Genomic DNA, 55,548 nt, shown 5'->3' on the forward strand with positions numbered 1-55,548 from the left:
GCTGGGCATGCGGCTCGTGCTGTCCTCGCTCGACGCGCACGAACCCTGGCACACCCTGGACACCCTCGTGCGCGGCGAGGAGGCGGCCGCCGGGGGTACGGGGGACTCCGGGCACGCGGCGCTCGCGGTGAGCACCGCCTACGCGCTGGACCGGCTCACCGCCGCCGACCGGCGGGCGCTGGCGGCCGTCACGCTGTTCCGCGGGACCGCCGACGCCACGGTCCTCGCCCTGCTCTCCCGCCAGCCGCTCGCACCCCAGCGCTTCCGGGACCGCGGCACCGAGGAGTGGCAGCGGCTGCTGGAGCGGGCGGCCGGGCTCGGTCTGCTCACCGCCGCCCACGGCACCGCCGCGCACGCCCCCGCCGCGCCGGGCACCGCCTTCCGGCTCCACCCGGAGATCGCGGCCGCCCTGACCGCCCGCTGGCGCGCCGAGGAGCCCGGTTTCGCCGAGCAGCACGCGGCCGCCCTGCAGGCGCTGCTCGGCGCGCAGGTCAACTTCTGCCTGCTGCTCACCCGCGAACTGCTCGGCGGAAGCGCCGAGTTCGCCCTCACGGCGCTGGACCTCCAGCGGCGGACCGTCGGCGGCCTGCTGGTCCGGGCCGTCGAGCACGGCCTGTGGCTGCAGGCCCTGGCCCTCGTCCGGCCGCTGTACGCCTACTGGAACGCCCACGGGCTGGACACCGAGGCACGCGGCTGGACCGACCGGGTGCGCGCCGCCCTGGAGGCCCCCGACGGCGGCCCGCCGGGGGCCGACACCCCGGCCGGCTCGCTCTGGCTGTCCGTGGTCGGCGCCGACGCCCGGCGCCTGGTGCGGGCGGGCCGGACGGAGGAGGCCGAGCGGTCCTTCCGGGAGATCCACCGCGCCGTGGAACGGCGGACGCCGGACACCGACCAGCTGGACGACCTCGCCGACGGCTACCAGCAGCTCGGCCGGATCGCGGTGGACCGGGGCGAGTTCGCCGACGCCGAGCAGTGGTACCTGCACGCGCTCGGCCTCCTGGAGCAGCTCGACGACGCCCACGGCATCGCGCTCGGCCACCACCAGCTGGGGGTGATCGCCCACCGCCTCGGGCGGATGGACGACGCCGAGCAGCGGACCCGGGAGGCGCTCGACGCCTTCGAGCGCCTGGGCGAGTCCGGGCGCGCGGCGGCCTGCTGGCACCAGCTCGGCGTCCTGGCCCAGGAACAGGGCCGCTTCGAGGACGCCCACCTCTGGTACGGGCGCGCGCTGGACGGCGCCGAGCAGCCGGCCGACCTGCCGCTCGCGACCGACCTGCACCACCGGCTCGCCGCCGTCGCCGCCGAACTGGGGCGCCTCACCGAGGCCGAGAAGTGGTGCACGGAGGCGCTGGCCCTCGCCGAGGAGTCGGGCAGCCTGCCGGACTCCGCCCGCGGCTACCACCGGCTCGGCGTCCTGGCCTCGGCGCAGGAGCGGTTCGCGCAGGCCGAGTCCCTGCACCGCAAGGCGCTGGAGATCCGCCAGGACCTCGGCGACCGGCACGGCACGGCGGCCAGCCAGCACCAGCTCGGCGTCGTCGCCGCCCTGCGCGGCGACCTCGCCGAGGCGGAGACCTGGTACGCGCGGGCCCTGGCGGTCCGGGAGGAGCTGGGCGACCAGGCGGGGGTCTCCGTCGGCTACCACCAGCTCGGTCTGGCCGCCCAGACCGGCGGCCGGGCGGCCGACGCCGAGGCCCGGTACCGCAAGGCGCTGGACGTCTCGCACCGGATCGGCGACACGCCGGGGCTGGTGCGGACCTTCGGCCAGTTCGGGCTGTTCGCCGCGGAGCAGGGGCGCCCGCGCGAGGCGATGGAGTGGCTGGTCCGCAGCATCACCTGCTTCGAGGAGTTCCCGCATCCGCTGACCTGGCCGAGCGTGGTCAACCTCGGACTCCTCGCGCGCGACCTCGGTCCGCGCGCCGTGGAACGGGCCTGGCGCTCCGTCACCGGCCGCCGCCTGCCCGACGCCGTCCGGGACCACGTCGGCGGCTGACCGGCCCGGCGGGTCGCCGCGCAGGGCAGAGCAGAGCAGAGCAGGGCGGCGACCCGCCCGGACCGGCTCGGGCGGCCTCGCCCGGAAGCGGGACGGCGGACCGTGACCGGGACCCCTGGCGCACACCGGGGGCTCTGCTCTCCCCGCTCCGGGCCGGCCTCCCCGCGCGGCCCTCCGGCGGTCCGGGCGCTCGCCGGGAAGGACCTCGCCGAACGCCACCGCGACCCGCTCGACGCCCTCGCCCGGGCCGAACGCCTCGCGGCCGTCCCCGAACCGTTCGGCGACACGCTCGCCGGTGCCTTCCCCGGCCTCCACCGCCGCCGTGCTGCGCGGGATCGGTACGGTGACCCGGGGCTCCCGGACGTGCGTCACCTGCCGCTTCCTCCGGCCCGGCGCCCACCCGGGCACGGAGCGGCCGGACCACTACGCCGTCGCCGACACCGCGCTGCGCTGCGCCCGGACCGTCCGGGCCGGCGGCCAGGCCGGAGCCGAGACGCCGGGCCTGACCGCCGTGCCCTACGACCCCGCCGACCCCGAGGGCCCGGGCACGGGCGGCGCCTTCCCCGCCGTGGCCGTCGGCGCGCCGCTACGCGCCGGTGTGGTCGCCGAGGAGGAGGCCGCGGATCCGGGTGACGGTCCCCGTGTCGCGGGCCGTGGTGAACGGCAGGGCGTTGTCCCCGGCCAGGCGGAAGGGCGTGCCGTCGAGCGTGGCGTGGGCGCCGCCCGCCTCCGCGACCAGGAGCAGCCCGGCCGCGTGGTCCCAGGCGTTCTCCCAGCCGAACACCGTCGCATCGAGGGCGCCGCGGGCGATCTCCAGGTACTCCAGCCCGGCCGAGCCCGCGCACGGCCGGGCCCGCACGGCATCGGCGCGCACGCCCTCGGTGCGCAGGCGCCGCAGCGCGCGCTTCGCCCCGGGCGTGGTGTGGAAGGGGTAGGAGGCGGCGATCCGCAGCGGCGCGCCGTCGTCCGGTGCGCCGGCCCGCAGCTCGACGCCGTCCAGGCGGGCGCCGCCGCCCCGCAGGGCCGTCGCCATCCGGTCGTGGACCGGCGCGTACGTCCAGGAGGCCAGCAGCTCACCGCGGTGGGCGAGGGCGACCAGGGTGCAGAACCCCTCGTCGCCGCGGACGAAGGTGCGGGTGCCGTCGATCGGGTCGACGATCCAGACCGGGCGGTCGCCGGCCAGCGCCGCGTAGAGGCCCGGGTCGGCGTCGACCGCCTCCTCCCCCACCACGACCGAGCCGGGGAGCAGCGCCGTCAGAGCGGCCGTCAGATGCGCTTCGGCGCGCCGGTCGGCGACGGTGACGAGGTCGTGCGGGCCGTTCTTCTCGGCCACCTGGTCGGCGGTCAGCGCACGGAAGCGCGGCATGATCTCGGCGGCGGCCGTCCGGCGGACGGCCTCCTCCACAGGGCCCAGGCACTCCGCGGCGAATCCTTCGTCGATCATCCGTCCATCACATCACAGCCTCGGCTCTTCGGACCCCGACCGAACAGACGGACGAGCCGGGAGGACCGGTCCGCCCGCCGTGGCCGACGGGGCCGGGCGGGTCGGCAGCGCGGCGAGCGCCAGGACCGCCGCCACCCCGGCCACGGCGGCGAGGGCGGTCCGCAGACCCGCCGCCGAGGCGGTCAGGCCGACGGCGGCGGGCCCGACCAGGAAGCCCCCGTAGCCGACCGAGGCGACGACGGCCACCGCCGCCGAGCGCGCCTCGGGGCGGGCCCGGGCCCCGGCCAGGGAGAGGATCGTCGGCGCGCAGACCGAGGTGCCGAGGCCCGCCACCACGAGCCCCGCGAGCATCGTTCCCACGCCGGGCGCCAGGGCGGCGCCCAGGGTGCCGGCCGCCGCCACCGCCGCGCCCAGTGCCAGCAGGTGACGCTGCGGCAGCCGCGCGGCGAGCCCGTGCCCGGCCAGCCGGCCGACGGCGGCCGAGGCGGCGAAGACCACCGGGCCGGCCGCGGCCGTACCGGGGCCGGTGTGCAGGACGGCGCGCAGCATCACCGCGCTCCAGCTCTGCCAGGCGTTCTCGACCAGGTACGCGAGCGCGCACAGCACTCCGAGCAGCAGCAGCGGCCGGTCCGCGACACCCGTCCGCCGCCCTCGCCCGAGCCCTCGCCCGGGCGAGGGCTCGGGCGCCGGGCCCGGACCGCCGATCACGGCCGCGGCCCCGGCGAGGAGCGCGGCCGCCGGCAGCAGGACCGCGGCGGCGGCGAGCCCGCGGCCGAGCGCCAGACCCGCCGCGAGGGCCCCGCACACCACGCCGGCGGAGAAGCAGGCGTGGGCGGCGCTCATCAGCGGGCCTGACCGGCTCTCCTCCGCACTCGCCAGCGCGTTCACGCCCACGTCGACGGCCCCCGAGGCCGCGCCGAGGGCGGCGAGCGCGGCCATCAGCGCCGGTGCGCCGCGGGCCAGGCCGGGCAGGACGGCCGCCACCGCCATCAGCAGCAGGAGCGCCGCGACCGCCGGGCGCCCGAAGCGGTCCACGGCCGCACCGGCGGGCCGCATCGAGCAGAGCGCGCCGAGGCCGATCATCAGGACGGCGACCCCGAGCTCGCCGTCGTCCACCCGCGCCCGCCGCTGGACCTCCGGGATCAGCGCGCCCCAGGTGCCCCAGAACACCCCGAACACGGCGAACCCCGGCAGCACCCGCACCCGTGCCCGCACCACCGGATCCGGCCCCCATCGATCGCGCCGCCGTCCGGGCAGGATGATGCCCGCCCCCGGCCGCCGGGTCCCGGCGCCGCCGACGGCGCACGGGGGCACGGCGCAGCGCGGGACCGCGCCGGGTGCTCCCGCGCGACGGTGCCCGGGCGGCCGGACGCGGGGTCAGGACCGGTCGCGGGCCAGCGCCCGGCGCAGCGCGAGGTGGGTCAGCCAGGCCATGCCGAAGGTGAACGGCGCGGCGGTGTTGTCGGCGGGGCCGGGGACGAGGGAGCAGACCACCATGACGGCGAGCGGTGTCCGGACGCGCGACACCGCGCGGCGGACGGCCGGCCGGACCGGGGCCCGTGCGGCCAGCCACGGGACCAGCAGGCCGAGCGCGGCGAGCGGGACGGTGAGGCCCGTGTGCTCGGCCGCCTCGAACACCGTCCAGGCGAGCAGCAGCGCCCCGAGGGCGCCCCAGGCCGCTCGTGCGGCACGGCCGGCGGTCTCGTGTGCCATGGTGGCCCTCCCCTGTGCGTCGCACACCGCGCCACCGGTGCCGGGGCGGTACCGCCAGCAGTATGCGACGCATCCGGCTCCCGGGCCACACCCGTACCACCCCTGGGTCAGCGGCCGGCGGCGGTCGGCAGCGCGCAGTGGTCGCGGGCCTCGGCCAGGGCCGCGGCGAGGGCCTCGGGCCGGCGGGTGGAGAGGTAGACGTAGGGGCAGAGCAGGGAGGGTTCGGCGACCTCCACGCGCACCGCGCGCGGGAGGTAGCCGCGGATCAGCAGGCGGGCCCGGGGGCCGGCCAGCCGGGTGCGCCAGGCGAAGGCGGCGGCCTGGTCGAGGACTTCGACCGCGCCCGCGTGCTCGCCGCGCAGCACGACCGGTCCGGCCACCAGGACGCCGTCGCAGACCCGGATCCGGACCCGGCCGTAGCCGTTCAGCGCCGGGGCCGTCAACGCCAGCAGCAGCGCGCCGCCGGCCAGGGCGGGCAGCGGGCCGAGCGGGAGGAGTGCCGCCGTGAGCGCGGCGGCGGCCGTCAGCGCGGCCAGCCACCAGCGCAGTGGGACGGAGAGTCGTTCGTCGTAGATCACCACACCCGGATGCTGCCACGCCGTCACCCGGGTCCCGCAGCCGGGCCGCCGCCCGGAGCGGTGCCGGGCTCAGGCCCCGTCGTACCAGGAGAAGGCGGCGATCCGCCAGCCCTCGGGGGTGCGGACGAACTGGAAGGTCTTCGTCCCGCCGCCCTCGTACGGCTGACCGTCCAGGGTCCCGGACTTGCGGTACTCGCCGATCCGGGAGGCGATGTCCCCCGCGATCTCGGTCCGTTCGGAGGTCTCCCACTCGGAGAAGCCGACCAGCCGCCCGTCGTTCAGCAGGCGCTCGCGCGGCTCGATGAACTCCTCGACGGAGTAGACCGTGAACGTCGGGGCGGTGCTGACGATCACTCCCTGCGGGAGCATCAGCCGCCGGATCGCGGCCACGTCGGCGCCCCGGCCTCCGCGGTTGTCGAAGGCGCCGAAGAACTCGGCGGTGAGCTGGTCGATCTCGGTCTTGGACATGGGGCCGACCGTAGCACCGCGGATTCCTCCGGTCCCCCGTTCGACGGCGGGCCCCCCGTCGTCATGTGGCGGGCCCGCTCCGGGTGTTCGGAATGTGACGAGGCCGCGCCCCTATGGTGAACGCAAGGAGCTGGCTAGCATGAGCATGCCGTCTCAAGGTATCCGCCAACCCTCTACGGGAGGAGCCCCTCATGAGCGCACAGGTCCTGGAGATCCGCGACGCCGGCCTGCTGGACATCGACGAGGAGACCATCGTCTTCGAGGACGCGTTCGACGCGGACCTCGCCCCGGTGGCGTGTCTCGCCGACCCGTGGGTCACCTACGTTCCCACCCGCTTCGAGTGCGGGTTCGACTCCTGACCTCCATCGGGCGGTCCGCGTAGGACGGTGGCCGCCGGGCGGGCGACCGCGCGGTGGTCACCCCGTCCCCGACCGGGAGGACGGTGCCCCGCGCGGAGCGGCGCCGCGCCGCACCGCACCGGGCGGAGCCTCACAGGAGCGCAGGGCGCAGGGAGCACGGACCACGGAGGGGTGGCACGGCGATGGCGGCAGCGGCACCGACGGACCCCGGGCCCGGCCACGGGACGGCCGAGGGCGTCCGGGCCCGGATCGCCGCCCACCTGGCCGGGCCGACCGCCGCCCGGCGCGGGCTGCACGCCGGCGACGGCTGGCTGTACCTGCGGGACCCGGAGATGCCCGCGCTCGCCCACGGCTGGAAGCTCCACCTCTCCGCCCGGCCCGAGCAGTTGGCGGACCTGGTCGACCTGGTCCTCCCCGTCCTGCTCCGGCACCGCTGCGACGCCAAGTTCGCCGCCGACGCCGCCGTGCTGGGGCGGCTCAACTCCGGTCTGCGCGGCGCCGCCGCCGTCGGCAAGGCGGTCACGGTCTATCCGGCGCCGGGCGGGATCGCCGCGCTGGCGGCCGAGTTGGCCGAGGTGCTCGCGGGCCGCCACGGCCCCCGGGTGGTCAGCGACCGGCGGCTGCGGCCGGACGCCCCGGTCTACTACCGGTACGGTCCCTTCCGCGCCGACGGCGACGACCCCGATCTCGTCATGACCGGCCCCGCCGGGGAGGCCTTCCGCGGCCTCGCCGACGGCTCCTACCGCCAACCGCCCTGGGCGGCGGACCCGTTCGCCGCAGGCACCCCGCCGCCGGAGGCGACCACCCGGGTCGGCGACGGCCGCTACCGGATCACCGCCGGGATCACCCGCTCGCCGAACGGGCACGTCTACCGGGCGGTCGAACTCGCCACCGGGCGGGCGGTGGTGGTGAAACAGGCCCGCGCCTTCGTCGCCGAGGACCCGTCCGGCACCGACGCGCGCGGCCGGCTCCGGCACGAGCGGCGGGTGCTCGCCGCGCTCGACGGGGTGCCCGGCGTACCCCGGCTGGTCGACTACTTCCGGCACGGCGAGGAGGAGTACCTGGTCAGCACCGCGCGGGGGCCGTACGACCTGCGCCGCGACGTCCTCGCGTCGGGTCCGTACCGTCCGGACGGCAGGGGCGCGCCCGGCCGGGACTGGTGGGCGCTGGCGCGCGGGCTGCTGGCCGTCCTGGACGCCGTGCACGCGCGCGGCGTGGTCGTCCGCGACCTCAAGCCCGCCAATGTCGTGCTCGACGGCTCGGGCGGCTGCTCACTGGTCGACTTCGGTGTCAGCGCCCTCGCCGGGCAACGGCCCGAGGGCGCCACCCGGGGTTACGGCCTGCCGGGCTCCGGCGAGGCCCGGCCCGCCGACGACTACTACGCGCTCGGCGCCACCCTGCACTGGGCCGCCACCGGGCTGGACCCCGTGGTGATCGACCCGGACCCGGCCGTCAACCGCGCGCGCACCCTCGCCTGCCTGGCCGCCGCGCTGCCGGCGGGTGGGCGGGAGGCGGCGGACGCGGTGGTGACGGCGGTGGCCGGCCTGCTCAGCCTCGACGCCGGGGAGCGCGCCGGGGCCGCCGCCGGGCTGCGGCCCGGCGTCCCCGTCCAGACCGCCTGCCCCGTCCGGACCGCCCGTACCGTCCGCCCCACCGCCGCCGCGGCCCACCGGCCGCCGCCGGTGACCGGGGACCTGCTCGGCGAGGCCGTCCGGCACACCCTCGACCGCTCGGTCCGGATGGCCCGCGAGCTGGTCGGGACGGCCCCCGGGGGCGGGCGGCCGCGCGCTCTGCTGTCGCTCTACGACGGCGCCGCCGGGCTCGGCCTCGAACTGCTCCAGCACCCGGACCGGCCCGAGGTCCGCACGGCCGCGGCCGACCTCGCCCGGTGGACCGCCGCCCATCCCGCCCTCGGCCGGCTCGGCCCGGGGCTGTACGACGGCCGGGCCGGCGTCGACCTGTTCCTCGCCCAGGCGGCGCACCTGCTGGGCACCGAACGGCCCGCCGCTGCGGACGGACCACTCGCCGACGACCTCCCGGCCGACCAGATCTCCGGTGCCGCGGGGGTCGGCACCGCCCGGCTCCTGCTGGCCCGCTCGGCCCGCGCCGACGGCCGCCCGGAGGAGGCCGAACGGCACCTGGCCGTCGCCGCCGACTGCGCCCGACGGCTGACCGACGGGCGCCCCACCGACCCCCGCGAGACCCCCAACCCGGCCACGGCGGCCCTGGTGGAGGGCTTCGCCCACGGACGGGCCGGTCTCGCCCACTTCCTCCTCGCCCGGATCCCGCCCCGGCACGCCACCCCGACCGCCGCGCACCCGGAGGCCGCCCGGCGCCTCGTCGACGGCCTCGCCGCCGACGTCCCCCGGCTCGCCGCTGCCGCCGGCGCCCCCGGTGCGACCCGGCGCTACGGCTCCTGGTGCCGCGGGCTCGCCGGGATCGGCACGGTCCTGGTCCAGGCCGCCCACCACCACCGCGAACCGGCGCTCCTCGCCCGCGCCGCGGAGGCGGCGGCCGCCTGCCGCACGCTCGCCCCCAGGATGGGCCTGACCGGCCAGTGCTGCGGCCTCGCGGGCGTCGGCGAACTGCTGGTCGACCTGGCGGCGACCACCGGGGACGAGCGGCACTGGCACGCCGCCGAGGAGGTCGCGGGCCTGATCCTGACCCGTGGCGGCGGTCCGTGGGGGCGCCCGCTGCTGCCCGGCGGCGACCCCGCCGCCGAGTCCCCCGCCTGGGCCGTCGGCACGCCCGGCGTGCTCGGCTTCCTGCGCCGCCTCCAGCGGCGGGGCGGGCCGCGCCTCGGGCACCTGTTCCCGGCCTGACCCGTCGATTTCGGTTTCTGATCATCCGTTGGTAGGTTCTTCCTCGTCGAGAGGGCGGGTCGCGCAGGCGGCGGAAAGCCCGGTCGGCCAGGCGTCGGTGGTGCATTGGCAGCACGCCCGCTTTCAGCGGGAAGAGTTCGTTCGATTCGGGCCCGGCGCTCCGATGGACGGGGGCGGCATCCGTATGACGGGTGCCGCCCCCGTTCCGTTTCCGCCGTCCCCGGGCGCCGTCCCGGCTCCAGCCTCGGCTCCGGCTCCGGCTCCGGCTCCGGCTCCGGAAGGAGACTGTTCCCCGTGACCCTGCTGCTCTCCCGCGCGGACGTCGAAGCCGCCCTGGACATCCCGGCCGCCCTGGCGGCGCTCGACGCGGGATTCCGCACCGCCGACCGGCTCCCGGCCGCCCAACGGGTCGGCGTCCGCCTGCCCGGCCCCGGGACGGCCATGTGCCTCGTCCCCGGGCTGCTCCCCGACGTGCCCGCGTACACCGTGAAGGTCAACGCCAAGTTCCCGGCCGCCGCACCCGCCCTGCGCGGCATCGTCTGCCTGCACGCGCTGGCCGACGGCGAACTGCTCGCGCTGCTCGACTCCGCCTCGGTCACCGCCTGGCGGACCGGGCTGGCCGCCGCACTGGCCACCCACGTGCTCGCGCCGGAGGGCGCGAGGACGGTCGCCGTCATCGGCGCCGGCGCCCAGAACCGGACCGCGCTCCGGGCCCTGCGCACCCTGCGGCCGATCGACGAGGTGTACGCCTACGACCTCGACCCGGAGCGCGCCGCCGCCGTCGGCGCGGCCGTGCCCACCGCGCGGGCCGCCGTCGAGGCCGCGGACATCGTCCTCACCGCGACCTGGTCGCGCGAGCCGCTGCTCGACGCCGAGGTGCTGCGGCCGGGCCTCCACCTCACCAGCCTCGGCTTCGACGAGCCCGGCAAGACCGAGCTCTCCCCCGCCCTGCTGCGCGCGAGCCGCCTCGTCGTGGACGACCCCGGCCTCGCCGCGACCTCCGGCGTCCTGCACAGCGCCGCCCTGGACCCGGCCCTCGCCACCCCGCTCGCCGACATCCTGCGCGGCACCGCCCCCGCCCGCCCCGACGACCGCCCCACCGTGTTCGCCCCGATCGGCCTCCCCTGGCAGGACCTCGCCCTCGCCTGGCCCCTCTACCTCGCCGCCCGGTCCGACGCCGCGACAGCCTCCTTCGGCTTCCACTGACTTCACCGTCCCCCGGCTCTCCTCCGGCCCGTCCTCCGGGAGGCGTACTTCTGGGACCGCCTCTCCGACGGCTACCGTTTCCAGGACACCGACGACCGACCGCCGACGACCCCGGACCCGACGCACCGAACCCGCCCCGCCCCGCCCCGCCGTGCGACGGAGGAGACGACCGTGGAGAAGTTCGTTCCGAAGTTCCAGGGCGCACCGTGGCCCGACGGCGCCCGCGTCCTGCACGTCTACGCCGTTCCCGACCTGCGGACCGACCGCGGGCTGGCGGACCTGGCGGGCGCGTGCCGAACGGCGATGCGCCCCTACCCGATCACCCCGCTCGGCGACGACACCCTGCACTGCACCCTCGACATGATCGCCGACACCACCTCCGACCGGATCACGCCCGCGGAGCGCGCCGACCTCGTCGCGGCCCTGCGCGAGCACCTCGCCGCCACCGCGCCGTTCGAGGTCACCGCCGGCCCCCCGGTCGCCAACCGGGCCGGAGCCGTCCTGCACCTCTCCCCCGACCACCTCCTGCTCGACCTGCGCGAACGCGTCCGCGACGCCATCCGCCGGACCCGCGGCCCCGGTGCCCTGCTGCACGACGGCGGCCGCCCCCACATCTCGCTCGGCTACGCATGGTCCGAGGCCTCCTCCGAGGACCTCCGGACGGCCCTCCGCCGCCTCTCCCCCGGCCACGCGCCCGTCCGCGTCCGCGAGGTCCAACTGCTCGACGTCCGCTTCCGCCGGCACCCCCGCCCCGGTGCCGAGACCGCCTGGCAGCTCTCCTGGACGCCGGTGGCCACCGTCCCGCTCGCCCACGGCTGACGGCCGGCCCCGCAGGTCCGGCCCCGCCGCCCCGCACCGGCCCGGCCGCCGTCAGGCGGGCTGCCAGAGCTCGATCCGACGGCCCTCGGGGTCGGTGACCCAGCCGAACCGGCCGATGCCCGCCAGGTCCTGCGTCTCCTCGTCCACCGCCGCCCCCTTGTCGCGCAGTTGGGCGAGCATGGCGTCGAGGTCCCGGACCCGGAAATTGAGCATGGTCTGCTGCTCGCGGGAGCCGAAGTAGTCGGTCCCTGACTCGAAGGCCGCGAACACCGTGGGCCCGGCGTCCTGCCGCCAGAGACCGTTCTCGTCGGCGTCCAGGCCGAGGCAGTCGCGGTACCAGGCGCTCAGGGCCACCGGGTCGGCGGCGCGCAGGAAGTATCCGCCGATTCCCAGCACACGTTCCATGGCCGCCATCCTGCCAGGACCGCGTGCGGACGGCCCGACGAGCGGCCCGGGGCTGGACGACGGCCCGGGGCCGCGCGCGGGTCAGCGGCCGGCCGAGCCGGTCAGCCGGGTCTCCAGGTGCCCGGACGAGGTGCCCGGACGCCCGGCGTCGCTCCGCGACCGCCCCGGCCAGGGCCGGTACGGGGCCGCCGCCGCTCCCACCCGTCACCCACGCCCCGATCAGGCCACGACGGTCCCCCGGCCTCCGCCGGAGCGGAGCGCGAGGGCCGATTCCCGCCAGCCGCGCCCGGGGCCTACGGAGCAGAGTGGGAGGCCTGGGACGGCCTGGACGAGCAACCGGAGAGCGGACGTGAGCGTGCACACGATGGACGGGACCCCCGCGCGGCGGGTCGGCGAGGCCGACTGGGCGGCGATCGCCGAGGAGGTCGGGGAGCACGGGAGCGCGCTGACGCCGATGCTCCTCGACCCCGCCGGGTGCGCGGAGGTGGCCGGGCTGTACGACCAGGCGGAGCGCTTCCGGAGCACCGTCGACATGGCGCGGCACCGGTTCGGCTCCGGGCAGTACCGGTACTTCCGGGAACCGCTCCCCGCGCCGGTCGCCGCGCTGCGCGAGGCGCTCTACCCGCGGCTGCTGCCGATCGCCCGGGACTGGGCGGCCAGGCTCCGCCGACCCGCGCCGTGGCCGGACACCCTCGCCGAGTGGCTGGAGCGCTGCCACGCCGCCGGGCAGTCCGACCCCACGCCGCTCCTGCTGCGCTACCGTGCCGGCGACTGGAACGCGCTCCACCGCGACCTGTACGGCGAGCTGGTGTTCCCGCTCCAGGTGGTGATCGGGCTCGACGTGCCCGGGACCGACTACACCGGCGGCGACTTCCTGACCGTCGAGCAGCGGCCCCGGGCCCAGTCGCGCGGCACCTCGGTCGCCCTTCCCCAGGGCCACGGCCTGGTCTTCACCACCCGGGACCGCCCCGTGCGCTCCGCCCGCGGCTGGTCCGCGGCGCCCGTCCGGCACGGCGTCAGCACGGTGCGCTCGGGCCTGCGCCGCACGCTCGGCCTGGTGTTCCACGATGCCGGCTGACCCCTGCGGCCCCGACCCGGCCGCCACGTCGCCCACCCCGTCGCCCGCGCCGCACACGGCGGCCGAACTCGACGCCCTGGCCGGCCTGTTGCCCCGGTTCGGCTCCGTGGTGGTCGGCCACGGCCGCGACCGGGCCTCCAGCGCCGCCGCCCGGGCGTTCGCCGAGCGGTGGCGGGCCGAGGGCGGGACCGTCCTCGACGTCGTCGACTGGCCGGAGGAGGCCGCCTCCTGGCTGCGCCAGGCACGCCGGTTCACCGCCCTCGCGCCGGACGCCTGGGTGGTGGCCGCCGGTCCGCGCGGCTGGGCGGGCATGAGCCGGCGGCTGCGGCACAGCACCGGCTGGGACCCGGCGCGGACCGTCGGCTTCGCGTCGACCGGCAGCGCCCTCGCACTCGCGCTCGCCGGTCCGGGCACCCTGGACGGCCTGCGCGGCGCCACGGCGGACGGCCGGACCTGGCGGGTGGGAGAGGGCGACGCGGAGCGGACGGCCCCCGCGGGATGACACCCGTCCGGGCGGGTCCGAGCCCGGCGGCCCCTCAGAAGACGTTCAGCGGGTGGTCCGGCGCGAGGAGCTCGACGATGCGCGCGGCGACCTCCTGCGCGGTGTTCCCGTCCGGGCTGTCACAGCCCGTGGTGGTGCTGACCGCGACCGTCAGCCGGGTGTCCGGCTGGTAGGCCTCGATGGCGGCGTAGCCGGAGAACGACGGGTTGGACAGGATCCAGCCGTCGCTGACGATGACGCCCAGGCCGAAGTGCCGGGCCTCGGTCTGGAGCAGGCAGACGTCCTCCGGGCAGCCGTCCGCCGGACCGGGCAGGCCGACGGTGCCCGGGTTCAGCTGGGTGCGGAAGGACTCCGGGGAGAGCAGCGCCCCGGTGCCGACGGCCTCGATGGAGCGCCCGAAGTCGCAGACGTCGGTGGCCAGCACGGCGCCGGGGGCGGTGGTCCACGACGGGTTCCAGAAGCTCGACTCCTCGTAGAGGCCGCGCCCGGCGGTGAAGGCGTGCAGCACGGGGTCGGGGAGGTCGGGGGTGAAGCGGTTGACCGTCTGCCGCAGGCCGAGCGGCTCGAAGATCCGCTGTTCCAGCAGGTGGTCGAGGCGGGTGCCGGTGATCCGTTCCAGCGCAGCGCCGAGCAGCACGAAGTTGGCGTGCGAGTAGCTCCAGTTGGTCCCCGGCCGGTACCAGAACGGGTGGCTGGCGGAGATCCCGACCAGCTCCTCCGGGGTCCACTGGCGGAACGGCTCCGCGGTGAGCGTGTCCAGGAATCCCTGGTCGGTGACGTAGTCGGCAAGGCCGGAGGTGGTGTCGCCGAGCATCCGCAGGGTGATCTCGTCGGCCCGCGGCACCTCCGGCAGCCAGCGGGCGATCGGGTCGTCCAGCCCGACCCGCCCCTCCTCGGCGAGCTGGAGCAGCACGATGCCGAAGAAGGGGAAGGCCATCGAGCCGGCCCGGAAGTGCATCGCCGGTTCGGCCGCGACACCGGTCATGGACTCGCCGAGGGCGCCGGTGACGATCTCGCGGCCGTCCATCGAGACGCGCAGGAGCACGGCGTTCAGATCGAGTTCGCGCTGCGCCCGGCGGGCGATGTCGAGCACCTCGCGGGCCCGGGGGTCGGCCTCGGGATCCGAGCGGACGCAGGCGTGCGAGGGCGAGGGGGTCTTGGCGATGCCCTCGGCGGCGGGGAACACCACGGCGGTCAGGGCCGCGGCGGTCAGCACGGCGGCGGCGAGCACCCCGCCGCGGGAGACCGCGCTGCGGGCGGACGCGGTACCGGAGGACGCGGTACGGGCGGGCGCGGTACCGGAGGACGCGGTACGGGAGAAGGTCATGACGCACTATGTGCGGACGCCCCGACCGCCGCCCGGCCCAACACTCCGCGGCGTCCTCCGAGGGGCGCAGTCGCCCCTCCGCGAGCAGCGGTCGCAGTCGGCCGATTCGAAGCGGTCGGCGGGCGGGGATCCTGGCGTAGGGTCGGCCCCGGGACGGCCGCGCGGGTGGGGGTTCGCGCCGGTGCCGTCCCCGGTGCGGCCGTCGTTCTCGCGACCGGTCACGGTACGGCCGCCCTGGGCACCGTGGTTCACCGTTGCTCAAGCGTGTTCACGCCTGCTCACAGGTGTGCGCCACTGCTCACGCCGCTCACCGTTGCTCTCATCGCTCTCCGACGCTCCGTCACTCCGGGGCCCGGCCGCGGCAGCCCGCCACCGCGGCACCGCGGCCGTCCATCCGCCCCGGGTGACGCACCGCCGCACGCCGAAGGGACCGCCATGTCCGAACACACCGAACCGTCGCTCCCCGTCTCCCGGATCGGCCGGCGCCGCCTGCTGCGCGCCGGGCTGGCCACCGGGGGTGCGCTGGCCGCCGTCCGACTGCTGCCCGCGCCGCCCGCCGTCGCCGCGCCCGCCGTCGGCCTCCGCCCGCCCGCCACGGGGGCCGCACCCGCCCCGGTCACGGCCGCGTGGCCGGACTGGGCGCGCTTCGCCCGCCTCGCCGACGGCACCTTCGACGAGGAGGCCGACATGCAGGGCCGGATCAACCAGCTGAAGGCCCAGAACGTCAGCGTCATCGAGCTGGACACCGTGCTGTCCGACTGGCTCACCGACGCCGAGTTCACCGCCCACGCCGCACTGGTCAAGACCTTTACCGGCAAGGCCCACGCCGCCGGTCTGAAGGTCGTCATGTACTACCCGTCCCTGGAGGTGATCTCGCCCGGCGGCGAGAAGGGCCGCTCGTTCTACAAGAACGACCAGGGCCGCGCCTGGGTCCAGCGCTCCCTCGACGGCAAGCCGAACGTCTTCTACGGCAGCCTGGTGGTCTGGGTCGACCCGGGCGACGAGAGCTGCTGGGTGAGCCCCAACTCCCCCTGGCGGGACTACTACCTGAAGCGGATCAAGGCGCTCGCCGGCACCGGTGTGGACGGGATCTGGCCGGACGTGCCGATCTACTTCGACGGGGCGCTCTCCTGGTGCGACGCCTCCACCTGGGGCGCGGCGGCCTTCAAGGCCGACACCGGGCTGCCCGCGCTGCCGACGGCCGCGAACGACAACGACCCGGTCTTCCGCCGGTACGTCGAGTGGCGCCACCGCAACCTGCTCCAGTTCCAGCTCGACATCGCCGCCGCCGGGCGCAGCGTCAACCCGGACCTGGTCACCTTCGTCGAGACCGTCTCGATGGACTACCGCTACGCCACCTCGATCGGCCTGGACGGCGCCTACCTGCGGCAGGCGCCGGGCAACGTCAGCCAGGTCTGGGAGGTCGACATCCTCGCCAACGAGGACGGCATGCGGCACGCCACCGCCACCGACTGGACCTGCCTGATCTCGATGTACAAGTACGCGCGGGCGGCCAGCGGCGCCAAGCCGGCCTGGGCGTTCTCCTACGGCTGGAAGGCCGACGACGCCTCGCTGGTGATGGCGGAGCTGATCGCGGCCGGCTGCAACCCTTACGAGGTGAAGACGCCGTACAAGAACGACACCACCGACGCCGCGATGCGCACCCGGATGTTCGGCTTCGTCAAGGCCAACCAGCAGCGGCTCTACGACGCGGTGTCGACGGCCGAGGTCGGCGTCTACCACTCCAGCGCCTCGCGCGACTACGTGAGCCCGGGCGAGGGCAACGGCATGTACGCCAACGCGACCGCTCCCACCGGCGTCAAGGACTGGTGGGGCGGCGACGACCCGCAGATGAGCTGCACGACGATGCCGTGGATGGGCGAGTTCCGCGGCACCGTCAAGGCCCTGGTGTACGCGCACATCCCGTTCGACACCGTGACCAGCCCGGGGCTCGCGGCCGAGGACCTGGCACGGTTCAAGGTGGTGCTGCTGCCGAACCTCCAGGCGGTCTCCGACCCGGAGGCGGCGGTGCTGCGCGGGTACGTCGCGGGCGGCGGCACGGTCGTGCTCACCGGGCCCGCGCCCACCGGCCTGGACGAGTACGGCACGCGGCGCGCGGAGTACGCGCTGGCCGACGTCCTGGGGCTGCGCCGGGCCGACCCGCTGCCGGCGAGCCGGCGCAACGCCTTCGGCGCGGGCGTCTGCTGGTACCTGGGCGGCGACCTGCCCGGGCTCGCCTACCTGCGCACCGCCGACCAGGCCGCGGGCGACCGGCTGCTGGCGCCGGTCCGCGAGGCCGCGCCGCCGGCGCTGGGCCTGTCCGGCGACCGGCGGATCCACCTGGAGGCGCGCCGCCTCGGCGAGGAGACCGTCGTCCACCTGGTGAACTTCACCAACTTCGGCGACACCCCGGCGGCGTTCCGCAGCACGCCGGCCTCCTGCACGCTGACGTACGCAGTCCCGGCCGGGCGCACCGTCACGGCGGTCACGGTCGCCACCCCGGACGGGACCGACCCGGCGCCGCGCCCGGCTCCGTTCACGGTGACCGGGGCGGTGCTCAGCGTGCCGCTGACGGTGGCGCAGTACTCGGTCGTCGGCATCACCGTGAGCTGATCCGCCGCGCCCAGCCCGGCGCGCGCACGCACACGCACGCACACCTACGCACACGTACGCCCCGGAACCGCGACGGCTCCGGGGCGTACGGCGGACAGGATCAGCCGTTGGTGTTCTCGAACCACTCCAGCCAGCTGATGCGCGGGCCGATGAGGCCCACCGCGGCGTTGCCGGCCTGGAGGCCCGACGACGACGACGAGGAAGAGGGCTGCTCGCCCCCGCCGTGCGCCACCGCGGCGGTCGGCGCGATCACGGCGGCCGCCGCGGCGACGGTGGCGATCACGGCGAACTTGCGGAGCTTTCCACGAACCGACATCTCAGGTACTCCTTGATGGATGGTCAGCAGTCTGCACCGGCCGTCACGCGGGACGGCCGGGCGGCACACACGTTGGCACACGACCCGTAACCCCGGGCGCTTTCGCAACCCCGACGCGGCCCGCCGGGTGAGAAGTTACGCCGGGAGGGTGAAGCCGTGCCGGGGCCGGCGGTCCGGCACGCCCGCGCGGGCCGGTGCTGCGCCGATGCTGGTCCCGGCGCGGCCGGAGCGGGCCCGCCGCCGGCGCCGCGACGGGGCCGGCCCACCGGACGAGACGGGTGAGCGCGATGTCCCGACAGTTGTTCTCCAGGGCCCTCAGGGCCGCGTGCGCGGCGGTGCTGCTCGCGGCCGGACCGGCCGCCGCCGACGCGGCCTGCGGCGGCGCGGACCTCGCGGTGACGGCCGCGAATCCCGCACCGGCGCCCGACGGCGGCAGCACCGAGGTGCACCCGGTGGTGGCCAACACCGGGGACGCCGCCACCAGCGAGCCGTTCACCCTCCTCGTGCACCTGCCGCCCGGCGTCGTCGGCTCGGGGACCTCCGCCACCGGTAGCTGCCGCACGCTGCCGTTCGGCCACACCGTGGCCTGCGACTTCCCCGCCGGGCTGGCGCCGGGCGCCACGGCCACCGCGGACGTGCGGATCACCATCGCCTCCGGCATGGAGCCCGGGGTCCTGGAGGGCACCGCCGAGACCGATCTGCCGGGCGACCCGACGCCGGCCGACAACAGCGCCGCCTTCGAGATCACCGTCCTCTGACCTCCGCCCCTCCTCCCCGCCCCACCGCGCCCCGCCGCGCCCCACCACCGCAGGACGGCCTCCGGAATCACCCTGCACACGACAAATGGCCGAAGGCAGGACAGCGCCGGGGCCGATTCACTACGGTCGTCCTCACGACAGCGGCACCGGCGGCACCGGACTCGTGGTCGGCGCGGCCCGCCGGGTGGGGGCGGCAGGGGGTGGCATGGCACAGGCACGGAGGCGTCTGTCGCGCGCGGAGGCGGTGCGTCGGCGCACCGGAGCACAGTTCATCGGCCGCAGAGCCCAGTTGGCCCTGTTCACCGACAACCTCGCCCGCGATCCGGACCCCGACTCCGGGCCGGACCCGGCGGACTTCCTGTTCCATGTCCACGGGGTGGGCGGGGTCGGCAAGTCCACCCTGCTCGCCCAGTGGCGCGAGGCGGCCCGGCGGGCCGGGGCGCTCACCGCGCTGGTCGACGAGACCGATGTGCACGGCGTCGAGACGGCGCTCACCGCCCTCGCCCGCCAGCTCGCCGAACGGGCGGGCCCGCTGCGGGAGTTCGACAAGGCGGTGGAGCAGTACCGGCGTTCGCTGCAGGCCGCGGCGGACCGCGAGCCGGAGCAGCCGCCCGGCGGGGAGGGCGCCTCGCTGCCGTCCCGGCTGGTGGCCCAGGCGGCGCTCGGGGCCGCCTCGGTGCTGCCGGGCGCGGGCGTGGTGGCGGCGATGGCCAATCCGGACGCCGTGGCCCAGGGCGCCGAGCGGCTCATCTCCGGGGTGCGCCAGCGCAGACGCGGCGGCGACATCGAGGAGTCGGCGCTCAGCCGGGCCTTCGTCACCGAGCTCGCCCGGCTGTGCGACCGGGACCGGGACCGCGGACGGCGGCCGTGGATCGTCCTGTTCCTCGACACCTGGGAGCTCACCGGCCGCTACCTCGACGGCTGGCTGCGGGAGATCCTCGACGACGCCTTCGGTCCGCTGCCGCTGGAGGTGGTCTTCGTGCTGGCCGGCCGGGACGAGCTGGCGGAGCGCGAGTGGGCGCCCTGGCGGCCGGTCCTGGTGGACGTGCCGCTGGAGGTGTTCACCGAACAGGAGGCCCGGGACCTGCTGGCGGCCCGCGGGGTGACCGACCCCCTGGTGGTCGACGCGGTGCTGCGGATGTCGATGCGGCTGCCGCTGCTGGTCGCGCTGCTCGCGGCCGCCGACCCCGGCGCGGTCGAGGAGGTCGCCGACGTCGGCGCGGACATGGTCGACCAGGCGGTGGTCCGCTTCCTGCAGTGGATCCCCGAGCAGGAGCGCCGGGAGACCGTCCTGGCGGCGGCGCTCCCGCTCCAGCTGAACCAGGACCTGTTCGCCTGCGCCGTGCCGGACGCCGAACCGGCCGCCTGGGCCTGGCTGTCGGCCCAGCCCTTCGTGACCGGGCGCGGCGACTTCCTGCAGTACCACGCCGTGGTCCGCACCAGCATGGTGCGCCGGCGCCGGATCCACACCCCCCGGGAGTGGACGGCCGCGCACACCCGGCTCGCCGAGCACCACGCCGCCGCGCGCGCGGCCGTCGAGCAGTACCTGCCGGCGGCCCGGCGCGGCGCCGATCCGCGCTGGCGCCGACCGCTGCTGAACGAGCTCTACCACCTGCTCTGCGCGGATCCGCTGGCCCGTCTCGCCCTGGCGCTGGAGCACACCGCGCGCACGGCCGGGGACGCGCCGGACGCGCTGGCGCCGTGGGCGGAGATGCTCGGCCAGGCCGCGCAGGACAGCGACGACGCCGAGCTGATCCGCTGGGCCGGCCGGATCCACGCGGCGGCCGGCGGCGAGCAGCCCGTCCTGGAGACGCTGGACGCGCTGGCCGGACCGGGGCTGCCGGCCCGGGTGCGGGCCTGGGCGCTCACCCACCGCGGCTACCAGTACTTCGTCGAGGACCGCGACGACGACGCGCTGGCCGATCTCGACCAGGCCGTCGCGATCGCCCCCGACCTGCCGCAGGCCCTCGCCTACCGCGGGCGGGTGCTCAACTGGCACGGCCACCACGGGCGTGCCCTGGCCGACTTCACCGCCGCGCTCGCCCTCGACCCGGAGTACGCCTGGGCGCTGTCCCGGCGCGGCGAGGCCCGGCAGCTGGCGGGGCTGGCCGAGGAGGCGATGGCCGACTTCACCGCCGCGCTCGCGCTGGACCCCGACGACGCCTGGGCGCTCGGCTCGCGCGGCCAGGCGCACCGGCTGGCCGGGCGGCTGGAGGAGGCGATCGCCGACCTCACCGCGGCCATCCTGCTCGACCCCGAGTACGCCTGGGCGCTCACCCAGCGAGGCGAGGCCTTCCGGACGGCGGGCCGGCTGGCCGAGGCGGTCGCCGACTTCACCGCCGCGCTCGCCCTGGACCCCGGCGACGCCTGGGCGCTGAGCTCCCGGGGCCAGGCCTACCGGCAGGCCGGGCGGCTGGACGAGGCGGTCGCCGACCTGACCGCCGCGCTGACGCTCGGCCCGGACAACGCCTGGGCGCTCGCCGAGCGCGGCGAGGCGCACCGGCAGGCGGGCCGGCCGGAGGAGGCGGTCTCCGACTTCACGGCCTCGGTGGCGCTCAACCCGGACAACGCCTGGGCCCTCGGCTCGCGCGCCCAGGCGCACCGGCAGGCCGGGCGGCTGGACGAGGCGGTCGCGGACTTCACCGCCGCGCTGGCGCTCAACCCCGAGTACGCGTGGGCCGTCGCCGAGCGGGGCGAGGCGCACCGGCAGGCGGGCCGGCCGGAGGAGGCGGTCGCCGACTTCACGGCGGCCCTCGCGCTGGACCCCGAGTACGCCTGGGCGCTCGCCGAGCGCGGCGAGGCACACCGGCAGGCGGGCCGGCTGGAGGAGGCCGTCGCGGACCTGTCGGCGGCGCTGGCCCTCGACCCGGCGGACGTCTGGGCGCTGCGGGCGCGCGGCCAGGCGCACCGCCAGGCGGGCCGGCTGGACGACGCGATCGCCGACCTGACCGCCGTCCTCGCGATCGACCCGGAGTACGCCTGGGCGCTGGCGCTGCGGGGCGAGGCGCACCGGCTCGCGGGGGACCTGGAGGAGGCGGTCGCCGATCTGACCGCCGCGCTCGAACTCGAACCGGACGACGCCTGGGCGCTGGGCTCCCGGGGCCAGGCGCGCCGGCAGGCGGGCGAGGTCGAGGGGGCGGTCGCGGACCTCACGGCCGCCCTCGCCCGGAACCCGGACTACGCGTGGGCGCTCGCCGAGCGCGGCCAGGCGCACCGCCAGGCCGGGCGCACGGCGGAGGCGGTGGCCGACCTGTCCGCCGTGCTGGCCCGGGAGCCGGCGGACGTCGCGGTGCGCTGCGCCCTCGCGGCGGCGCTCCGGCACGACGGGCGGTTCGAGGAGGCCCGGGAGGTGCTGGAGGGGCTGGCGCCGGAGGTGGCGGCGTCCTCGACGGTGCTGGTGGAGGTGGCGGTGCTGCGGCTGCTGACGGAGGGTCCGGCGGCCGCGGCGGAGGCGTGGGAGGCCTTCGTCGACTGCCCGTACGAGGATCCGGACGACGCGTTCGAGCCGGGGGTGCGCAAGCTGCTGCACGGCCTGGTCGCCGGGACGGGCGAGCCGGCGGTGCTCGCCCGGGCCTTCCTCGCGGTGCCCGGCGCGCGGGCGGCGCGGGCGGACGTCTGCCTGTACCTCGGTGAACTCGCGCGGGCCGAGGCGCCGGTGGGTCCGCGGGCGGCCGCGGCGCTGCGCTTCCTGGAGTAGGCGGGCGGCGGACCCGCATGCCCGTTCGGGCAGACGAACCCGTGGGAGGTGCCACCGGAATGGATCGTTTCGCTACATTCATGATCGACTTCTGAGCAGTCAGACCGCGCCCCCGGACGCCCCGAGACAGGATCCCGATGACCGAGCCCAGCTCCGCCGTCAGCCGCCGCACCCTGGTGACCGCCATCGGCGCCACGGCCGCCGCACTCGCCGCCGCCCCGGCCGCGCACGCCGCGTCGGGCACCCCGACCGCTCCCGCCGCACCGGCCCCGGCACCGGCCGGCCAGGCCGCCCGCACCGTCACGGTGCCGGCCACCCGGTCCCGCTCGGCGGCCGGGCGCGCCGCCGCCGGGGCCCGTACCGACTTCCCGATCCACTACGTCGGCGTCAGCTGGGACGGCCCCCGCCGCGGCGGCGCCATCCGGCTGCACCACGAGGGCACCGGTCCCGGCGCCTGGCAGCCGCTCGCCGCGGGCTGCGCGGGCGGCCCCGACCTGCCGGCCGGGGCGGCCGGGGCGGCCTCCGCCCAGGGCGCGGCCGTGCTCGTCCCGGCCGGCGGCGCCGTCGGCTACGACCTGCGGCTGCCCGACGGCGCGGCCAACCTGCGCTCCACCGCCCTCGACACCACCCAGGGGCCGGCCCGCACCGCCACGCTCTCCCCGACCGCGCCGGTCACCTTCTGCGGCGTCGAGTACCTCAGCCGCGCCGCGTGGGGCGCCGACGAGTCCAAGCGCTTCAAGAACGGCGTGGAGAACTCCCCCGCCAAGTACTACCCGCTGCAGACCCTGACGGTGCACCACACCGACACCCCGAACGCGGACGCCGACCCGGCCGCCACCGTGCGGGCGATATACGAGTACCACGCGATCACCAACGACTGGGGCGACATCGGTTACCACTTCCTCATCGACGAGGCCGGCCGGATCTACGAGGGCCGCTGGTCCGGCGACGACGGCCTCCCGGCGCACGACGCCAACGGCAACGCGGTGACCGCCTTCCACACCGCCGGCTTCAACTCCGGCAACCTCGGCGTCGCCCTGCTCGGCACCCTGACCGGCCAGGCGCCCACCGCCGCGGCCCGCCGCTCGCTGACCCTGGTGCTCGCCCTGCTGACCCGCACCCACGGACTGGACCCGCAGGCCCACGTCACCTTCGTCAACCCGGTCAACGGCGTCACCAAGCCGGTCGACCTGATCAGCGGCCACCGCGACTGGCTGGCCACCGACTGCCCCGGCGGCACGATGTACGCCACGCTGCCCGCCCTGCGGGCCGAGGTCGCCGCGCTCTGACGGCACGCCCGCGCCGCGGGTGGCAGGCCGGGCCGGACCGCTCGTGCGTCCGGCCCGGCCTCGGGCCCGCGGTCAGGCGTGCTCGATGCCGGCCGCGCCGTCCAGGCCCAGCAGGTCGACGGCCCGCTCGCGCATCTCGACCTTGCGGATCTTCCCGGTGACCGTCATCGGGAACTCGTCCACCAGGTGCAGGTAGCGCGGCACCTTGTAGTGGGCGATCCGGCCCGCGCAGTAGGCGCGCAGCGCCTCGGCGGTCAGCTCGGGCGCGCCGGGCCGCAGCCGGACCCAGGCCATCAGCTCCTCGCCGTACTTGGCGTCGGGCACCCCGATGACCTGGACGTCCTGGATGTCCGGGTGGGTGTACAGGAACTCCTCGATCTCACGCGGGTAGATGTTCTCCCCGCCGCGGATCACCATGTCCTTGAGCCGGCCGGTGATGTTGAGGTAGCCCTCCTCGTCCATCACCGCGAGGTCTCCGGTGTGCATCCAGCCCTCGGCGTCGACCGCCTCGGCGGTGCGGTCGGGCTGGTCCCAGTAGCCGAGCATCACCGAGTAGCCGCGGGTGCGCAGTTCGCCGGGCGTGCCGCGCGGGACGGTCTCGCCGGTCTCCGGGTCGGCCACCTTGACCTCCAGGTGCGGGCCGACCCGGCCGACGGTGGAGACCCGCCGCTCCAGCGGGTCCTCGGCGCGGGTCTGGGTGGAGACCGGGGAGGTCTCCGTCATGCCGTAGCAGATGGAGACGTCCCGCATGCCCATCCGGTCGACGACCTGCTTCATCACCTCGATCGGGCAGGGCGAGCCTGCCATGATCCCGGTGCGCAGGCTGGACAGGTCGTGCTCCGCGAAACCCGGGTCGTTGAGCTCGGCGATGAACATGGTCGGCACGCCGTAGAGCGAGGTGCAGCGCTCGGCGGCCACCGCGCGCAGGGTGGCGACGGGCTCGAAGGACGGGGCGGGGATCACCACGCAGGCGCCGTGCGAGAGCGCCGCCAGGTTCCCCATCACCATGCCGAAGCAGTGGTAGAAGGGGACGGGCACGCAGATCCGGTCCGCCTCCGTGTAGCCGCACAGCTCGCCGACGAAGTACCCGTTGTTGAGGATGTTGCGGTGCGAGAGCGTGGCGCCCTTGGGGAAGCCGGTGGTGCCGGAGGTGTACTGGATGTTGATCGGGTCGTCCGGGCTCAGCCCCGCCCCGATCGCGGCCGGCCGCCCGTGGTCGCCGCGCTCCCCCTCCGCCATCAGCTCCTGCCACCCGGGCGAGCCGATCAGCAGCACGTCGCGCAGCTCGGGGCAGCGCGGGCCGGCCTCGGCGAGCATGCCCGCGTAGTCGGAGGTCTTGAAGCCCGGCACCGCCACGACCGTGCGGATCCCCGACTGCCGCAGCACGTACTCGACCTCGTGGGCGCGGTAGCCGGGGTTGACGGTCACCAGGATCGCGCCGATCCGCGCGGTCGCGTACTGCGTCAGCACCCACTCCGGGCAGTTGGGCGCCCAGATCCCGACCCGGTCACCGGTCCGCACCCCGAGCCCGAGCAGTCCGAGGGCGAGCCGGTCCACCTCCGCCGCCAGTTCCCGGTAGGTCCAGCACCGCCCGCTCGGGACGTCCACCAGCGCCTCCCGGTCGGGGTGCGCGGCGACGGCGCGGTCGAGCGCGGCACCGATGGTGTGGTCCAGCAGCGGCACGGAGGTGCTGCCGGCGCTGAGGCTGGGGGCAGGGGAGGGCGAGGTCATGGCGAGGGCTCCTGGACTCGTCCGGCACAGGGCGACCGAGTCTACGCAGACCGTCCCGCCCCGTCACCCACTCGCGCACCACGAATCCGCCGGTCAGGCCAGTACGACGGGCCTGCCGGTGAGTGCCACGCCGGCGCCGCGCAGGTCCTCCAGGGCCATGGCGGTGGAGTCGGCGGCGACGCCGGCGGTGTAGTCGAGCAGCACGCGCACGGCGAACCCGGCCGTGGCACCGTCCAGCGCGGTGGCCCGGACGCAGTGGTCGGTCGCGATGCCGACGACGTCGAGGTCGTCGACGCCCCGGGCGCGCAGCCAGTCGGCCAGCGGGGTGCCGTCGGCGGTGAAGCCCTCGAAGCCGCTCTTGGAGGCGGAGCGGGCCCCCTTGAAGAAGACCTCGTCGACCGCCCCGTCGGCCACGACGGGCGCGAAGTCCGGGTGGAACTCCCCGCCCTCGCTGCCGGCCACGCAGTGCACCGGGAAGGAGTCGCGGAAGTCCGGCCGGGCGGAGAAGTGCGGGCCCGGGTCGATGTGGTGGTCCCGGGTGGCGACGACGTAGGCGTACGCGTCGGCGCGGTCGCGGACCAGGTCGGCGATGGCGGCGGCCCGGCCGGCGCCGCCCTTGACCGGGACGCTGCCTCCCTCGCAGAAGTCCTTCTGCACATCGACGACGATCAGAGCACGGCCCACGGCGGGATCCCTTCACGGGGAGGCGGTTCGTCCCCGTATGCTCGCGGCCCCCGGCGCGCGGCGTGTGGCGCACGCGCCGAGGGCTCACCCGATCGGCTCGTCAGGCCGTCAGGTCGTCGGCTCATCAGCTCGCCAGCTCGCCAGTTCGTCAGGCGGAGGCGGCGTCGCGAGCGGCGACGCCGCGCGGCGCGCCGTCGGCGGCCTTCGGGGCGGCCTGGGCGGGCGGCACCGGGATGGTCGCGGCGACCGCCGCGGCGACCAGGGCGACACCGCAGCCGATCAGCAGGCCGACCCGGAAGCCGGTCTCCGAGGGCAGCACGTGGCCGCCCATGCTGGTCGTCAGCTGGGCGAGGACCACGCCGACCACCGCGGCGGAGACCGAGGTGCCGAGCGAGCGCATCAGGGTGTTGAAGCTGTTCGCCGAGGCCGTCTCGGACATCGGCACCGCGCTCATGATCAGCGCCGGCATCGCGCCGTAGGCGAGGCCCACACCGGCGTTGCAGACCAGCGTCACGACCAGCACGCCCCAGGTGGAGCCGATCAGCAGCATCGACAGCCCGTACCCGGCGGCGATCGCCAGGGCGCCGACGACCAGGGTGAACTTCGGGCCGCGCGCCGTCGAGAGCCGGGCGCCGAGCGGCGAGACGACCATCATCATCAGACCGGACGGGGCCATCCACAGGCCCATGGCCAGCATCGACTGGCCCAGGCCGTAGCCGGTGGCCGAGGGCAGCTGGAGCAGCTGCGGGATGATCAGCGCCTGCGCGTACATCCCGAAGCCGACCAGCACGGACGCCGCGTTGGTCAGCAGCACCCGCGGGCGCGCGGTGACCCGCAGGTCGACCAGCGGTTCGGCGATCCGCAGCTCCCACGCGCCCCAGGCCAGCAGCAGGACGAGGGCGGCGGCGAACAGGCCGAGCGTCGTCCCGTCCGTCCAGCCCCAGTCGGCGCCCTTGGAGACCGGCAGCAGCAGGCAGACCAGGCCAGCGCCGAGCCCGAGCGCGCCCAGGGCGTCGAAGCGGCCGCCAGCCGGCGCGGTGGCGGGAGCGGGCACCAGGAAGCGGATCATCGCGGCGATCGCGACGGTGAGGACGGCCGCGCCCCAGAACAGCACGCGCCAGCTGGCGTACTGGGCGACCGCCGCCGAGATGGGCAGGCCGAGGCCGCCGCCGATCCCCATCGAGGCGCTGACCAGGGCGATCGCGGAGCCGAGCCGCTCCGGCGGCAGCACCTCGCGGAGCAGGCTGATGCCGAGCGGGACCACGCCCATGCCCATGCCCTGCAGTCCGCGCCCGACGATCATCGGCAGGACGGAGGAGGTCAGCGCGCAGATCACCGAGCCGACCAGGAGCGGGGCGCAGCAGGCCAGCAGCATCCGCCGCTTGCCGAACAGGTCGCCGAGCCGGCCGCTGATCGGCACGAACACGGCGGCCGACAGCAGGGTCGCGGTGATCACCCAGGAGGCGTTGGACGCGGAGGTGTCCAGGATCTTCGGCAGCTCGCCGATCAGCGGGGTGACCAGGGTCTGCATGATCGCGGCCACCGTGCCGGTGAGGGCGAGTGTGGCGACGATGCCCCTGGTCCGGTCGGGGGCGGCGGTCTGGGGGGATGTCATCGGCGGGGCTCCTCGGGTCCGTGCTGCGGGCAACGGATATGCATCCTACACATGATATGCATGATGCATATCAGCTCCGGTGCGCGCACGCCTGCCATACTGTGCGGAAACATCGCAGGTCAGGGCGCCGGAGCCAGGGACGGGAAGGACCACGCCATGAACGGACCGAGCGGACCCGGCGGACCCGTCGGGCCGAACGAACAGGCCGGCCCGACGGACGACGTGGCGTTCGAGTACATGGTGCTCAGCCGCCACCACTACCTGAGCCCGGCGGGCGCCCGGCCGCACGGCAGCCGGCTCGACCGCAGCGCCTACATCCTGCTGAGCCGGATCCGGGTCCAGGGGCCGATGTCGATCGGCGAGCTCAGCGACGCCTTCGGGCTCGACGCCTCCACCCTCAACCGGCAGACCGCCGCGATGACCCGGGCCGGTCTGGTCGAGCGGATCGCCGACCCGGAGGGCGGGATGGCCCGCAAGTTCCGCATCACCGAGGAGGGCGACCGGCGCCTCGACGAGGACCGCGCGGCGCACGCCCACGCCCTCGGCCTGGTGATGGAGGACTGGCCCGCCGAGGACGTCGCGACCTTCGCCGCCTACCTGCGGCGCTTCAACACCGGCATCGAGCGGCTCGACGGGCGGCCCTGGCCCCGCCCCTGACACCGACGCCCCGCCGGACCCGCCACCCACCAGGAGCCCGCCCCATGGACCGCCCACAGGCCCCCGCCCTCCTCCTCGACGCACTCGCCCCCGCCCACCCGGCCGGCATCCTGGCGGCCGCCGAGCAGGCCGAACGGCGCGGCGCGGACCGGCTGGTGGTCTCCGAGACCGCCTACGACCCGTTCCTGCAACTGGCCCGCGCCGCCGACCGCACCAGCTCCATCGAGCTGGCCACCGGGGTCGCCGTGGCCCTCGCCCGGACCCCGATGACCCTCGCCTACCAGGCCTGGGGCCTGCACGCGGCCTCCGGCGGGCGGGCCGTCATCGGGCTCGGCTCGCAGGTCAAGCCGCACATCGAGAAGCGCTTCGGGATGCCCTGGGACCGGCCGGCCGCGCGGATGCGCGAGTACGTCCACGCGGTCCGGGCGATCTGGCACAGCTGGCAGACCGGTGAGCGGCTGCGCTTCCGGGGCGACTTCTACACCCACACGGTGATGACGCCGGTCTTCTCCCCCGACCCCGTCCCGGCCGGGGTGCCGCGGATCCTGCTGGCGGGCGTCGGTCCGCTGATGGTGCGCACCGCGGGCGCGGTCGCGGACGGCTTCCTCAGCCACCCCTTCACCTCGGTCGACTACCTGACCCGGCAGGTGCTGCCCGCGCTCGCCGAGGAGCGCGGGCGGGCCGAGGCCGAGGGCGCGGCCTGGACCGGGCGGCCCTTCGAGGTCGTCGGCAGCGTGCTCACCGCGACCGGGCGCACCGAGGAGGAGCTGCGCGCCAACCTGGCGGCCGTCCGCGAACGGCTCGCCTTCTACGCCTCCACGCCCGCCTACCGTCCGGTGCTGGCCCTGCACGGCTGGGAGGAGCTGCACGAGGAGCTGCACCGGCTGTCGCTGCGCGGCCGCTGGCCCGAGATGGCCGCGCTGATCGACGACCGGGTCCTCGACACCTTCGCCGTCACCGGCACCGTCGAGGAGGCCGCCCGGGAGATCCACCGCCGGTACGCGGGCCTGGCCACCCGGGTCTCGGTGAGCCTGCCGGAGGACGCCGCGCCGGACCTCGGCCTGGACGTGCTGGACGCCCTGCGCGCACTCGACCGGCCCGCTCCGCGCTGAGCCTACGCGTCACCCCGGGCCCGGACCGGCCGTGCCCTCCGGTGGACGGTGATCCTTACACCGTCGAGGGAGGAGCGGGCGATGGAGCGACAGCGGGAGGGTGCACAGCGGCTGTCGGCCGGTCCGTGGGCGAGCTGGGCGGACCGGCAACGCCGTGCTGCCGGCGATCCGCTGACGGTCCGTCGGGGTCCGGCGGGCCGTCTTCCGGCTCACCGAACCGCAAGGGCTACGCTCCGCAGTCGCCGTACGGCGGGCGGCTCCGCCAGGGAAACCGGACGCGCCGTATCATTCGGCGGTTCGGTCGGCCCCACGGGTCTCGGCGGCCCCGTGCGTCGCGGCGGCCTCCTCCGGCTCGGACCCGCCGCGCGCGGCCACCATCTCGGCGTACACCCGCGCCCCGCGGTCCGGCGCGAGGTCGAGGCAGGCCAGCACCCCGGGGACGGCGATGCTCGGCATCAGGTGCCGGTACAGCGTGGAGACCCGGTAGCCGAGGTCGGCCCGGCCGGTGAACCGCTGCGACTGGAGCTGCACGCCCACCCACGACGCCGTCATCAGCCCGGCCGTGTCGGCCGGCACCACGTGCGGCAGCAGCTCGCCGCGTTCGCCCGCCGCGATCAGCAGCCGCTCCAGCCGGGCGATCCACCCCGGTGCGGCGTCGAACCCCAGGTGGCCCTCCGCGCCCTGGTCCACCGAGAGCCGCACCCCGGCGCTGACCAGCGGATCGATCGGCACCAGATGGGTGACCACCATCCCGGTGTCCACGAACTCCTGCAGCTTGCACGGACGCTCCGGCACGGCCTCGGCCTCGAACTGCCCCTCGATGACACCCTGCGCCAGCTCGCGCTTGGACGCGAAGTGGAAGTAGACGGCGCCCCGGGTGACTCCGGCCCGGGCGACCACCTCGCCGATGGTGGCCCGCTCGTAGCCGCACTCGTCGAACACCGAGGCCGCGGCCTCCAGAATCAGCCGCCGCGTCCGCAGCGCCCGCTCCTGTCGCGCCACCACGACCACCCCCGCCCACACACACCGAAACAAAACCAAACAGCCCGTATCTTACCCGGGACCGCCGACCGGACCGGCGGCCCTCCCCGGCGGACCCCGGACACGCGGTGTCAGAGGATACCGACGGCACGGCCGCCCCCGGCCCGGCGACCCGGCACCGGACGTCAGCGCAGCACGGCGACCGCCTCCACCTCGACGAGCTGGTCGGCGTACCCGAGCACGGAGACACCGAGCAGGGTGCTCGGCACGTCGTGCTCGCCGAGGTACTCGCGGTACACGTTCCAGACGGCGACCAGGTCGGCCTGCCGGGAGGAGGCGACGTACACCGTGGTGCGCACCAGGTCGGTGAGCGCGGCGCCCTCGCCCTCCAGGACGGTCACCAGGTTCCGCATCACCTGGTGGGCCTGGCCCGCGAAGTCGCCCACCGCCACGGTGCGCCCCTCGGCGTCCAGCGGGCAGGCGCCGGCCAGCCAGAGCGAGCGGACCGGCGCGTCGACGGCGGCCGCGTAGGCGTAGTCGACGGCCTGGGTGAGGCGGTGGTTGCGGATCAGCCTGACGGAACTGCTCATGGGTCCCTCCCGGACGGTCGTTCGTACCGCGCCCCATCGTTGGCACCGCCGGGAGGACCGTCAATCGATTTCCGGTCGGCGACCGCGGCGGATCGGGGCCGGCGGCCGCGGAATTCACCGGTGCGGGTGATGGCGGGGTGCCCGCTCCGGCCGGGATCCTGGTGGTCCGCCGACGACCGAGGGGGCTCACGTGCCGTTCCCGCACCTCACCGGGACCTGGGGCCGCCGCCGGATGCTGGGCCTGGCGCTGGGGGCCGGCCTCGCCCCCGCCCTGGGCGGCGGGCCGGCCGCCGCCCGCACCCTCAGCGGGGGCGCGGACCTCGCGCTCGGCCGCCGGGTCGCCGCCGTGGCGGCCGCCCAGATCGGGGTGCCGTACGCCTGGGGCGGCGGGGACCGGCTGGGTGCCGGCCTCGGCTTCTGCGACGAGGAGAACGGCTACCTCGACGGCCGGTGCCTGGGCGAGAGCACGGTCGGCTTCGACTGCAGCGGCCTCTCGCTGCACTGCTGGTACCGGGCGAGCGGAGGCGCCGTCGAGCTGGCGCACTACACCGTCGCCCAGTACCACCGCTCCGCCCCGGTGGAGCGGTCCGACCTGCTCCCCGGCGACCTGCTGTTCTTCTCCCGCCCCGACGCGCCGCTGCACCACGTGGGCCTGTGGGCCGGGGACGGCGCGATGATCCACGCCGAGCGCACCGGCACCCTGGTGGCCCGGCTGGAGGGCGTGCTCGACATCCCGCGCTGGTCCCGCGAGTTCGCCGGAGCCCGCCGCCCGCTGCCGTCCGGCTGAGCGCCCGGGAGGCGGCCGGGAGGCGGCCGGCGCTCAGGGGGCTCCGGGCAGCCGCGCGTGGACGCGGCCGAGCAGGTCGTGCAGGACCTGCCGCTCCGCCGGACTCAGCGGCGCCAGCACCTCGTCCTGCACCGCGTGCGCCTCGGCGCGCAGCTCGGCGAGCAGCGCGCGGCCGGCGTCGGTGACGGTGACCAGGACGCGGCGGCGGTCGGCGGCGTCGCGCACCCGTTCGACGTAGCCGTCGGCGGCCAGCCGGTCGGCGACCTTGGCCGTGTCACTGGGGTCCACCCGCAGCCGACGGACCAGGTCGCGCTGCGCGTGCGGGCCGAAGTCGGCGAGCGCGGCGAGCACCGCCATGTCCCACAGCCGCAGCCCGCGGCGGGCCAGCCGCTCGGCCAGCCGGCCGCGCGCCGCCTTGCCGGTGCGGGAGAGCAGATAGGTGCTGAGTTCCAGCAGCGTCGGCGGGGTCGGCAGCATCGGCGGGGTCGACACGGCGGGTGCGGGTTCCTCGTAAGCCATGGGACAAGTCTAGGGTCCGACCCCATAGTGGGTGTCCACCCACTATTTTCCCGAGGACCGCCGCCATGGACGCCCCGTACCACCGCCTGCTCGTCGCCGACTTCCCCGCCTGCTTCGACTTCTACCGGGAGGTGCTGCCGCCGCTGACCGGCGCCGCCCTGACCAAGGGCGCCCCCGAGGGCCCGTACGCCACCTGGGACCTCGCCGGCCGGACCGTGCTCTCACTGTTCGACCGCGGACAGCTGGCCGCCGCCGTCGGCACCGCCGCACGGCCCGCCGCACCGGTCGGCGCCGCCCAGGACGACGCGATGCTGGTCCTCCGGGTCGACGACGTCGAGCAGTCCCTCGCCCTCTGCCTGCGGCACGGCGGCGCGACCGTCACCGGCCCCGCCGAGCGCCCGGAGTGGGGGCCCGGCCTGCGCACCGCCCATCTGCGCGACCCGGAGGGCCGGTTGATCGAGCTCCAGTCGTACTGACACCCGGCCGGCCGGGCCGGGACCGCCGTCAGCTCCGGTCGGCGCCGGGGGCCGCCGGGGGCTCGTCCCACAGTTCGGGGGCGCAGGCACCGACCAGCGCGCCGATCCGGGCCAGCGCCTCGGCCACCGGCAGCGGGCGGGGCCGGCGGCCGTCCCGCAGGCGCAGCGCGAGCAGGTCGTCCGCCGCCTCCCTCGGGCCGATGACCGCCTGGTACGGGACCAGCCGGGCCTCCCGGATCCGGGCGCCGAGGCCGCCCCGCTCCGGTCCGGCGACCTCGGCCCGCAACCCGAGGTCGAGGCAGCGCCCGCGCACCCGTTCGGCCCGCTCCCGCTCCCCCTCGGACAGCGGGAGCAGCATCAGCTGGGTCGGCGCCAGCCAGGCCGGGAAGGCGCCGCGGTACAGCTCGATCAGGTGGGCGACCACCCGCTCGACACTGCCGATGACGCTGCGGTGGACCATCACCGGACGGTGTCTGGCGCCGTCCGGCCCGATGTAGCGGAGGCCGAACCGCTCCGGCTGGTGGAAGTCGATCTGCACGGTGGAGAGGGTGGACTCGCGCCCGGCGGCGTCGGCGATCTGGACGTCGATCTTCGGCCCGTAGAAGGCCGCCTCCCCCTCCGCCGCCTCGAACGGCACCCCGGAGCGCTTCAGCACCTCGGTGAGCAGTGCGGTGGCCCGCTCCCAGAGCGCCGGGTCCGCCATGTACTTGCCGCCCGCGCCCGGCAGCGAGAGCCGGTGGCGGACCGGCCGGATGCCGAGGACGCGGTGCGCCTCGCCGATCAGCTCCAGGGCGGCGACCGCCTCGTCGGCGGCCTGCTCGGGGGTGCAGAAGACGTGCGCGTCGTTCAGCTGGATGGCCCGCACCCGGGTCAGCCCGCCGAGCACGCCCGACGGCTCGGAGCGGTACATGCCGCCCAGCTCGGCGATCCGCAGGGGGAGTTCGCGGTGGCTCCGGGCGCGCGAGCGGTAGATCAGGGCGTGGTGCGGACAGAGGCTGGGCCGCAGCACGACCTGCTCGGCGCCCAGGTCCATCGGCGGGAACATGTCGTCCCGGTAGTGCTGCCAGTGGCCGGAGATCTCGTACAGCTCGCGCTTGCCGAGCACCGGCGAGTAGACGTGGCGGTAGCCGGCGCGCCGCTCGCGCCCGCGGACGAACTCCTCCAGGGTGTGCCGGATCGCGGCGCCGTCGGGCAGCCAGTACGGCAGGCCGGATCCGATCAGCGGGTCGGTGCCGAAGAGCCCGAGTTCGCGCCCCAGCCTGCGGTGGTCGGGGGCGGACGCGGGCGCGGCGTGGGGTGCGGCCTCGGCCGCGACGGGGTTGCTGCTCATGGCGGTGGGTCTCCACTCGGGTCGGCGGGCGAGTGGACCGGTACGGCGAAGCCCCGGGGCACTCGCCCCGGGGCTTCGGACCAGATCAGCGGTCAGCGCGCCGGGACTCACTCCGGCGTCGTCGTGAGGACGGCTGCGGCGCGCTTCATGCGAACGACGCTAACACCCGAACGTCCCGGCGGGCGAGCGGTTTTCCTCGGACCGGCCCCGCCCGAGCGGTCTCAGTGCAGCACCGCGCAGCCGCGCGCGGCCAGCGCCGACAGCAGCGCGGGGTCCGGCTGGACCGGGTTCCAGCGCAGGTCCAGCTTCTCCAGCGCGGGCAGCGCCGCCGGGTCCGCCAGCCAGTCCGGCAGGCCGGTGATCCGGTTGCCGCGCAGGTCGATCCGGCGCAGCAGCGGCAGCCCGGCCAGCACCGGCGGCACCTCGGGGAGCGCGTTCTCGCGCAGTTCGAGCTCGCGCAGCCCGGTGAGGCCGGCGAACGACTCCGGCAGGGCGGTCAGCGCGTTGCCGCGCAGCCACAGTTCGCGCAGCGCGCGCAGGCCCCCGAGCGAGCCGGGCAGCGCGGTGAGCCGGTTGTGCTGGGCGCGGAGCTCCACCAGGCCGGCCATCGCCCCGAGGGCCTCGGGGAGTTCGGCGATCCGGTTCTCGCCGACGTTGAGGTAGCGCAGCGCGGTGAGCCCGCCGAGGGCCTCCGGGAGCGCGGTGAGCGCGTTGTCGTGCAGGTAGAGGAAGTCGGTGAGGCCGGTGAGGCCGCCGATCTCCGGCGGCATCTCGGCGATCCGGTTGTGCCCGAGGTCGAGGGTGCGCAGTCGGCGCAGCCGGCCGACGGCGGGCGGGACTTCGGTGATGCCGGTGTCCGCGAGGATGAGCACCGTCAGGTCGGTGCGGTCCCAGACGTCGTCGGGCACGGCGCCGAGGTGCCGGCGCCAGAGGTTGAGGATGGTGTCGGTCACCCGGCCATCCTGCCGCACCCGCGCCCACGGGCCCACCGGTTCGGCGGCGCCCCGGCGTCGTGGCAGTGGACACCGTCCTCGAGCGGCCGCCCTCCCCGCGCCCTGCGCCGCACCGTCCCGCACCGTCCCGTCCCGGACAGCGCGAAGGGCCCGGCCGGCGGGGGTGGATCCCCGCCGGCCGGTCCGGCATTGCGGTTGGGGCGGGGGGGGGGGGGGTTTTCCCCCGGGGGCCGGGCCCGGTCCCGGAAGGGTGCGCTCACATGTTGATCATGTGGCCGGCCAGTCCGTGGATCGCCTCCTTGACCGCCTCGCCCAGGGTCGGGTGGGCGTGCACGTTGCGGGCGACCTCGTGGACGGTGAGGTCCCACTGCTGGGCCAGCGTCAGCTCGGGCAGCAGCTCGGTGACCTCGGGACCGATCAGGTGGGCGCCGAGCAGCTCGCCGTGGGTGTTGTCGCAGATGACCTTGACGAAGCCGGTCGGGTGGCCGAGGCCGTGTGCCTTGCCGTTGGCGGTGAACGGGAACTTGGCGACCTTGACGTCGTAGCCCAGGTCGCGGGCCTGCGCCTCGGTGTAGCCGAAGCTCGCGATCTGCGGCTGGCAGTAGGTGGCGCGCGGGATCATCGCGAAGTCCACCTCCATGGTCTCCGCGTCGCCGATGGTCTCGGCGGCGATCACGGCCATCGCCTCGGCGGCGTGCGCCAGCATCAGCTTGGCGGTGACGTCGCCGATGGCGAAGATGTGCGGGACGTTGGTACGGCCGCGGCCGTCGACCGCGATCGCGCCGCGCTCGGTGAGCTTGACCCCGGTGTTCTCCAGGCCGTAGCCGTGCACGCGCGGGGCGAAGCCGATCGCCTGGAGCACCTTGTCGGCCTCCAGCACCTGCTGCTGCCCGTCCTTGGCGGTGACGGTGACCTTGACCTTGGCGGCCGGGTCCTTGTCGTCGATCGAGTCGACCCGGGTCGAGGTGAGCACCTGGATGCCGAGCTTGCGGTACTGCTTCGCCAGCTCGGCGGAGACCTCGGCGTCCTCCAGCGGCACCATCCGGTCGAGGAACTCGACGATGGTGACCTGCACGCCGTAGTTGTGCAGCACGTAGGCGAACTCGACGCCGATCGCGCCGGCGCCGGCGATGATGATGCTGCCGGGCAGGTCCTCGGTGAGGATCTGCTCCTCGTAGGTGACCACGCGGTCGCTCAGGCTGGTGCCGGGCAGCAGCCGGGTGGTGGCACCGGCGGCGATGACGCAGTGGTCGAAGGTGACGACCTCGAAGCCGCCGCCGGTCAGGGCGACCTGCAGGGTGCGGTCGTCGACGAAGGTGCCGCGGCCGTCGTACTCGGTGATGCCGTTCTTCTTCATCAGGTAGTGGACGCCCTTGACGCGGCCGTCGGCGACGGTGCGGCTGCGCTTGAACGCCTCGCTGTAGTCGAAGGTCACCCGGCCCTCGACCTTGATGCCGAAGGTCTTGGCCTCCTTGGTCACGATGTGTGCGAGCTCCGCGTTGCGCAGCAGGGCCTTGGAGGGGATGCAGCCGACGTTCAGGCAGACCCCGCCCCAGTACTTCGACTCGACGACGGCGACCTTCAGGCCGAGCTGGGCGGAGCGGACGGCCGCGGTGTACCCGCCGGGGCCGGCGCCGAGGACGACGACGTCGTAGTGCGTGCTGCTCATGGTGCTGACTCCTCCGAGGGTGTCACGGTGTCGTGATCTCGGTGCCATGGTGTCAGGCCACCGCCCCGCGCACCCATCGGACCCCCGCCGCCGGACGGCCGACCGGGTTGCCGGCCCGGTGCCGCCGCCCGCCGGACGGGCGGGGGGGGCACCGGGCCGGCGGACCTCAGGCCTCGACCCCGTCCGCGTGGCCCTCCTGCAGGCCGCCGCCCTCGGTGCGCTGCGGCGGGACCGGGGCCCGCAGCGAGGAGAGGTCCCAGGCGTAGGTGCCCACCGAGTCCGCGATGACGTCGATGTTGACGTCGAAGGCGTCCATGTCCACGTTGCGGAGGTCGTCGCAGGCCTTGTGGTAGCAGGGGTCGAAGGCCTGGCCGGCGGTCCCGCCGTACTTGGCGGCCTGGGCGGCGGTCTTGATCACCTCGGCGCCGGTGTCGGTGCCGCCGGCCGGGATGCCGGCGTCGATGAACGGACCGTAGTCGGAGCGGCCGGTGAAGTCGGTGCCCTCGTGCGGCAGGCCGCGCCGGTCGAGGTAGTCGGTGATGTGCCGCTCCAGCTGGGCGGAGCCCTCCGGACCGGGGCCGGAGCCGACGTGGTCGGAGTCGTCGCCGTCGTAGACGAACTGCGCGGAGTTGGGCGAGGCGATCATGTCGAAGTTCAGATAGAGCTTGATCTTCTTCCGGTCGGCCTCGGAGAGCGACTTCACGTACGCCGCGGAGCCCCGGAGGCCGAACTCCTCGGCGGACCACCAGGCGAACCGGACCTTGTTCCGCACCTGCCGGTCGCCGAGGTTCTTGGCGACCTCCAGGATGCCGGCCGAGCCGGAGCCGTTGTCGTTGATGCCGGGGCCGGCCTGCACCGAGTCCAGGTGCGAGCCGATCACCACGGTGTTGTTCGGGTCGCCGCCGCGGGTCTCGGCGATGACGTTCCAGGTGGTGCGCTTCTCCATGTGGGTGCGGATGTCCAGGGCGACGGTGACCGGGCCGGCCGCCGCCCTGGCGGCCAGCGCCTGCCCGGCGGCCTGGGAGATGCCGCCGGTCGGGATCCGGCCGAGGTCGGGTTCGCCGAGGGTTCCGTTGAGGTCGCCCTCGACGTTGTTGTAGATCACCGCGCCGAGGGCGCCGGCGTCGGCCGCCGCGGCCTGCTTGACCGCGAAGCCGCAGCCGCCGCGCCGGATCAGCGCGATCTTCCCGGTGACCGCCCCGGCGGCGTAGTCGGCGGCCTCGCAGCCGGTGGTGGCGTCGACCGGGACGACCGCGAGCGGGGCGCTCAGGCCGCTCTCCGGGCCGCCGACCGAGTAGGTCATCGCCTTGATCGCGATGTCCTCGGCCTGCGGGGAGACCACCGCGAACCGCTCGGACAGCTCCTGGAAGTACGTGTACTCGAACTCCTGCTTGGACACCTTGAGCCCGGCCCGGCGGGCCTGCTCGTAGACGTAGCGGGCGGACTGGTCGTGGCCGGCCGAGCCGGCCACGCGGTTGCCGCCGTTGCGGCGGGCGATCCGCTGGAGCGCCTCCAGGGTGTCGTAGGCGTCGTCCGCGCTGCTCTCCTCCACCAAACGGGTGGCCAGCTTGGCACCCTTCCGGGCCGGATCCGGGTCGGCGGCGGCGGCACCGGCGCCGACCAGCAGCAGCGGGGTCACCAGCGCCGCCACCGCCAGCGCGGCGCCCGCCGTCCGGCGGGTGGGGGCGGTGCGGGCGCGGAGGGTGGCGGCCGGGCGACCGGTCCGAGCGTTCAAGGCTTGTCCTTCCGACGGTCCGTGGGACTCCCGATTTGACATGTTCCTCGACGCCTTGCCAACCCCGGCGCACAAGCTGACCGGATGCGGACACCCCGGTGTGCGGCGATGCTGGGAGAGGTGGGGCCGTCTCATCCGGGAGTGTGACCACATGTCCATGTTGGATAAGCTCAAGAGCATGCTCAAGGGCCATGAGGAGCAGGCCGAGAAGGGCGTCGACAAGGCCGGCGACATGGTCGACGAACGCACCCAGGGCAAGTACAGCGGCCAGGTCGACGCAGGCCAGGAGAAGCTCAAGGAGCAGCTGCGCGACGACCGCCCGCCGCAGTAAGCCCCCTCCCCTCGCCCGGGCCGTCACGCAGTCTCCGGCCCGCCGCCCCGGTTCGTGTGCGCGCTTTCCGCGCCCGCACGGACCGGGGCACTATTTTTCAGACTTTACATACTCATTACTATTAGTCCGGTTGCGCGTTCGCGTGTCATACGCGGTCAGGCGCCGGTGTCCCCTGCTCCGGCGTGCCCGCGCCGCGCGCAGCCGCCCGGGAGCCCCCTGACGAGAGGACAGCAGCCATGTCGATCGCCCGTGTCCGGACCACTCCGCTTCCCGGTGTCGGCGTCCAGTACGACCTCACCACCCGAGAACAGCGGCACCTCTCCGTGATCGCCCACCGGGACGGCTCACGCAGCCTCAACGTCTACCACTCGGACGACCCCGACGCCTGCTCCCAGGCCTTCCGGCTGACCGCCGAGGAGTCCACCGCCCTGGTGGACGCCCTGACCCCGGTTCACCAGAACCCGGGCCTGCTGCACACCACCGACCTCGGTCTGGTCGCCGAGCGGCTCCCGGTCGACGGCACCTCGCACTGGAACGGGAGGCTCCTCGGCGAGACCCGGATGCGCACCGAGACCGGCGCCTCGATCGTCGCCGTGCTGCGGCGCACCGGCGCCGTCCCCTCCCCCGCCCCCGACTTCCGGCTGGCGGGCGGCGACACGCTCATCGTGATCGGCACCCGCGAGGGTGTGGACGCGGCAGCGGCGATCCTGGAGCGGGGGTGATCGGGGGGTGCACACCGCGACCGTCTTCATCGAGCTCGGCTCGGTCATCCTCGTCCTCGGACTGCTCGGCCGGATCGCCGGCCGCTACGGCTTCTCGCCGATCCCGCTCTACCTGCTCGGCGGGCTCGCCTTCGGCACCGGCGGGCTGCTCCCGCTGAGCGCCAGCGAGGAGTTCGTGGCGACCGGCGCCGAGATCGGCGTCGTCCTGCTGCTGCTGATGCTGGGTCTGGAGTACACCGCCGCCGACCTGGTCACCAACCTCAAGGCCCAGTACCCGGCCGGCGCGGTCGACTTCCTGCTCAACGCGATACCCGGCGCGGTCGCCGCGCTGCTGCTCGGCTGGGGCCCGGTGGCCGCCGTGGTGCTGGCCGGCGTCACCTGGATCTCCTCCTCGGGGGTCATCGCCAAGGTCCTCGGCGACCTCGGCCGGCTCGGCAACCGGGAGACCCCGGTGATCCTCAGCATCCTGGTGCTGGAGGACCTCGCGATGGCGGTCTACCTGCCGATCCTGACGGCCCTGCTGGCCGGGGCGGGTCTGGTCGCGGGCTCCGTCACGCTGGCCATCGCGCTCGCCACCGCCGGCGCGGTGCTCTTCGTCGCCCTCCGCTACGGCCGGCTGATCTCCCGGTTCGTGTCCCACGACGACCCGGAGAAGCTGCTGCTGGTGGTTCTCGGACTGACCCTGCTGGTCGCCGGCATCGCGCAGCAGCTCCAGGTGTCGGCGGCGGTCGGCGCGTTCCTGGTGGGCATCGCGCTCTCCGGCGAGGCCGCCGAGGGCGCGCACACCCTGCTCAGCCCGCTGCGGGACCTCTTCGCGGCGGTGTTCTTCGTCTTCTTCGGTCTCAGCACCGACCCGACCAGCATCCCGCCGGTGCTGCTCCCGGCCCTGCTGCTGGCCGTGGTCACCGCGCTCACCAAGGTCGCGACCGGGTACTGGGCGGCCCGCCGCGCGGGGATCGCCACCCGCGGCCGGTGGCGGGCCGGCGGGGCGCTGGTGTCGCGCGGCGAGTTCTCCATCGTCATCGCCGGCCTCGCCGTCACCGCCGGGATCGAGCCCGGCCTCGGCCCGCTGGCCACGGCGTACGTGCTGATCCTGGTGGTCACCGGCCCGCTCGCGGCCCGCTACACCCAGCCCGCCGTGGAACGCCTGGGCGGCGTCATCGCCCGGCGCAGTCGCCCCTGGGCACCCGGGGCGCGCGTCCCCGCGCAGGGCACCGCGGTGGACGGCGCCCCGGTGGACCGCGCGGTGGTGGACGGCGCGGAACCGGTGGAGGATCCGGTGGACGAGCAGTCCGGTCAGCCGCTCGACGGCCTGTCGCGCTGACCCCGCCCTGAACGGCGCGCCGTCGCGCCCGTCGAACGCCCGGCCCCCGGGCGGCTCACCTCCGGTGGTCCGCCCGGGGGCCGCCGCCGTCCTCGACGACCCCGTGCCCGGGGGCCTCGGCCCGCTCGGCCCGCGCGCCGCTGCCGCAGTGCTCGCAGGGGCCCGGTCCGGACCGCTCGCGCAGCTTTCCGCACTCGTCGCACACCCGGTCCAGCCAGCAGGCCGGTTCTCCGCCCTCGTCCATCCCCCGATTGTGCCCGCCGACCGGCTCCGGCTGCGAGTAGACAGTGTCTACTCGACCTTGGTAGACACTCCCCATGACCGAACAGGACCATCCCACCGGCCTGCGCGACCGCCTGGTCGCGGCAGGGGTCGAGCTGCTCGCCCTGGAGGGCGTGCACGCCCTCACCCTGCGCGAGATCGCCCGCCAGGCCGGGGTCTCGCACGGCGCCCCGCGCCGGTACTTCGCGACCCATGCCGAACTGCTCGCGGCCATCGCCCGGCACGGCTTCGGCGAGCTGGCCGACGCCCTGGGCCTCCGTGGCTCCGACGCCGCGACCGCCGTCCACGGCCCCGCCGAGGCCCGCACCCGGCTCGAACGGCTCGCCCGCGACTACCTCGCCTTCGCGGCCGACCGGGCGGGCATGTTCGAGCTGATGTTCCGCCACGACGTCCTGGAGGGCAGCGGCACCGGGCTGCGGGCCACCTCGCTCCCCCTGTTCGACGCCCTCACCCGGCTGGTCGCCGAGGTCCACCCGGCCACCGGCACCGCCGACGGCCCCGACCCGACCGCGGTCGCGGCGGCGCTCTGGGCCAACCTGCACGGCCTCGCCCAGCTCCGCGCCTGGGGCAGCCTCGGACTCGCCACCGGGACCGACGCCCTCGGCCCCGTGCTGCGCGCCACCCTGGACGCCCACCTCGGCCCGGGGCCCCGGTGAGCGCGGTGGGGACCGCCGATGCGGCGGGCACCACGGGCGCGCGGCGCCTCACCCTGACCGGCAGCGTCCTCGGCGCCGCGATCGTCGCCCTCGACGGAACGGTGCTCACCGTCGCCCAGCCCAGCCTCCAGCGCGATCTGCACGCCTCCCTCCCGGCCGTGCAGTGGACCAGCACCGCCTACCTGGTCACGGTGGCCGCCCTGCTCGTCCTCGCCGGCCGGCTCGGCGACCGCTACGGCCACCGCCGGGTCTTCGCGGTCGGGGTGCTCGGCTTCGGCGCCGCCTCGGCCGGCATCGGCCTCGCCCCCGGCATCGGCTGGGTGATCGGCCTGCGGATCCTCCAGGGCGCCGCCGGCGCGCTGCTCCAGCCCGCCACCCTGGGACTGCTGCGCGCCGTGTACCCGGCCGAACTGCTCGGCCGGGCGATCGCCCTGCGCACCAGCGCGATCGGGCTCGCGGCCGCCGCCGGCCCGCTGGTCGGCGGCGCCCTGACCACGCAGCTGGGCTGGCGGTCGGTCTTCTTCCTGACCGTCGTCCCCGCCGCCGTCGCCGGAGTGGCCGCCCTGCTGGTCCGGCCGCCCGTGCCTGCCGCCACCGACCGCGCCACCGGACTGGACCTGCCGGGCGCCGCGCTGCTCGGCGGCGCGCTGACCTGCCTCGCGCTCACGCTGGTCGGCCTGCCGGAGCGCGGACCCACACCCGCCACCGGCCTCGGGCTCACGGCCTCGGCCGCCCTCGGCGCGGTCCTCGTGCGCCACGAGCGGCGCGCCCGGTCCCCGCTGCTGCCGCCCTCCGTTGTCCGCGCCCCGGCCGTGGCCCCCGCGCTGGGTGTGCTGCTCGCCGCCTCGGCGGCGCTCTCCGGCACGCTCTTCCTCGCCACCTACCTCCTCCAGGACGTGCTCGGCCTCGACCCGCTGGCCGGCGGGCTCCGGGCGCTGCCGCTGGCGGTCGCGATGGTGGCCGCCGCACCCGCCTCGGCGGCCCTGGCCCGCCGTCACGGGCCGCGCCGCACGGTCGTCGCGGGGATGTCCTCGATCGCCCTGGGCGCCCTCGGGGTCGCGGCCTTCCGGCCGGACACCCCGGCACTCGCGACCGGAGCGGCCTTCCTGGTGCTGGGCGCGGGCTTCGGCGCGGTGCTGGCGACGGCGACGGCCGCGCTCGTCCGTGCCGCTCCGGTGCGCGACGCGGGTGTGGCGGGCGGGCTGCAGCAGACGGCGATGAACGTCGGGCCCGCCCTCGGCGTGGCCGTCGCCACCACCCTGACCGCCGGCCGCCCCCTGGCCGACGCCCTCCCCCCGGCCCTCGCCGTCCTGGCGGCCGCCGCCGCGGGCGGCGCACTGCTCGCCACCCGGCTTCCGGCGACGCGGACGGCGTGACCGTCCGGCTTTCGGGCCACCCACCCGTTCGGGGCTCCGAAACGGCTCGGACCGGCCGCGGTTCCACGGCCGGTCCGAGCCGGTGACCGGCTCCGGCGACGCCCGCCTACTGCGCCGGGGCGCCGACGGCGGGCGCGTCGGCGTCCGTGGCCGCGGGCGGCCAGGCGGCGTCCGCGCCGGGAGCGGGCCAGGCCGCGTCCGCACCGGGAGTCGGCCAGGCCGGGTCCGTACCGAGAGCGGCCCAGTCGGCGTCGGCACCGGCGGCGGACCAGCCGGCGTCCGGGCTCGCGGCCGGCCAGTTCGCGTCGGCACCGGCGGGCGGCCAGCCTGCGCCCTCGGCGGCCGTGGGCCAGGCGATGCCCGTGTCGGCGGCGCCGGCGACACCGACACCCGTCAGGCACAGGACCGTGGCGGCGGCACCGGCCACGCAGAGCAGTCGTCTCATGGGAGAACCTCCTCGATGGGGGTGGGACTCCGCCAACAGTTCCCGTACGATCCATCCGGGTAACCGGCCATTCGCATGATCACCTCGACCGGCGGCGCCGCGGCGGTCGGAGGAGAGGTGGAGCAGGCCGGGGCCACGATAGGCGCGCAGGGCGTCGGCGGCCATCGGGTCGCGGTGCGGCGGCCAGAGCGGGGCGAGGACCCGGTCGGGATGGGCGGCGGCATCCTCGGCGGCCGCGAGCGCCACGGTGGCTGCACCGATCATGGCAGCCTGACGGCTGCTCAACTCCATGGCTCCGCCTTTGCTTTCGGACGGTCGTGCGCAGCACAGGCGGGCGCCTCGCGTTCAATCAAGCGAATTTCCGACGCCCCGTCAGTTCCGCCGGCGGCGGGCCCGAACTCCCTGGCGGCCGGTCGCGGGCGGGGCAGCAGCAGCCGGAGCAGGACGAGCTGGGCGACTGCGCCGATCACCATGCCGACCCAGAGGCCGTCGACGCCGAGCGGAGCCGACAGCGCGGCGCCGGAGGCGAGTTGGACGGTGAGGCCGAGCAGTACGGCGAGCACCAGCGGTCGGCCGGCGCCGGCGCCCTGGTGGACACCGCCGAGGGCGACCACCAGGGCGTAGGGCAGCAGATGGAGTCCGGCCATCCGCAGGAAGCCGACCGCCTGGCCGGCCACCGCCGGGTCGTCGGTGAACAGCGCCGCGACCGGCACCGCGGCCGCCGCGCAGAGCACGGCGGCGCCCGCACCGAGCGCGGCGGCCAGTTTCGCGGTGTCGCGGCCGAGCGAGCGCACGGCTCCGGCCGATCCCGCCCCGACCAGGCGCGCGGCCTCGATCGCGGCGGCCTGCCGGACGGCGTAGAAGGCCATGGTGACGATCAGCAGGACCCGGTAGCCGACCCCGTACCCGGCCACGGCGGGCACGCCGAAGGAGGACACCAGCACGAGCTGCGCCGCGCCGACGCCCATCCGCGCGGTGAAGTCCAGGCCGAACGGCGCACCGGCGGCGGCGATCGCCCGGGCCTCGGACCGCAGTCCGCCCGCCGGTGCCGGAAGCCGGTGCCGGCGCCGGAGCAGCAGGGTGACCGCGAGCGCGACGGTCCGGGAGGCGGCCAGGGCGAGCGCGGCGCCGGTCACGCCTAGCGCGGGGAACGGGCCGGGCCCGAGGATCAGCAGCGGGTCCAGCGCGAGCAGCAGCGCGTTGGAGAGCAGGGCCGCCCGCATCGGCGTCCGGGTGTCGCCGACGCCCTTGAACAGCTCGTCGGCGACGCGCTGGCCGAAGAAGAGCGCGAAGGCCGGGAAGGCGACGGTGAACCAGTCGGCGGCGAGTGCGGCGGCCTCGCCGTCCAGGAAGACGGCGGCGAGCCGCTCCCGGAGCAGGAAGCCGGGGAGGGCGAGGAGGAGGCTGCCGACCGCGCAGAGCCGCCAGGCGGCGCGGGCGACCCGCCCGGCCGCGTCCAGGTCACCGGCGCCGTGCGCCCGCGCCAGTCGCACGGTCGTCCCCGAGGCGACCACCAGGACCAGGCCGAGGAGCAGGTTCTCCACGGTGCCGGCCAGGGTGACGGCGGCGACGGCGGGACCGCCGAGGCCTGCCACCCAGAAGGTGCCGAGGATCGTGGCGACCACCCCCGACAGCAGTTCGCCGTAGACCGGTCCCGCCAGTGCGACGAGCCGCGGCAGATGCCCCCGCATGGTCCCTCCCCGTTGTCCCCGTTGTGCCCGTTGTCCCTGCCGTTCCGGCGGCCCGGGCGGTGCGCAGCTCCGGCCCACCACCTCGAATAGAGATACATCGAATCGATGCACATCGACAAGAGGTAACATGGCTCCGCACGAGGGCGCGCGGCCACGGGGCGCGCACGCCGGTGCGGACGGAACGCCACGACGACGGAGAGGCCTCGACCGTGCTGACGCTCGCGATCCTCGGGTTCCTGCACGACGAACCGCTGCACGGCTATCAGTTGAAGTCCCTGATCACCGGCCTGACCGGCCATGCCCGCCCGGTCAGCGACGGCGCGCTCTACCCCGCCATCACCCGGTTGGAGAAGGCCGGACTGCTGCGGCGGCGCAGCGAGCCGGGCAGCGGAGCCGTCCCCCGGCAGGTGCTGGAACTGACCGCCGAGGGGCGGACCGAGCTGGAGCGCCGGCTGGCCGATCCGGAGGAGGTCGAGATCTCCGACCAGATCCGCTTCTTCACCGTCGCGGCCTTCCTGGACCGACTGGCCGACCCGGTCCGGCAGGCCGCGGTGCTGCGGCGGCGGCTCGCCTTCCTGGAGGCGCCGAGCAGCTTCTTCTACGACGCCGAGGGCCGGCCGGTCACCGCCGAACGCGAGCCCAACCCGTTCCGGCGCGGCATGCTGCTGGTCGCCCGCGCCTCGGGGGCGGCCGAGCGGGCCTGGCTGGTGGAGACGATCGGCGCGCTGGAGCGCGAAGTACCGGACGTGTGAACGGAAGCGGACCGCTTCCGTCCGAGGGGGTCCTGGCCAGGCGCGGCGTGGCTATGATGAGCCGCCACACACCACGGCCGATCCGTCCGGTACCACGGCACCGCCGCGCGTGACCAGAGGGCGCGGGCCCACCCCGGGCCCGCTCCGTCCCGTCCCCAGGGAGACCGTCGTGCCCAGCGCCGAGACCGCCGCTTCCGCTCGACCCGCCGCCGACCGGCCCACCGCCGCCGCTCCGGGCGCGCCCCTCGCGCCCGCGCGCCAAGCGGACATCCCCGGCTGGTTCTTCCGGCTCGACCAGGAGGCCTTCCGGCACCTGCTCACCGCCCAGAGCGAGGCCGGGCTCACCGGCGACATCCTCGAACTCGGCAGCTACCTGGGGCGCAGCGCCGTCCTGCTCGGCGACCACCTTCGGCCGGGCGAGCGGCTGACGGTCTGCGACCTGTTCGACTCCGCGGCGGGCGACGCCGACAACGACGCCGAGATGACGATGTCCTACCGGGACTCGCTGACCAGGCGCGGGTTCGAGGCCAACTACCTGGCGTTCCACCCGGAGCTGCCGACGATCGTCCAGGCGCCGACCTCCGTGCTGGCCGACGGCCGCATCCCGGCCGGCAGCTGCCGGTTCGTCCACGTCGACGCCTCGCACCTCTACGAGCACGTGTCCGCGGACATCGAGGTGGCGCGGAGGGCCCTGGCCGGGAACGGACTGGTGGTGCTGGACGACTACCGCTCGGAGCACACCCCGGGCGTGTCGGCGGCGGTCTGGCAGGCGGTGTTCACCGGCGGGCTGCGGCCGGTCCTGCTGACGCCGATGAAGTTCTACGGGACGTGGGGCGACCCGGAGCCGCTCCGCGAGGCGCTGCTGGCCCGGGACTGGCGGGCCGAGGGGTTCACGGTCGACGAGGACGCCATCGCCGACCGGCGGGTGCTGCGGCTGAACAACGCGGTGCGGCCGGCGCCGGCGCGCTCGGCACCGCGCCGACTGCTGCTGGAGCTGCTGCCCCCGGCGGCCACCCGGGCGGTCCGGCGGGGTCTGCGGGCGCTCCGGGACCGGCGCGGCGCACGGCCGGGCGGGGTCGCCGCACCGCGCTGACCAGGCGCGGACCGTCACCGAGGTGCCGGTGTGGTCGCGGTCGGCGCACAGCGGCGCACCCACCGGACCAGGTGGTGACCGGGACGGCGCTCGGCGGCGTCTGCGCGCCGGTCCTCACACTGTTGCGCTGGTCCCGCCGTGTGGACGCCCCCCGGCGCGCGGGTGGCCCGCCGATAGGGTCGACCGGTCCGCCGGTCCCGTCGGCGGACCGATCCCGCACCGTGGAGGGCCCGTGGAACCGCGACCGCCGCACCTGTCCGACCGGCCGGAGCCGCCGGGGTCGGTCGACCCCTGCCTCCCGGCCGACGAGGAGCTGGCCGAGGCCCTGCTGGCGCTCGCGGTGCCCTTCGGGGAGGTGAACGGCCTGCTGGCGGCCCGCACCCGGCTGGCCCGGGACGCGGGGCTGCGCACGCTGTTCGAGGAGGCGCTGCACACCCAGGCGGCGGCCGTGGGGACGCTCGGGCAGCCGGCCGGGATCGACCGCGACTGGCCGGCGGGGGTCGCGGACGGCGCGGCGTTCGCCACGCTGCTCTTCACCGCGCTGGCCCCGCGCACCCGGGCCCACCACCGCGCGCTGGGCGTCCCGCCGGAGGTGACCCGGTCGACGCTGGCCGACCTCGGTCGGCAGCTCGCGGTGAGCCGCTGGCGCGGCCGCCCCGGGCTGGGCAATCCGCGCTGGCTGACGCTCCACTTCCGGGGCGAGCTGTTCCACCTGGGCCGACTGCAGTTCCAGCGCCGGCGGCTGACCGGCGCGGAGGCCGCGGCGGCCCGGGCGGCGGGGCTCGGTGAGTGGAGCCTCCAGGTGCACATCCCCGACCACTGCGGCCCGCTCTCCCCCGCGGCGTGCGACCGCGCGCTGGACCGGGCCCGGACCTTCTTCCCCCGGCACTTCCCCGACGAGCCGTACCGCAGCGCCCGCGTCTTCTCCTGGCTGCTCGACCCGCAGCTCGCCGACCACCTGCCCCCGGAGTCCAACATCGTGCGCTTCCAGCGGCGGTTCGCCCCGCTGCGGCGGCCGGGCCTGCCGCCGCAGCCCGAGGACGCCAATCCGCTGCGGTACGTCTTCGGCGACGTCGACCGGCCGCTGGAGTCGCTCCCCCGGGACACCGCCGTCCAGCGCGCCCTGGTCGACCACCTGCGGGCGGGCGGCCACTGGTACGTGTGCGGCGGCTGGCTCGCGCTCTGAACCGGGACCGGCGCCCGGTCCGGCTCAGGCGTCGAAGGCCGTGGCCCTGGACCTCTCCTCCCAGGCGGCGACGTCCTCCCGGACCTGGTCGAGATGGGCGAGGACGGCGTCGACCGAGTCCTCGCCGAGCGGCAGCCGCAGCGGCGTCCGCTCGGCCTCCAGCGCGGCCAGGATGACCGCCGCCGCCTTGTCCGGGTCACCGGGCTGCGAGCCGTCCCGGCCGGCCACGAACGCGCGGGTCCCGCTCACCGTGGGGTAGCTCCCGCTGTCCGCGCTGGCCCCGGCGCGGCCGGCCTCGAACAGCGAGGTCCGGAACGCGCCCGGCTCCACGATCAGGACCTTGACGCCGAACTCGCGCACCTCGTCCGCGAGCGCCTCGGACAGGCCCTCCAACGCGAACTTGGTCCCGCTGTAGGCGCCGAAGCCCGCGAAGGACAGCTGTCCGCCCACGCTGCTCAGCTGCACGACCGCCCCCGAGCGCCGTTCCCGCATGTGCGGCAGCACCGCCCTGACCAGTGCCGCCGGGCCGAAGAAGTGCACGTCGAAGAGATCGCGCAGCTCCTCGTCCGTGGTCTCCTCGACGGCGCCGACGTGGGTGCGGCCCGCGTTGTTCACCAGCACGTCGATCCGCCCGTGCCGGGCCAGGACGTCGCGCACGGCGTCCCCGATCGCGGCCGTGTCGGTGACGTCCAGGGTCAGCGCCTCCACCTGGTCGGGATGAGCGGCCGTCAGATCCTCCAGCGCCTCCGGGCGCCGTACCGCGCCGACCACCACGTCACCGGCGGCGACGGCCGCCCGGGTGATCGCGCGTCCGAAACCGCTGCTCGCACCGGTCACCAGCCATACCTTGTTCACGACAACTCCCCGTTGTTCCAGTGGATCCGGCCATTCCGGAGGATCCCGTCGATCCGGTGTCCCCGGACGCCGGTCAGCCTGCCGCCCCGGGCCGTTGCCCGTCCAAGACCGACAGTGATAACCAACGGTTATGACCATGGACGTCCGGGCCCGGGACCTTCGCTACTTCGTCGCCGTCGCCGAGGAACTGCACTTCACCCGCGCCGCCGAACGGCTGTACGTCTCGCAGCCCGCACTGAGCAAGCAGATCCGGGCGCTGGAGCTGCGGCTGGGCGCGCAGCTGTTCCGCCGCGGCCGGAGCGGGGCGGCGCTCACGGCCGCCGGCGAGGCGCTGTTACCGCACGCGCGGAAGGTGCTGGCGGCCTGGCAGGAGGGCGCGGCCGCGCTGGAGGCGGCCAAGGCCGAGCAGCGCAGCACGCTCGTGGTGGGCATGAGCACCAGTCCGGCCCGGGGCGGCCTGCTCCCGGCCGTCCGCTCCCGCTTCGGCGCCGCGCATCCGCACGCCACCACCCGGCTGCGCCAGGTGAGCTGGGAGGACCCGACCGCGGGCCTGGCGGACGGCGGCGTCGACATCGCCTTCGTCTGGCTGCCGCTGCCCGACCGGGAGCGCTACGGCTGGACGGTGGTCGCCGAGGAGCCCCGCCTGGTCGCCCTCCCCGACACCCATCCGCTGGCCGCCCGCGCCGAGCTCGACTTCGCGGACCTGGTCGACGAGCCGTTCCTCGCCCTGCCCCCGAGCGCGGGCCCGCTGCGGGACTTCTGGCTGGCGCTGGACGCCCGGGCCGACCGGCCGCCGCGGGTCGGCGCCGAGGTCGCCGGTGTGGAGGAGACGTACGAGGCGCTGATCGCGGGCCTCGGCGTCTGCCTGGTGGCGGCGGGCAACGCCCCGCTGATCGCCCTGGACGGTGTCACCACCCGTCCGGTGCGGGGCATCGGCACCAGCCGCTACGCCCTGGCCTGGCGCCGCGAGGACGAGCACCGGCCGCTGGTGCGGGCGTACGCCGAGGCCTGCCGGGACACGGTCGCCGGGTAGCGGGGCCGGGAGCGGGACCGGGAGCGGGATCAGGAGCGGGATCAGGAGCGGGCCGACGGCGGAGAAATTCATCAGATTTCTCTTATCTATATGACCGCATTCACTCCAACGAGGGAACTTCATTTAAAGATTTGCCCACGGAACATTAAAGGCCGCATAGTGATGGAGCCTCAGTTGACCCTAGGAATGGCCAACTTATGGCAAAGGACCGTGCGCGTCCGGCACGAGTCCCCGGTAGAGAAGGAGATGGCGTTGCGTCACGAGAACCTTCACGACGGCTACGGGCAGCGGCTGCGCGAGCGGATCGCCGCCCCGGGAACGACCCCGCTCATCGGTGTCTACGACATGTACTCCGCCTCCATCGCGGCCGCGCACTACGACGGCATGTTCGTCTCCGGCTTCGGCTTCGCGGCCTCCTACTACGGCCTGCCCGACATCGGCTTCATCGCCTGGCCGGACATGGTCGCCTTCGTCGAACGGCTCCGCGGCGCCTTCCCCCGGCACCACCTGCTGGTCGACATCGACGACGGCTACGTCGACCCCGAGGTGGCCTGCCACGTGGTGCGGCGGCTGGAACGGATCGGCGCCTCGGGCGTCATCCTCGAGGACCAGAAGCGGCCCCGCCGCTGCGGCCACGCCGACGGCAAGCAGGTCCTGCCCCTCGACGAGTACCTGGAGAAGCTGGACCAGGTCCTCGCCGCCCGGAGCGACCTCGTCGTGGTCGCCCGTACGGACGCCACCGAGGAGTCCGACATCCTGCGCCGGGCCGAGGCGCTCGCCGCCACCGACGCGGACGTGGTGCTGGTCGACGGCGTGCGCAGCGAGGAGTGGATCCGCCGGATCCGCCGCGTGGTGGGCGACAAGCCGCTGCTGTTCAACCAGATCGCCGGCGGCAAGTCGCCCCGGCTGTCGCTCTCCGAGCTGGGCGCGCTCGGGGTGGACGTCGCCATCTACAGCACGCCCTGCCTCTTCGCCGCCCACCAGGCGATGGACGAGGCGCTCGCCGGGCTGAAGGTGGCGGACGGGCGGCTGCCGGCCGCCGCCGGGGAGCGGCAGGAGATCGGCGTGCGCGAGTCCACCGAGCTGCTGGAGCGCAACATCCCCCGCCCGCACACCCGCGAGGAGGTGGGCGTGTGACGCTCCGGATGCCGCGATCCCCCCGGCGGGCCGCGGCGGCCGGGCTCGTCGGGGCCTGGACCGTGCTGGGCTGCGCCGCCGCGCCGGAGGCGTCCGCCGCCGCTCGCAGCCTCGTCACGGTCATCGACAACTCGGGGGCGGACTCGATCGTCGAGGTCGACCGGACGGCCGACCTCCAGCTCGGGCGCGGCTCGGCCGGCAGCGACCACGACGGCTCCACCGCCCTGGCCACCGGTCTGTTGGGCACCGCCCTGGCGCTCCCGGAGTCGGAGGAAGGGGGCGAGGAATGAGTACGGCCCGTCAGCACCGGGCGCCGCCCGCAGCGCCCGCGGCGCAGGCCCGGGGCCACCCGCCGGGCAGGGGTGAGCGGCGGCCGTGGTGGCGCGCGCTGGACCCGTATGTGGCGGCGCTGGCCGGGGCGGTGGCGCTGGCCGCGCTGCTGCCCGCCACCGGGCGGGCGGCGCTCGCCGCGGACCTGGCCTGCGACCTCGCGGTGGGGCTGCTCTTCTTCCTCTACGGCGCCCGGCTCTCCACCCGGGAGACGGTCGCCGGGCTGCGTCGGCTGCGGCTGCACGGCCTCGTCCTGGCCGCCACCTTCGTCCTGTTCCCGCTGCTCGGAGCGGCCCTGACGGCACTGGCGCCCGGACCGCTCACCGAGCAGCTGCGAACGGGGGTGCTGTTCCTCTGCCTGGTGCCGTCCACGGTGCAGTCCTCGGTGGCGCTCACCGGTGCCGCACGGGGGGACGTCCCGGCCGCGATCTGCGCCGGCGCCTACTCCAGCCTGGTGGGCCTGGTGCTGACACCGCTGCTCGCGGCCTGGCTGCTGGGAGCCCGGGCGGCACTGTCGGCCGACGGCCTGCTGCGGATCTGCGCCCAGTTGCTCGCGCCGTTCGTGCTCGGGCAGCTGCTGCGGCCGTGGATCGGCGGCTTCCTGGCCCGGCACCGCCGGGTGCTCGCCCCGGTCGACCGAGGTTCGATCCTGCTGGTCGTCTACACCGCGTTCAGCGGCGCGGTGGCGCAGGGCGTCTGGTCCACCGTCACGCCGTCCGCCCTGGCCGCGCTGGCCGGGGTCCTGCTGGTCCTGCTCCTGGCCGCCCTGGCCGCCGTGCGGCTCGGCGCGCGCCTGCTGGGCCTCGACCGGGCCTCCGCGATCGCGGCCGTGCTCTGCGGCTCGCAGAAGAGTCTGGCCGGCGGTCTGCCGATGGCCACCGTCCTCTTCGGCCCGCAGGCCGGGCTCCTGGTGCTGCCGCTGATGATGTACCACCAGCTCCAGCTGGTGGCGGGGGCCCTGCTCGCCGGCCGCTGGGCCCGGACGGCGAGCGGCCCGTCGGACGGCGCCGGGGCGGCTGCCGCCGAGGGCTCGGCCCCTCCCGCGCGCGCCTCTCCCGAGGCCGCACACTGAGGCCGCGCACTGGGGCCAATGGCGTCCTCAGGCCGGTGGTGTCCTCAGGCCGGTGGTGCGCTTCGGCCGCGTACCAGTGGCAGGTACACCTCGTCGACGATCTCGACGAGGACCTCGTCGGGGGCGGTGGGGGCCCCGCGCACGACGAACTCGTTGCGCAGCAGGGTCATGGCAACGGTGGCGACCCTGGGGTGGAGCGCTTCCGGGGAGGCCTCGCCGCGTGCGATCGCGCGCCCCAGGATGGTCAGCCAGGGGGCGGCCGCCGCCTCACCGGACTGCTCCTGGAGCTGGGTCAGGAGTTCGGTGGCGCCGCCCGCCGCGGCGAGCAGCTCCCGCAGGATCGCGCCCTGGGGGGAGCTCCAGTAGCGGTTCGCCTGACGGAGCCACTCCAGGACGTCGCTCCGCAGGCTGCCGGTGTCGGGCGGCTGGACCGTTGTGGCGATCCGCCGGTAGGCGGCGACGGCGAGGGCGAGGCGGTTGGGCCAGCGGCGATAGAGGGCGTTCTTGTTGGTGCCCGCGCGAACGGCGACCTTGTCCATGGTCAGGCCGGAGAACCCGGACTCGGCGAGCTCGTCCGCCGCCGCGCGCAGGATCGCGTCCTCCAGGGCCGCTCCACGTCGCCGGGTCTGCCCGGCACCCGGCGGGCCCGTCGGCTGCTCCGGCACGGCCCCTCCTCACCGTCGACACTCTCCGTACCTTCCGATTCTGGCCGCCTGCCCAGAGCTTCCACAAATAGGGTACGTTCAGTACCGTAAATCTTGCCGATCGAGGAGGGGGCGACGGATGCGCGCCAAGGGCATCAGCTACGACACCGGATTCACCCGCGACGGCCACCTCGGCCGTGCGCGGTTCGACCCGGAGGTGGTGCGGCGGGAGCTGGCCGTCATCCGCGACGACCTGCACTGCACCGCGGTCCGCGTGATGGGCGGGGACCCGGACCGGATCGAACTCGCCGCCGGGTACGCCGCCGACCTCGGGCTGGAGGTCTGGTTCTCCCCCTACCCGCTGGAACTGACCGCCGAGGAGATGCTGTCCCTCTTCGCCGACTGCGCGGAGCGCGCGGAACGGCTCAGGCTCCGCGGAGCCGAGGTCGTGTTCGTCACCGGCGCCGAACTGAGCCTGATGAACAAGGGGTTCCTGCCCGGCGACAGCACCGACGAGCGGGTCGCGCTCCTGAGCCGACCCGAGCAGGCGCGCGAGCACATCGGCGCGGCCGGCGCCCGGGTCAACGCCTTCCTGGCCGAGGCCGTGGCGGCGGTCCGCGCACGCTTCGGGGGCAAGGTCACCTACGCCGCCGTACCGCTGGAGAACGTCGACTGGGCCCCGTTCGACTTCCTCTCCCTCGACCTCTACCGGTCGGCCGAGGTCGCCGACCGGTTCACCGCGGGCATCGAGCAACTCGTCGCCCAGGGCAAGCCGGTGGCCGTCACCGAGTTCGGCTCGGCCTCCTACCGGGGCGCCGGCGAGCGGGGAGCGCGCGGCCTGGAGATCGTCGAGTACCGGGGGAACACCGCCGTACCGCTGCGACTCGACGGGAAGTACGACCGGGACGAGGCCGGTCAGGCCGCCTATGTGCGGGAACTGCTGGAGGCGTTCGACGCCGGAGGAGTCGACAGCACCTTCGTGTTCACCTTCGCCCTCTACGACTTCCCGCACCGCCCGGACGGCGATCCCCGCGAGGATCTGGATCTGGCGAGCTACGGCGTCGTGAAGGTCCTCGACGGCCGCCCCGGCACCACCCACCCGGACCTGCCCTGGGAGCCCAAGGCCGCCTTCACCGCGGTCGCCGACCACTACCGCGGCTGAACGGTACGTACGGAAGGGACGACGCGCGCAAGCGGACAACAACGCAAGGGGACCTCGCGCCGCGGTGGGCGGCACGAGGTCCCCGGTGAGGAACGCCGGGTGCGGGGGTCAGCTCCGCGGGGCGGCGTCCAGGCTGCGGGCATCGCCGGCGATCAGCCGGGCGCGGTCCGCGGGGACGCTGCGGCCCGCCTGGTTCTCGGCCCAGTGGGCGAGTGGCTGGTACTGGCCCTGGCCGAGCATCACCGTCAGGGTGGCGACGGCATTGCGGTCGGCGCCCGAAGTGAGCACCAGCGAGGCCAGACCGGCCGGCGTGGCCGCGACGGTGAACTCGGCGGTCGCCTCGGCGCGGCCGCCGGGACCGGTGGCCTCGGCGCGCAGGGTGTGCTTGCCGAGCGCAAGCGCCGTGGTGTCGAGGGCCGAGCCGACCGGCAACTCCTTGCCGTCCAGGGTGAGGCGGACGGTGTCGGCGCCGTTCGCCTGCACGGCGGTCACCGGCTGCTGGGCCCGGTCCAGGGCCGCGCCGGAGGCCGGCGAGGTGATCGCCACGGTGGGCGCGGCCGGCGGGGTGGTGACGGTGCCGCCCTGGAGCCAGGCGGAGTTCCAACCGGCCAGCTCCGCCGGGCGGTTGGTGATGACGCCGTCGACGCCGGCGGCCTCCAGGGCCTTCCAGCGGGTGGCCGAGTCGACCGTCCAGACGTTCACGGCGACACCGGCCGCGTGCAGGTCCTTCACCACGCCGAGGCGGGCCGCGAGGGCTCCGTCGGACGGGTTGTAGGCGGACAGGCCGAGCTGCTTGGAAACGGCCACCGGGTCGGCGTCGAGGTCGCCGCGCAGCAGGCCGAGGGGCAGCTCGGGAGCCAGCTCGCGGGTGTGGCGCAGGGCGTCGACCTCGAAGCTCTGCACGAACACCCGGCCGGTCATGCCGTGGTCGCGGATCTCCTTGACGATCCGGGCGACCTCGTCACGGGTGTGGGCGCCCTTGATCTCCAGCAGGAGCTTGCCGCCGCGGGTGCGCAGGTCCTCCAGCTGGGCGGCCAGGCTCGGCACCCGGGCGCCCGCGTAGGTCGGGCCGAACCAGGAGCCGGCGTCCAGCGCGTCCAGCTGGGCGGCCGTCAGGTCGCGGATGCGGCCCTTGCCGTTGGTGGTGCGGTCGACGGTGTCGTCGTGCAGCACGTAGGGGACGCCGTCCTTGCTGGGCTGGACGTCGTTCTCGATCCACTCGGCGCCGCCCCGG

The 55,548-nt window shown here is 75.7% G+C and carries 52 protein-coding genes and 1 tRNA gene (2 of these 53 only partly in view); 29 read left to right on the forward strand and 24 right to left on the reverse strand.

Going from position 1 to position 55,548, the window contains the following annotated elements; genetic code table 11:
* On the forward strand, positions 1-1,990 hold the 3' portion of the coding sequence (locus ACFVFS_RS06615) for a tetratricopeptide repeat protein (RefSeq protein WP_380620847.1). Its footprint begins 1,925 nt before the window's first position; the window shows 1,990 of its 3,915 coding nt (coding positions 1,926-3,915); its start codon lies beyond the left edge, outside the window; the stop codon is at positions 1,988-1,990.
* Between the two features lie 586 nt (positions 1,991-2,576).
* Here the strand turns inward: ACFVFS_RS06615 and ACFVFS_RS06620 are convergent.
* The 5 genes from ACFVFS_RS06620 to ACFVFS_RS06640 form a co-directional block, all read right to left on the reverse strand.
* On the reverse strand, positions 2,577-3,434 hold the full coding sequence (locus ACFVFS_RS06620; RefSeq protein ID WP_380620849.1) for an inositol monophosphatase family protein: 858 nt from the start codon (positions 3,432-3,434) through the stop codon (positions 2,577-2,579).
* Positions 3,435-3,446: 12 nt separating this feature from the next.
* Complete coding sequence (locus ACFVFS_RS06625) at positions 3,447-4,649, reverse strand: MFS transporter (RefSeq protein ID WP_380620851.1); 1,203 nt, start codon at positions 4,647-4,649, stop codon at positions 3,447-3,449.
* A 162-nt stretch (positions 4,650-4,811) separates the two neighbouring features.
* Complete coding sequence (locus ACFVFS_RS06630) at positions 4,812-5,147, reverse strand: hypothetical protein (RefSeq protein ID WP_380620853.1); 336 nt, start codon at positions 5,145-5,147, stop codon at positions 4,812-4,814.
* 107 nt (positions 5,148-5,254) lie between these two features.
* A complete protein-coding gene (locus ACFVFS_RS06635) occupies positions 5,255-5,728 on the reverse strand; it encodes a DUF3093 family protein (RefSeq protein WP_380620855.1) in 474 nt (157 codons plus the stop codon).
* Positions 5,729-5,794: 66 nt separating this feature from the next.
* Positions 5,795-6,193 carry a nuclear transport factor 2 family protein gene (locus ACFVFS_RS06640; RefSeq protein WP_380620857.1) on the reverse strand — a complete coding sequence of 133 codons (399 nt, stop codon included), beginning with the start codon at positions 6,191-6,193 and terminating at the stop codon, positions 5,795-5,797.
* 191 nt (positions 6,194-6,384) lie between these two features.
* On the opposite strand from ACFVFS_RS06640, the gene ACFVFS_RS06645 reads away from it, so the two are divergent.
* From ACFVFS_RS06645 to ACFVFS_RS06665, 5 genes are all read left to right on the forward strand, one after another.
* Positions 6,385-6,552, forward strand: coding sequence for an SflA family class IV lanthipeptide (locus tag ACFVFS_RS06645; RefSeq protein WP_376081347.1), 168 nt, complete (start codon positions 6,385-6,387; stop codon positions 6,550-6,552).
* Positions 6,553-6,734: 182 nt separating this feature from the next.
* Positions 6,735-9,374, forward strand: a complete 2,640-nt coding sequence (lanL, locus tag ACFVFS_RS06650; protein WP_380620859.1) for a class IV lanthionine synthetase LanL — start codon at positions 6,735-6,737, stop codon at positions 9,372-9,374.
* 91 nt (positions 9,375-9,465) lie between these two features.
* Positions 9,466-9,534: transfer RNA gene (locus ACFVFS_RS06655), tRNA-Glu, on the forward strand.
* Positions 9,535-9,668: 134 nt separating this feature from the next.
* A complete protein-coding gene (locus tag ACFVFS_RS06660) occupies positions 9,669-10,580 on the forward strand; it encodes an ornithine cyclodeaminase family protein (RefSeq protein WP_380620861.1) in 912 nt (303 codons plus the stop codon).
* Between the two features lie 171 nt (positions 10,581-10,751).
* The gene (locus ACFVFS_RS06665) at positions 10,752-11,399 is read left to right on the forward strand and encodes a 2'-5' RNA ligase family protein (protein WP_380620863.1); all 648 of its coding nucleotides are present in this window, start codon (positions 10,752-10,754) and stop codon (positions 11,397-11,399) included.
* A gap of 51 nt (positions 11,400-11,450) precedes the next feature.
* On the opposite strand, the gene ACFVFS_RS06670 is transcribed toward ACFVFS_RS06665, so the two are convergent.
* Positions 11,451-11,804: a VOC family protein gene (locus ACFVFS_RS06670; RefSeq protein WP_380620865.1), complete on the reverse strand. Its 354-nt coding sequence runs from the start codon at positions 11,802-11,804 to the stop codon at positions 11,451-11,453.
* Positions 11,805-12,168: 364 nt separating this feature from the next.
* Here ACFVFS_RS06670 and ACFVFS_RS06675 point away from each other — a divergent pair, with 364 nt between their 5' ends.
* Positions 12,169-12,882 carry a 2OG-Fe(II) oxygenase gene (locus ACFVFS_RS06675; protein WP_380620975.1) on the forward strand — a complete coding sequence of 238 codons (714 nt, stop codon included), beginning with the start codon at positions 12,169-12,171 and terminating at the stop codon, positions 12,880-12,882.
* Positions 12,872-13,384: a hypothetical protein gene (locus ACFVFS_RS06680; RefSeq protein WP_380620867.1), complete on the forward strand. Its 513-nt coding sequence runs from the start codon at positions 12,872-12,874 to the stop codon at positions 13,382-13,384. The genes ACFVFS_RS06675 and ACFVFS_RS06680 overlap by 11 nt, the downstream gene beginning before the upstream one ends.
* A gap of 34 nt (positions 13,385-13,418) precedes the next feature.
* On the opposite strand, the gene ACFVFS_RS06685 is transcribed toward ACFVFS_RS06680, so the two are convergent.
* A complete protein-coding gene (locus tag ACFVFS_RS06685) occupies positions 13,419-14,711 on the reverse strand; it encodes a serine hydrolase domain-containing protein (protein ID WP_380620869.1) in 1,293 nt (430 codons plus the stop codon).
* Between the two features lie 435 nt (positions 14,712-15,146).
* Here ACFVFS_RS06685 and ACFVFS_RS06690 point away from each other — a divergent pair, with 435 nt between their 5' ends.
* On the forward strand, positions 15,147-17,324 hold the full coding sequence (locus ACFVFS_RS06690) for a hypothetical protein (RefSeq protein ID WP_380620871.1): 2,178 nt from the start codon (positions 15,147-15,149) through the stop codon (positions 17,322-17,324).
* 100 nt (positions 17,325-17,424) lie between these two features.
* On the opposite strand, the gene ACFVFS_RS06695 is transcribed toward ACFVFS_RS06690, so the two are convergent.
* Positions 17,425-17,640 (reverse strand): hypothetical protein, encoded by a 216-nt coding sequence (locus ACFVFS_RS06695; RefSeq protein ID WP_380620873.1) that lies wholly within the window; start codon positions 17,638-17,640, stop codon positions 17,425-17,427.
* Positions 17,641-17,927: 287 nt separating this feature from the next.
* Here ACFVFS_RS06695 and ACFVFS_RS06700 point away from each other — a divergent pair, with 287 nt between their 5' ends.
* The 3 genes from ACFVFS_RS06700 to ACFVFS_RS06710 all read left to right on the forward strand — a co-directional run bounded on the left by ACFVFS_RS06700 (position 17,928) and on the right by ACFVFS_RS06710 (position 23,384).
* Positions 17,928-18,398, forward strand: coding sequence for a hypothetical protein (locus ACFVFS_RS06700; protein ID WP_380620875.1), 471 nt, complete (start codon positions 17,928-17,930; stop codon positions 18,396-18,398).
* 205 nt (positions 18,399-18,603) lie between these two features.
* On the forward strand, positions 18,604-22,095 hold the full coding sequence (locus ACFVFS_RS06705; protein ID WP_380620877.1) for a tetratricopeptide repeat protein: 3,492 nt from the start codon (positions 18,604-18,606) through the stop codon (positions 22,093-22,095).
* A 137-nt stretch (positions 22,096-22,232) separates the two neighbouring features.
* Positions 22,233-23,384 carry a peptidoglycan recognition family protein gene (locus tag ACFVFS_RS06710; protein WP_380620879.1) on the forward strand — a complete coding sequence of 384 codons (1,152 nt, stop codon included), beginning with the start codon at positions 22,233-22,235 and terminating at the stop codon, positions 23,382-23,384.
* Between the two features lie 72 nt (positions 23,385-23,456).
* On the opposite strand, the gene ACFVFS_RS06715 is transcribed toward ACFVFS_RS06710, so the two are convergent.
* From ACFVFS_RS06715 to ACFVFS_RS06725, 3 genes are all read right to left on the reverse strand, one after another.
* Positions 23,457-25,115: an AMP-binding protein gene (locus ACFVFS_RS06715; protein ID WP_380620881.1), complete on the reverse strand. Its 1,659-nt coding sequence runs from the start codon at positions 25,113-25,115 to the stop codon at positions 23,457-23,459.
* A gap of 93 nt (positions 25,116-25,208) precedes the next feature.
* Positions 25,209-25,799: an isochorismatase family protein gene (locus ACFVFS_RS06720; RefSeq protein ID WP_380620883.1), complete on the reverse strand. Its 591-nt coding sequence runs from the start codon at positions 25,797-25,799 to the stop codon at positions 25,209-25,211.
* Between the two features lie 148 nt (positions 25,800-25,947).
* Positions 25,948-27,414 (reverse strand): MFS transporter, encoded by a 1,467-nt coding sequence (locus ACFVFS_RS06725; protein WP_380620885.1) that lies wholly within the window; start codon positions 27,412-27,414, stop codon positions 25,948-25,950.
* Between the two features lie 237 nt (positions 27,415-27,651).
* Between ACFVFS_RS06725 and ACFVFS_RS06730 the strand changes: the two genes are divergently transcribed.
* Both ACFVFS_RS06730 and ACFVFS_RS06735 read left to right on the forward strand, forming a co-directional pair.
* Entirely contained in the window at positions 27,652-28,071 is a 420-nt protein-coding gene (locus ACFVFS_RS06730) for a MarR family winged helix-turn-helix transcriptional regulator (protein ID WP_380620977.1), read from the forward strand.
* A 44-nt stretch (positions 28,072-28,115) separates the two neighbouring features.
* The gene (locus ACFVFS_RS06735; RefSeq protein ID WP_380620887.1) at positions 28,116-29,183 is read left to right on the forward strand and encodes a TIGR03617 family F420-dependent LLM class oxidoreductase; all 1,068 of its coding nucleotides are present in this window, start codon (positions 28,116-28,118) and stop codon (positions 29,181-29,183) included.
* A 285-nt stretch (positions 29,184-29,468) separates the two neighbouring features.
* Here ACFVFS_RS06735 and ACFVFS_RS06740 read toward each other — a convergent pair whose 3' ends face one another.
* Positions 29,469-30,188, reverse strand: coding sequence for a ScbR family autoregulator-binding transcription factor (locus ACFVFS_RS06740; RefSeq protein ID WP_380620889.1), 720 nt, complete (start codon positions 30,186-30,188; stop codon positions 29,469-29,471).
* A 161-nt stretch (positions 30,189-30,349) separates the two neighbouring features.
* Positions 30,350-30,754, reverse strand: a complete 405-nt coding sequence (locus ACFVFS_RS06745; protein ID WP_380620891.1) for a RidA family protein — start codon at positions 30,752-30,754, stop codon at positions 30,350-30,352.
* 190 nt (positions 30,755-30,944) lie between these two features.
* On the opposite strand from ACFVFS_RS06745, the gene ACFVFS_RS06750 reads away from it, so the two are divergent.
* Entirely contained in the window at positions 30,945-31,541 is a 597-nt protein-coding gene (locus ACFVFS_RS06750) for a C40 family peptidase (RefSeq protein ID WP_380620893.1), read from the forward strand.
* 33 nt (positions 31,542-31,574) lie between these two features.
* Here ACFVFS_RS06750 and ACFVFS_RS06755 read toward each other — a convergent pair whose 3' ends face one another.
* Entirely contained in the window at positions 31,575-32,060 is a 486-nt protein-coding gene (locus ACFVFS_RS06755) for a MarR family winged helix-turn-helix transcriptional regulator (protein WP_380620895.1), read from the reverse strand.
* Positions 32,061-32,125: 65 nt separating this feature from the next.
* Between ACFVFS_RS06755 and ACFVFS_RS06760 the strand changes: the two genes are divergently transcribed.
* Positions 32,126-32,536 carry a VOC family protein gene (locus ACFVFS_RS06760; RefSeq protein ID WP_380620897.1) on the forward strand — a complete coding sequence of 137 codons (411 nt, stop codon included), beginning with the start codon at positions 32,126-32,128 and terminating at the stop codon, positions 32,534-32,536.
* A 28-nt stretch (positions 32,537-32,564) separates the two neighbouring features.
* Here ACFVFS_RS06760 and thrS read toward each other — a convergent pair whose 3' ends face one another.
* From thrS to ACFVFS_RS06780, 4 genes are all read right to left on the reverse strand, one after another.
* Positions 32,565-33,866, reverse strand: a complete 1,302-nt coding sequence (thrS, locus tag ACFVFS_RS06765; RefSeq protein WP_380620899.1) for a threonine--tRNA ligase — start codon at positions 33,864-33,866, stop codon at positions 32,565-32,567.
* Positions 33,867-34,087: 221 nt separating this feature from the next.
* Entirely contained in the window at positions 34,088-34,819 is a 732-nt protein-coding gene (locus ACFVFS_RS06770; protein WP_380620901.1) for a leucine-rich repeat domain-containing protein, read from the reverse strand.
* 256 nt (positions 34,820-35,075) lie between these two features.
* Complete coding sequence (gene lpdA, locus ACFVFS_RS06775) at positions 35,076-36,488, reverse strand: dihydrolipoyl dehydrogenase (protein ID WP_380620903.1); 1,413 nt, start codon at positions 36,486-36,488, stop codon at positions 35,076-35,078.
* Positions 36,489-36,654: 166 nt separating this feature from the next.
* On the reverse strand, positions 36,655-38,145 hold the full coding sequence (locus ACFVFS_RS06780; RefSeq protein ID WP_380620979.1) for a M28 family metallopeptidase: 1,491 nt from the start codon (positions 38,143-38,145) through the stop codon (positions 36,655-36,657).
* Positions 38,146-38,374: 229 nt separating this feature from the next.
* On the opposite strand from ACFVFS_RS06780, the gene ACFVFS_RS06785 reads away from it, so the two are divergent.
* From ACFVFS_RS06785 to ACFVFS_RS06795, 3 genes are all read left to right on the forward strand, one after another.
* Positions 38,375-38,554 (forward strand): antitoxin, encoded by a 180-nt coding sequence (locus tag ACFVFS_RS06785; RefSeq protein ID WP_380620905.1) that lies wholly within the window; start codon positions 38,375-38,377, stop codon positions 38,552-38,554.
* A 236-nt stretch (positions 38,555-38,790) separates the two neighbouring features.
* The gene (locus ACFVFS_RS06790) at positions 38,791-39,276 is read left to right on the forward strand and encodes a cation:proton antiporter regulatory subunit (RefSeq protein ID WP_380620907.1); all 486 of its coding nucleotides are present in this window, start codon (positions 38,791-38,793) and stop codon (positions 39,274-39,276) included.
* 7 nt (positions 39,277-39,283) lie between these two features.
* The gene (locus ACFVFS_RS06795) at positions 39,284-40,600 is read left to right on the forward strand and encodes a cation:proton antiporter (RefSeq protein WP_380620909.1); all 1,317 of its coding nucleotides are present in this window, start codon (positions 39,284-39,286) and stop codon (positions 40,598-40,600) included.
* A 55-nt stretch (positions 40,601-40,655) separates the two neighbouring features.
* Here ACFVFS_RS06795 and ACFVFS_RS06800 read toward each other — a convergent pair whose 3' ends face one another.
* Positions 40,656-40,844, reverse strand: a complete 189-nt coding sequence (locus ACFVFS_RS06800; protein ID WP_380620911.1) for a hypothetical protein — start codon at positions 40,842-40,844, stop codon at positions 40,656-40,658.
* Between the two features lie 73 nt (positions 40,845-40,917).
* Between ACFVFS_RS06800 and ACFVFS_RS06805 the strand changes: the two genes are divergently transcribed.
* A complete protein-coding gene (locus ACFVFS_RS06805) occupies positions 40,918-41,538 on the forward strand; it encodes a TetR/AcrR family transcriptional regulator (RefSeq protein ID WP_380620913.1) in 621 nt (206 codons plus the stop codon).
* Positions 41,539-41,543: 5 nt separating this feature from the next.
* The gene (locus ACFVFS_RS06810) at positions 41,544-42,914 is read left to right on the forward strand and encodes an MFS transporter (protein WP_380620915.1); all 1,371 of its coding nucleotides are present in this window, start codon (positions 41,544-41,546) and stop codon (positions 42,912-42,914) included.
* A 106-nt stretch (positions 42,915-43,020) separates the two neighbouring features.
* Here the strand turns inward: ACFVFS_RS06810 and ACFVFS_RS06815 are convergent, their stop codons facing one another.
* Together ACFVFS_RS06815 and ACFVFS_RS06820 are read right to left on the reverse strand one after the other, a co-directional pair.
* Positions 43,021-43,359, reverse strand: coding sequence for a hypothetical protein (locus ACFVFS_RS06815; protein WP_380620917.1), 339 nt, complete (start codon positions 43,357-43,359; stop codon positions 43,021-43,023).
* 281 nt (positions 43,360-43,640) lie between these two features.
* Positions 43,641-45,050: an MATE family efflux transporter gene (locus ACFVFS_RS06820; protein WP_380620919.1), complete on the reverse strand. Its 1,410-nt coding sequence runs from the start codon at positions 45,048-45,050 to the stop codon at positions 43,641-43,643.
* A gap of 209 nt (positions 45,051-45,259) precedes the next feature.
* On the opposite strand from ACFVFS_RS06820, the gene ACFVFS_RS06825 reads away from it, so the two are divergent.
* The 3 genes from ACFVFS_RS06825 to ACFVFS_RS06835 all read left to right on the forward strand — a co-directional run bounded on the left by ACFVFS_RS06825 (position 45,260) and on the right by ACFVFS_RS06835 (position 48,081).
* Entirely contained in the window at positions 45,260-45,802 is a 543-nt protein-coding gene (locus ACFVFS_RS06825) for a PadR family transcriptional regulator (RefSeq protein ID WP_380620921.1), read from the forward strand.
* A gap of 169 nt (positions 45,803-45,971) precedes the next feature.
* Complete coding sequence (locus tag ACFVFS_RS06830; RefSeq protein WP_380620923.1) at positions 45,972-46,895, forward strand: class I SAM-dependent methyltransferase; 924 nt, start codon at positions 45,972-45,974, stop codon at positions 46,893-46,895.
* Positions 46,896-47,127: 232 nt separating this feature from the next.
* The gene (locus ACFVFS_RS06835; RefSeq protein WP_380620925.1) at positions 47,128-48,081 is read left to right on the forward strand and encodes an acyltransferase domain-containing protein; all 954 of its coding nucleotides are present in this window, start codon (positions 47,128-47,130) and stop codon (positions 48,079-48,081) included.
* Between the two features lie 24 nt (positions 48,082-48,105).
* On the opposite strand, the gene ACFVFS_RS06840 is transcribed toward ACFVFS_RS06835, so the two are convergent.
* Positions 48,106-48,936: an oxidoreductase gene (locus ACFVFS_RS06840; RefSeq protein ID WP_380620927.1), complete on the reverse strand. Its 831-nt coding sequence runs from the start codon at positions 48,934-48,936 to the stop codon at positions 48,106-48,108.
* A 130-nt stretch (positions 48,937-49,066) separates the two neighbouring features.
* Here ACFVFS_RS06840 and ACFVFS_RS06845 point away from each other — a divergent pair, with 130 nt between their 5' ends.
* The 4 genes from ACFVFS_RS06845 (at position 49,067) to ACFVFS_RS06860 (ending at position 52,508) form a co-directional block, all read left to right on the forward strand.
* Positions 49,067-49,969, forward strand: coding sequence for a LysR family transcriptional regulator (locus ACFVFS_RS06845; RefSeq protein ID WP_380620929.1), 903 nt, complete (start codon positions 49,067-49,069; stop codon positions 49,967-49,969).
* A 246-nt stretch (positions 49,970-50,215) separates the two neighbouring features.
* On the forward strand, positions 50,216-51,106 hold the full coding sequence (locus tag ACFVFS_RS06850; protein ID WP_380620931.1) for an oxaloacetate decarboxylase: 891 nt from the start codon (positions 50,216-50,218) through the stop codon (positions 51,104-51,106).
* A gap of 8 nt (positions 51,107-51,114) precedes the next feature.
* Positions 51,115-51,396: a hypothetical protein gene (locus tag ACFVFS_RS06855; protein WP_380620933.1), complete on the forward strand. Its 282-nt coding sequence runs from the start codon at positions 51,115-51,117 to the stop codon at positions 51,394-51,396.
* A complete protein-coding gene (locus ACFVFS_RS06860) occupies positions 51,393-52,508 on the forward strand; it encodes a bile acid:sodium symporter family protein (RefSeq protein ID WP_380620935.1) in 1,116 nt (371 codons plus the stop codon). Before ACFVFS_RS06855 ends, ACFVFS_RS06860 begins: the two co-directional genes overlap by 4 nt.
* A gap of 44 nt (positions 52,509-52,552) precedes the next feature.
* Here ACFVFS_RS06860 and ACFVFS_RS06865 read toward each other — a convergent pair whose 3' ends face one another.
* Positions 52,553-53,173, reverse strand: a complete 621-nt coding sequence (locus ACFVFS_RS06865) for a TetR/AcrR family transcriptional regulator (protein ID WP_380620937.1) — start codon at positions 53,171-53,173, stop codon at positions 52,553-52,555.
* A 118-nt stretch (positions 53,174-53,291) separates the two neighbouring features.
* Between ACFVFS_RS06865 and ACFVFS_RS06870 the strand changes: the two genes are divergently transcribed.
* On the forward strand, positions 53,292-54,314 hold the full coding sequence (locus ACFVFS_RS06870) for a hypothetical protein (protein ID WP_380620939.1): 1,023 nt from the start codon (positions 53,292-53,294) through the stop codon (positions 54,312-54,314).
* Positions 54,315-54,422: 108 nt separating this feature from the next.
* Here the strand turns inward: ACFVFS_RS06870 and ACFVFS_RS06875 are convergent, their stop codons facing one another.
* Positions 54,423-55,548: the 3' portion of a glycerophosphodiester phosphodiesterase gene (locus ACFVFS_RS06875; RefSeq protein WP_380620941.1), read on the reverse strand. Its footprint extends 857 nt past the window's final position; 1,126 of the gene's 1,983 nt are visible here — the last part of the coding sequence; its start codon lies beyond the right edge, outside the window — the gene reads right to left on this strand; the stop codon is at positions 54,423-54,425.

This window comes from Kitasatospora sp. NPDC057692 (assembly GCF_042799475.1).
GTDB lineage: Bacteria > Actinomycetota > Actinomycetes > Streptomycetales > Streptomycetaceae > Kitasatospora.

Bases quoted from the DNA above. Each gene is read 5' to 3' on its own strand.
- ACFVFS_RS06620 (WP_380620849.1), bottom strand. From the start codon at position 3,434: ATGATCGACGAAGGATTCGCCGCGGAGTGCCTGGGCCCTGTGGAGGAG.
- ACFVFS_RS06630 (WP_380620853.1), bottom strand. From the start codon at position 5,147: ATGGCACACGAGACCGCCGGCCGTGCCGCACGAGCGGCCTGGGGCGCC.
- ACFVFS_RS06640 (WP_380620857.1), bottom strand. From the start codon at position 6,193: ATGTCCAAGACCGAGATCGACCAGCTCACCGCCGAGTTCTTCGGCGCC.
- ACFVFS_RS06645 (WP_376081347.1), top strand. From the start codon at position 6,385: ATGAGCGCACAGGTCCTGGAGATCCGCGACGCCGGCCTGCTGGACATC.
- lanL (WP_380620859.1), top strand. From the start codon at position 6,735: ATGGCGGCAGCGGCACCGACGGACCCCGGGCCCGGCCACGGGACGGCC.
- ACFVFS_RS06670 (WP_380620865.1), bottom strand. From the start codon at position 11,804: ATGGAACGTGTGCTGGGAATCGGCGGATACTTCCTGCGCGCCGCCGAC.
- ACFVFS_RS06675 (WP_380620975.1), top strand. From the start codon at position 12,169: ATGGACGGGACCCCCGCGCGGCGGGTCGGCGAGGCCGACTGGGCGGCG.
- ACFVFS_RS06680 (WP_380620867.1), top strand. From the start codon at position 12,872: ATGCCGGCTGACCCCTGCGGCCCCGACCCGGCCGCCACGTCGCCCACC.
- ACFVFS_RS06685 (WP_380620869.1), bottom strand. From the start codon at position 14,711: ATGACCTTCTCCCGTACCGCGTCCTCCGGTACCGCGCCCGCCCGTACC.
- ACFVFS_RS06690 (WP_380620871.1), top strand. From the start codon at position 15,147: ATGTCCGAACACACCGAACCGTCGCTCCCCGTCTCCCGGATCGGCCGG.
- ACFVFS_RS06695 (WP_380620873.1), bottom strand. From the start codon at position 17,640: ATGTCGGTTCGTGGAAAGCTCCGCAAGTTCGCCGTGATCGCCACCGTC.
- ACFVFS_RS06700 (WP_380620875.1), top strand. From the start codon at position 17,928: ATGTCCCGACAGTTGTTCTCCAGGGCCCTCAGGGCCGCGTGCGCGGCG.
- ACFVFS_RS06705 (WP_380620877.1), top strand. From the start codon at position 18,604: ATGGCACAGGCACGGAGGCGTCTGTCGCGCGCGGAGGCGGTGCGTCGG.
- ACFVFS_RS06710 (WP_380620879.1), top strand. From the start codon at position 22,233: ATGACCGAGCCCAGCTCCGCCGTCAGCCGCCGCACCCTGGTGACCGCC.
- ACFVFS_RS06715 (WP_380620881.1), bottom strand. From the start codon at position 25,115: ATGACCTCGCCCTCCCCTGCCCCCAGCCTCAGCGCCGGCAGCACCTCC.
- ACFVFS_RS06725 (WP_380620885.1), bottom strand. From the start codon at position 27,414: ATGACATCCCCCCAGACCGCCGCCCCCGACCGGACCAGGGGCATCGTC.
- ACFVFS_RS06730 (WP_380620977.1), top strand. From the start codon at position 27,652: ATGGTGCTCAGCCGCCACCACTACCTGAGCCCGGCGGGCGCCCGGCCG.
- ACFVFS_RS06735 (WP_380620887.1), top strand. From the start codon at position 28,116: ATGGACCGCCCACAGGCCCCCGCCCTCCTCCTCGACGCACTCGCCCCC.
- ACFVFS_RS06745 (WP_380620891.1), bottom strand. From the start codon at position 30,754: ATGAGCAGTTCCGTCAGGCTGATCCGCAACCACCGCCTCACCCAGGCC.
- ACFVFS_RS06755 (WP_380620895.1), bottom strand. From the start codon at position 32,060: ATGGCTTACGAGGAACCCGCACCCGCCGTGTCGACCCCGCCGATGCTG.
- ACFVFS_RS06760 (WP_380620897.1), top strand. From the start codon at position 32,126: ATGGACGCCCCGTACCACCGCCTGCTCGTCGCCGACTTCCCCGCCTGC.
- thrS (WP_380620899.1), bottom strand. From the start codon at position 33,866: ATGAGCAGCAACCCCGTCGCGGCCGAGGCCGCACCCCACGCCGCGCCC.
- lpdA (WP_380620903.1), bottom strand. From the start codon at position 36,488: ATGAGCAGCACGCACTACGACGTCGTCGTCCTCGGCGCCGGCCCCGGC.
- ACFVFS_RS06785 (WP_380620905.1), top strand. From the start codon at position 38,375: ATGTCCATGTTGGATAAGCTCAAGAGCATGCTCAAGGGCCATGAGGAG.
- ACFVFS_RS06790 (WP_380620907.1), top strand. From the start codon at position 38,791: ATGTCGATCGCCCGTGTCCGGACCACTCCGCTTCCCGGTGTCGGCGTC.
- ACFVFS_RS06800 (WP_380620911.1), bottom strand. From the start codon at position 40,844: ATGGACGAGGGCGGAGAACCGGCCTGCTGGCTGGACCGGGTGTGCGAC.
- ACFVFS_RS06805 (WP_380620913.1), top strand. From the start codon at position 40,918: ATGACCGAACAGGACCATCCCACCGGCCTGCGCGACCGCCTGGTCGCG.
- ACFVFS_RS06815 (WP_380620917.1), bottom strand. From the start codon at position 43,359: ATGAGACGACTGCTCTGCGTGGCCGGTGCCGCCGCCACGGTCCTGTGC.
- ACFVFS_RS06820 (WP_380620919.1), bottom strand. From the start codon at position 45,050: ATGCGGGGGCATCTGCCGCGGCTCGTCGCACTGGCGGGACCGGTCTAC.
- ACFVFS_RS06845 (WP_380620929.1), top strand. From the start codon at position 49,067: ATGACCATGGACGTCCGGGCCCGGGACCTTCGCTACTTCGTCGCCGTC.
- ACFVFS_RS06850 (WP_380620931.1), top strand. From the start codon at position 50,216: ATGGCGTTGCGTCACGAGAACCTTCACGACGGCTACGGGCAGCGGCTG.
- ACFVFS_RS06855 (WP_380620933.1), top strand. From the start codon at position 51,115: ATGCCGCGATCCCCCCGGCGGGCCGCGGCGGCCGGGCTCGTCGGGGCC.
- ACFVFS_RS06860 (WP_380620935.1), top strand. From the start codon at position 51,393: ATGAGTACGGCCCGTCAGCACCGGGCGCCGCCCGCAGCGCCCGCGGCG.
- ACFVFS_RS06870 (WP_380620939.1), top strand. From the start codon at position 53,292: ATGCGCGCCAAGGGCATCAGCTACGACACCGGATTCACCCGCGACGGC.